This is a genomic window from Nitrospira sp. (assembly GCA_015709715.1).
Lineage (GTDB): Bacteria > Nitrospirota > Nitrospiria > Nitrospirales > Nitrospiraceae > Nitrospira_A.
In genome coordinates, this window is sequence record CP054184.1 from 2,516,283 (window position 1) to 2,572,149 (window position 55,867).

The window sequence follows — 55,867 nt, forward strand, 5'->3', positions numbered from 1 at the left end:
GGGTGTGGAGGATATCGACCTGGTGGCGCCCCAGGAGGGCCCAGAACCGGAGCATGGACGGCAGGTCGTAGGACTGCCGCATGGGTAGCGGGAGGGTGGGAATACCTTGTGCGGCCGCTCGTTGTGCAAGGGCGGCTCCCGGATTGCAGACGAAGGTGATCCGATATCCTCTGGCTCGAAACCGCGCAGCTTCTTCGAGCATACGAATCTCCAGGCCCCCGAATCCGGAGGAGGCGCTCGTATGCCAGACAGCCAGGGGACGATCTCTGTGAGGACTCTTCACAGGCTCGATACAGTGCAGGTCCGACTTGCGACTAGAACGATGATGGAGCAATCGGCAAAAGAGTACTGGGGCTGTACAGGAGAATCAAGATCGGCCCGTGGGCATTGTCGCTCATGGGGAGGGCGTGAAGCGCATTCGACACAGGTGAGTCAGTGGTGCGACAGGCGAGCGATGTCGACAGCGGAGTCGGATGTCCGCGAGGTCCTGAAAGTCCTGCTGGTTGAGCGGATCCAGCCGAGTGGGTCCACTTGTTGCTTACCTGTAGAATGGAGTAAGGTACAAAGAGAATCAGGCGGCAGCGGAGGTTATATTTCGTGATACGCACTACCACGATGAGCCTGTGTGGTGTGGGGGTTTTCCTTGTCACCCTGGGCGCTGGTATGGCCCAGGCTGAAGAGGGCTCGAGCAGCGCAGCCATGTGGAATGCCTTCCGCAGCCCGTCTGGCTCTCCCGCGTCGCAAGCACCTGCGGCCGATCGGGACCAGAATGTCTTTCGCCAGACACCCACGTTGAGTGGGCGGCTTCAGATCAGCGAACAAACGCTTCTTCCCTTTGTGGGAGCGGGGTTCGGCGGCGGGTATGTGACCGAGCGCGACCGGGCCATCGGGCCGGCCCCTTCCATTCTGCAGCAGAGCATTCTCGGCGATTCTCTCAGCAGGGGAATGATGCCGAACGAATTTCAGCTGGGCATCCGTATTCCCTTCTAGCGACTCGGCCTCTCCGATCCACCTCAGTCGTTCTCCTTCGTCTCCAGACCCGCGCGAGTCCTTGATCACCAAGAGTTCCCGCTTGTTCGGCTGAAGGCCCTACGGTATGCTGCGTGACGGCAGCGGCCCGCATCGACGTTCGTCTGACCGGTTTCCGACTCCATCGACCACATGAGCGACTACGGCGTCCTCGGCGACCTATTGGTGATCTATGCGGTGTCTACCGTCGTGGTCTTCATTTTTCACCAATTTCGCCTGCCGTCGATTGCCGGTTTTTTGGTGGCAGGCGCGCTGATCGGACCGCATGGACTGCACCTCATTTCCGATGTGTCGCAGGTGCACGTGCTGGCCGAAATCGGGATCGTGCTCCTGCTCTTCACGATCGGCATGGAGTTTTCGTCCGCTCACTTTGCCGCAGCTCGCCGCGTGCTGGCCGTCGCGGCTCCCGTTCAGACCGGCGGGGTGCTTCTGCTCGCCCTGCCCGTGGCCCTGCTCGCGGGGCTCTCCTATCAACAGGGGATTTTCTGGGGCTTCCTGCTGGCCTTGAGCAGCACGGCCATCGTACTCAAGGCCCTTGCGGAGCAGGGGGAGAGTGATTCGTTCCACGGCCGCGCCACGGTGTCGATCCTGATTTTCCAGGATCTGGCAGTGGTGCCGATGATGCTCGTGACCCCGATCCTGGCGACTCCGGCTGGAGGGGCGATGGGGACGGTGCTCCTCACCCTGGCCAAGGCGGCCCTGGTGGTGGGGCTGATCGTCTCGGCAGCCTGGTATCTCGCGCCACGGCTGTTGCGGCACATTGTACGGAGTCGGAGCCGTGAATTGTTTCTTCTGTCGATCATCGTGCTGTGTCTCGGCATTGCCTGGTTGACTTCCCTGGGAGGGTTGTCGCTGGCCTTGGGGGCGTTCATCGCCGGACTGGTCATCGCCGAATCCGAATACAGCCATCAGGCGCTCGCGGAGGTGCTCCCCTTTCGCGACAGTTTCAACAGCCTCTTCTTCGTGTCCATCGGAGTGTTGATGGATATGAGGGTCGTGCTGGACCATCCGTTCATCGTGCTCGGTCTGTTGCTGGCCGTGATCGTGGGCAAACTCGTGACTGGAGCGGGCGCCATGTTGGCGGCCGGGGCGCCGCCCCGTTCTTCGGTGCTGGTCGGCGTGGCGCTGGCGCAGGTGGGGGAGTTCAGTTTTATTCTGGCCGAGCAGGGGAAGGACGCAGGCCTGCTGACCGGCGATTACTACCAGCTGTTCTTGGCCACGTCTGTCCTCACGATGGTGGTCACACCCTTTCTCATGCAATGGTCGCCGAGCCTGGGGCGACGGGTCGAAGCCGCTCAGCGGCTCAGGCGCTGGCTGCCGAGCCGCACCGCCGCCCATGTGGCGCAGCTGGAACACCAACCGGTCCGGATCAAGGACCATGTCATCATCGTGGGGTATGGGCTGAACGGCCGCAACCTTGCCCGCGTGTTGGGCGAGACCGAGATCCCCCATGTGGCGCTCGACTTGGATGGAGACACCGTGCGCCGGGAGGCGCGCCACGGCGTCCCCATCTATTACGGCGACGGTTCGAACGCCAATGTGCTGCGGCATATGCGCATCGAGGATGCCAAGGTGCTGGTGGTGGCGTTATCCGATCCCTTCACGGCCCGGCGCACGGTGAAGGTCGCCAAGGGGCTCAACCCCAAACTCCATATCGTTGTGCGGACGCGCTACTTGCGTGAACTGGAAGAGTTGCATCAACTCGGCGCCGACGACGTGGTGCCGGAGGAGTTTGAAACGTCAATCGAGATCTTCGCCCTCGTACTCCGCACCTATAGCCTGCCCCAGGAATTCGTCGTGCGCAAAGCCGAGCAGATCCGTCGGGAGGGGTATGCGTTGCTGCGCCGCAGCGAGATGCCGGAATTGGCCCATCATCTTCGCGGCGGGACGCTCACCGATGTGGAGGTGGAAACCTGTCGGGTCGACGACGAGGCGCCCGCGGTCGGCAAGTCTCTCGCCGAACTCTCGATCAGGCCGAGGACCGGTGCATCGATCATTGCGTGGACCAGAAACCAGATCACGCAATCGAATCCGCCCGAAACGGTGCGCCTGCAGGCCGGCGACGTGGTGACGTTGCTTGGCTCACGAGACCAGATTCGTCGAGCCATGGCCCTGCTCAACGAGCTCAATAGCGGCCCGCATCACATGAGGACGTAATCTCAGGGGGGTCAGCTTCTCCAGCGGAGGGTCACAGGGCTTTTCAGCGGGTGGTCGAGGGGCTGGCCGGTCTGGATCGAAGCCAAGTGGGCGGCCTTTAACTTGTAATACCACTTGGCGGGCGTGTCCGCATCGTCGATCAGCATGAGGGCCGGTTTGTACTTCAATCCGACGGCCTGCCGTTCCATCGCCTGCTTGTCTTGTTTCATGAAAATGTTGGCGAAATAACGAAACAGCGGCTTGGCGAAAGGCAACCAGGGCAGAATGTTCCAGGCGGCGGCGAAATCGATCCGGCATTGCTGGTCGCCGATGGGCGTGACGGTGGCGCGAGAAGAGACGTACATGGAGCCGCATTGCACGAACTCGAACCGTTGATTGGGCAGCACGAAGTCGATGGTCGTGGTGAGCGGGCCGCCGTACAGTTTGTTGAGTAGTTTATAGGGGCCGCTGTTCTTGGACGGGGCATGGGGGACCATGCGGAACCCGTTGGGAATCGGCTCGAACGTCTTGGCCTTGTCATGCATGCTGGCCTTCGTTCGCCACCAGGAACTCTGGTGGACGAAGGGGCCGTGCGCGGGATCCATGAGCCCGACAATGCCGTCGTCGATGGTGCAATCGAGGATCGTCGAGATCTGGATCATCCGATAGGGTGCGGACGGCAACGGGAGGCGCGGCACTTCCGGAACGACCTGGTTCGGCTGTTGTGGGTCGGTGAGGAAGACCCAGACATACCCATCGTGATCTTCGCAGGGGTATGAGGTAACGCCGATCTTCTCAGCCTTGAGCGGAGAGCCTTCGACCAGGGCTGGGATATGGCGGCAACGGCCGCAGGTATCGAACTGCCAGCCGTGATAGGCGCACTCAACGCGTTCCCCGTCGAACTCGCCGAAGGAGAGGGGCATGCCTCGATGCGGGCAAATATCCCGCATCGCCGCCACCTGGCCTTGGCGATCTCGGCAGACGAGAATCGGTAGGCCCAGCAGGACCTGCGCTTGCATCCGCCCGGTGGCCAGTGAACTGCTGGTGGTGGCCGGATACCAGAAGCCGAGCAGAGGTGCGCTCTTGGACGGTTTGAATTCGGTGATCAGGTCGGTGCTCACGTCCGGACTATAACGATGGGCCTTCGTGAGGTCAAGCAATCGGAAGGCCTGTCCGTGCCGCGCATTTCTTGACAAGAAAAAGTAGCGGAGACTATAGTCTTTTCAACGAATTTTCCGCTCGGGATCGGCGTCCCGAGGTAGAGAGAGGTGCCCGATGACCACAGCACAAATCGAGCCGACCGCCGCCTTAGCGGAACTGCGTGAATCCAAGCCGGATCGGGTGACGATCGTTCTACTCAGCGGCGATCTGGATCGCGCCATGGCCGCGTTCATCATTGCCACCGGCGCTGCCGCCATGGGAATGCAGGTGACCGTGTTTTTCACCTTCTGGGGTCTCAATACAATCCGTAAGAAGGGGGCGACCAGTTCAGCAAGCGACTGGCTGCGCCGCATGTTCGGCTTCCTCAATAAGGGAGGGGCCGACACCCTGCCGCTCTCGCGGTTTCACTTCTGGGGGCTCGGGACGAAGATGATGCAGCTCGTGATGAAGCAGAATCGCATGCCCGGCGTGCCAGAACTCATGGAGACGGCACTGGATTTGGGGGTCCGCTTCATTGCCTGCACGACGACGATGGGTTTGATGGGCATCACCAAGGATACGCTGATCGATGGGATCGACCAGTTTGCCGGGGTCACGACCTACTTGGCGGAGGCCAAGCAGGGCAGCGTGAACCTGTTCATCTAAGCGAGGGCGGCATGATTCAGGCGGATGTGAAGCTGGATACGCTCGGGTACTTTTGCCCGATGCCGATTATCCTGACGTCGAAGAAAATCAAGGAGCTGACGACCGGCCAGGTGTTGGAAGTCGTCTCGGACGATGAAGGGATCAAGAAGGATATGCCGGCCTGGTGCCAGACCACCGGGCATGAAATGGTCGGGATGGAAGAGGAGCAGAGTTCCTCGAAGCGAATCTACAAAGCGTTCGTCAAAAAGACCAAGTAGGGAATCAGCGACAGGCGCGCAGATACGAGACTGTCTTGCGCGGCAAAGCCGGAGGGCCAGGTACAGAGCCTCCGGCTTTTTTCTTGTGCGCGCCGAACACGTCTTGGTTGTGAAGAGGGAACTGCGGTGAATCAGGTCGTCGAGTGCATCCCCAATTTCAGCGAAGGGCGAAATCCGGACGTCGTGCGAGCGTTGGTCGAGATTGTCCGTTCAGTGCCCGGCGTCGCCCTGCTCGATCATAGCTCGGATGCCGATCATCACCGTTCGGTCGTGACCTTTGCCGGCCGGCCCTACGCCGTTGCCGAGGTTGCCTTTCAAATGGCCAGGACGGCGGCCCAATTGATCGATCTGCGCCGCCATGAGGGCGAGCATCCGAGGGTCGGGGCCCTCGACGTCCTGCCTTTCGTGCCCATCAGCGGCGTGAGCATGCAGGATTGTGTGCAGTTGGCCCGTATGGTCGGGCAACGCATCGGGAACGAATTGAAGATTCCGGTTTTTTTGTACGAGCAGGCGGCTTCCAGACCGGAGCGGACCAACCTGGAATGGATTCGGAAGGGGGGGATCCCGGGGTTGGCAGCCCGGATGGCCGCCGATCCGGTTTGGTCTCCGGATTTCGGCCCGAAGCAATTGCATCCGACGGCCGGGGCGACTGTGGTAGGGGCGCGGGGTCCGCTGATTGCCGTGAACGTCAATCTGCAGAGTCGGGATCTCTCGGTCGCACAGGCCATCGCCAAGTCGGTGCGGCAGTCGAGCGGCGGCCTTCCCTTTGTGAAAGCGATCGGGGTGGAGTTGAAACGTCAGGGGTTGGTACAGGTCTCGATGAATCTGACCAACCATTTGCAGACGCCGTTGCACGTTGCCTTCGCCGCGGTGCAGCGGGAGGCGGCGGCTCGTGGAGTGGCGGTGGCCGGCACGGAAATCATCGGCCTGGTTCCGCAGCAAGCATTGATCGAGGCGGTTCAGCAGGCACTGCAGCTTGAACGGTTCGAGGGGAGCCAGATATTGGAGGCGCGGCTGAACAGCGGCGACTTGCGTGAAGCGGTGGGACGACTGGCGACCTCTCCACCGTCACAAGAAAAGGCGGCTCCTGTGAGCGGCGTGGCGGAACGGTCGAGCACGGATACGCAGGGACTGACCGGCGGTAGTGTCGGTGCGCGGGCCGCTGTGTTCGCGGCGACATTGGGCCTCATGGTGGCCCGGTTGAATCGGGTCCGCGCGATCGAAACCCGCCTGACAGAGATCAAGGCGCGGCTTGAGGAACTCGTCCAACTCGATCGGGACCGCTACGCGGAGGTGCTGCAGGCGAAGAAGTTGCCTCACGGCCATCCGGAGCGTGGATTGCGCCTTGCTTCAGCCCTGTTGGGGGCCACCGAGGTGCCGTTGGAAATCGTGAAGCTAGCATGCGAGATCATTTCGCTCCTCCGCGGGATGCTGGCACAGGCGAAGCCGGAGGTCGGTCCTGATCTGTTGATGGGCATCCGCCTGGCGGAGGCGGTCATCGACGGCTGTCTCGCCATGGTCGAAGAGAATATGAAATGTCAACCAAATCAGTTACTTGTAGAATCAATGCGGGGTGAATTCTCGGTGGCGGAACAAATGCTTGTGGAAGCACAATTGCTATGCTACACTCCGCCCTTCGATTCGTGGCCGCAGAAAATGTTGAATATTCTGAAACTTCGGTGAAGGAGAGTCGAAGGTAGCCGACGATGGAAATCAAGGTCTTCAATAACAACGTTGAGAAAGCCCTGAAGGTCGCCAAGAAGAAATTGGCGGGCGAAGGATTGTTCCGCGAACTGAAGCGCCGCCGTTACTACGAGAAGCCGAGCGTGCGGAAGAAGGCGAAGGAGCGCGAGGCTCAACGCCGTCGGCAAAAGTGGCTCGCCAAGCGACGGTCCGACTAGCCGTCGGGCCGCTGTTCCCTCCGCCGCTCATCTCAACCACCTCCGGTCGTTCCTCTTCTGTCCCGGCTGTCCTATGCAGGAGCGAGATATCCATGCCGTCATTCGGACGGTGAAGCGGGAGATTGCCCGCTGGCCGGATCCGGTTGTGGGGCTCGTCGCCAAGGAGTCGGGCCGCGATCCCTTTCTGGTGCTCATCTCCTGCCTTCTGAGTCTCCGTACCAAAGATAAGACGACCGCCGAGGCCAGTGCGCGGCTGTTCGCGTTGGCGACCACGCCTGCAGCCATGCAGCAGTTGGCACCGTCTGTCGTGGAGCAGGCCATCTACCCGGTCGGGTTCTACCGCACCAAGGCAAGACAGATCCGGCAGATTTGTGCCGAGCTTGTGGAGCGATATGGGGGAGTGGTGCCGGATACCATCGATGAACTCCTGACCTTGCCGGGCGTCGGGAGAAAAACCGCCAACCTGGTGGTCACGGTGGGGTATCGTAAATTGGGGATCTGTGTCGACATCCACGTGCACCGGATCAGCAACCGGTGGGGGTATGTGAAGACGAAGACTCCAGAGGACACCGAACGGGCCCTGCGCGAGAAACTTCCCCGCCGCTATTGGATCATCTTCAACGATCTACTCGTGCCCTACGGACAGCACCTGTGCCAGCCTGTTTCCCCCTTCTGCAGCCGCTGTCAGATCGCGACCTACTGTGACCGCGTCGGCGTGACTAAAAGTCGGTAAGCCTGAGGAAGGCAAGCCGCCTGTCTGTCGACAGGGGAGGACGGCGTCTGCTTACCGGTGTCAGATGAAGAGCTTGGTCTCGGCTTGCGCCGTGAGGGAGAGGATGGAAGGCAAGCCCATGACGTCGTCGACATTCCGCTCGACGGCTGCGGCCTCGACGCCCATATATTCCAGGCCCGCGCTGCAGGCAATGAGGCGGAAGTGCCCGACCAGGCGCGCTTCCTGAAACATTTCGGAGATCTTCGGCACCTTCTTTTCCTTCAGGAGTCGGGTCACTTGCTCCGCGGAGGCGGCATACTCGGGTGGAAAGTCGATCTCGTCGATATTCCCCTCGGCCAGTTTCTTGATTGTCCAAAACAACAGCACCACGATGACGTCCTTGCCCATCGCGGCGGCGGTCAGGCCGAGGGTGGCGACCTGATGGAGTTTGTCGTACGTGGCGTTGTGGGCGAAAATGACGAACTTCGGCTTCCCCGACATGGTGGTCACTTGCCCTTCTGTGTGGTCTTCACGCTGTTGATGAAATCGGTGATGGCCGCATCGACTTCCGCGGCGCTCATGGAGCGGTCATGCACTTCGCTGTCATCCAGCAGATACCGGTCGCCGTCTTTTTCCTGTCGAACGACGACGGAGTTTTCGGGGGTCACCTCGACGCGCATGAACCATTCCCGCCGCCCCTTGGTGATGACCACTTCCTTGCCGAGTCCGATCTTGGTGATCTCGATTTGCAGGTCCGGTTCGACGTCGGACTCTGTCTCGGCGGCATGGAGCCGATCGACGGCGGGTACGATCACCCAGCACGAAAGGAGCAGGCCCAGCATCGCCATATGGAAGGCGAGACGTGGGCGGGCAGACAGACGGCGTGAGGGCAGCGGAGACATCGCGCAAAATTATAATCTCTGCCGCGGACAAGGTAAACCCGCTTTGCCTCGGTGCTCTTTTCGCCGCGCAAAGCCCCATGCTAGGATGCGCCGGTGATGGGCGAGCTTCTGACGCAGATCGAATCCTTCGTGCCGGCCAAGCTTCTGATTTGGTTCGCCGTCTCGTCGGGCGTGATGTTCGTGGGGACGCTCATCGCGATTCCGATTATCCTCATGCGGCTGCCGGCCGACTACTTCGATATTCGCAAACCTCGTCCCTGGATGGAAAACCACCATCCGATCCTCCGCCTCGTCGGCCACATTGTGAAAAACGTCGTGGGGGCGATTTTTCTGTTCGCCGGGTTCTTGATGCTGTTTCTGCCGGGGCAGGGTGTGCTGACCATGCTGATCGGACTCTCGCTCATCGAGTTTCCCGGCAAGCGCCGCCTCGAAGCCAAGATCGTGGGACAATCGACGGTCCTCAGTACGATCAACGCCATGCGGGCGAAGTTCGACAAACCGCCGCTCATCATCGCACCCGAGTGAACCACCTGTCTGCGTGACTGATGCCGATGCTCTATCTCATCGACGGGAGTGCCTACATTTACCGGGCGTTCTTCGCCTTGCCCCCGCTGTCCAACTCCAAGGGGCTGCAGACCAACGCCGTGTACGGGTTCACGACCATGCTGTTGAAGGTGCTGCGGGAGCATCGGCCGGATTATGTCGCGGTGGTGTTCGATGAAAAGGGGCCGACGCATCGACATGCGGCGTTCCAGGAGTACAAGGCCCAGCGGCCGCCCATGCCGCAAGGGATGAGCGCGCAGGTTCCCTATATCCATCGCGTGGTGGAGGCCTTGGCCCTCCCGGTCATTCGCCAGGCCGGCTACGAGGCCGACGACTTGATCGGAACCTTGGCGCGCAAGGCAGAGCAGGAAGGCCTCGAAGTGGCGATCGTCACCAGCGACAAAGACATGTTTCAGCTCCTCACGCCCAAGACTAAGATTTACGATCCCGTGAAGGACAAGTGGTTCGGCGAGGCAGACTCGGTGGCGCGATTCGGCGTGGAGCCGGCGCGGGTCGTCGACATCATGGGGCTTATGGGCGACACCAGTGACAACATCCCCGGGGTCAAGGGAATCGGCGAGAAGACGGCGGTCAAGCTCCTCACGCAGTTCGGCACGATCGAAGACCTGTTGGCGCGAGTGGAAGAGGTCACGCCGCTGAAGACCAAGAACTTGCTGCTGGCGCAAGGGGAACAAGCCCGCCTGAGCAAGCAGCTGGCGACGATTCACCTCGATTGTCCGGTCGACTTCATTCCCGAGCAATTTCAAGCGAAGGCTCCGCATCGCGAGGCCTTGGTGGGACTGCTCCGCGAGCTGGAGTTCATGACCCTCGCAAAGGCCTTCCAAGGGGAAACTGCGGCGCAGGAGCAATTGGTCGCGGAGGTGCAGACGCTGCAGGACGAGGCCGCGGCGGTCGCTTTCCTCAAGGCGCGTAAATATGGCGAACCAATCGGGCTGGCCTATGTCTTGAGCGACACTGGAGGCGTACGGGCCGACATGCGGGGCTGTGCCCTGGGTATGGGAACGGGGCAAGCAGCCTTCGTGCAGGGCGAAGTCGCTTCCTGGCCGAAGGTGGTGGAGCAGCTCCTGGACCACCCCCAGAACCCGAAAGCCGTGCATGACCTCAAACCGCTGTTGTTGGTGCTCCATCGCCAGGGCGTGCATCTCCAGGGACCCTGCTTCGATACGATGGTGGCGGACTATCTGCTGAATCCCAATCGCCGCGCCCATACCTTGGACGCGGTGGCAATGGATCAACTGGGGTACCAGTTGGGAGCTGGAGCCAAGTACGACGCGACCACGCCGCCCTCGCTGTTCGAGGTCGACGAGCAACTGGTTCGTCGTACGGGCGAGGCTGCCGCCGTGACGGCCAAGGTCGCGCCCCTGTTGCGTGACCGTTTGAAAGAACAGGGCAGTCTGATGCTGTTCGAAGAGGTCGAAATGCCGCTGGTGCCGGTCCTGGCGGACATCGAGCGCAATGGATTCCTGTTGGACGTGGCGGGCCTGCACACGCTGAGTCAGGAGCTGGATCGGGAGTTGGAGCGGATGGTCGCCGACATTTACCGGCTGGCCGACGGAGAGTTCAACGTCGGGTCCCCCAAGCAACTGGCCGCCGTGCTCTTCGAGAAGCTGGGGCTGAAGCCGCTGCGCAAGACCAAGACAGGTTACTCTACGGACGAGGACACGTTGACCCAGCTGGCCTTGCAGCATGAGTTGCCCGCCCAGATTCTGAACTACCGCACTCTGACCAAGCTCAAGTCAACATATGTGGACGCCCTGCCGCAGCTGGTGAATCCCGAGACCAACCGCCTGCACACCTCGCTCAACCAGACGGTCGCCGCCACAGGCCGGCTCTCGTCCACCGACCCCAATCTGCAGAACATTCCCGTGAAGGGCGACTACGGCCTTCGCATCCGCGAAGCCTTCATCGCGCCGCCGGGCCATCAGCTCCTCTGCGCCGATTACAGCCAGGTAGAGCCGAGGATCTTGGCGCACCTCTCGCAGGATCCTCGCCTCCTGCAGGTGTTCGAGCGTGGGGAGGACATTCATATGGCCACGGCCATGGAAATTTTTAATCGCCCTGCCGATCAAGTCACCAGGGAGATGCGTCGGGCCGCAAAGAGCGTGGTGTTCGGCATTGTGTATGGGATCAGTCCCTTCGGGCTGGCCTCGAATATCGGGGTCTCGCAAGCCGACGCCAAGACCTACATCGACACCTTCTTTGAGAAATTCGCGGCCGTCCGAGCCCTGATGGATCGCAACATCGAGGACGGCAAGACCAAGGGCTACACGACCACGATTCTCGGACGGCGACGTCCGATTCCGGAACTGCAGAGCGGCGACCAGACGCAGCGTGCGATGGGGGAGCGCATGGCCGTCAACAGCCCGATCCAAGGCTCGGCCGCCGACCTCATCAAGGTGGCGATGATCCGGGTCCACAAACGGCTTCGTGAAACCTTGCCGACCACTAAGATGATTCTGCAGGTCCACGACGAACTGATCTTCGAAACGCCCGAATCCGACCTTGAACGGGCCAAACAGCTTGTGAAGCAGGAAATGGAGGCGACGGGCGAAGCCCTCGGCCTCTCGGTTCCGCTCAAGGTGGATGTGGGTGTGGGAAAGAACTGGCGGGTGGCGCATCCGTAACGAGAACGGGGTAGTGCTCTATCGGTGATGGAGATGGCGCGGAAGCGGGCGAAACTCTCGGTCACGGAATCGGAATTTCAGACATTGGTGCAGCAGGCGCTGGACGGCCTGCCGGATGAATACGCCAAACTCCTGACCAACGTCGCGGTGGTGGTGGAGGAAGAGCCCTCACCCGACGTGCGCGAAGACCTGGAGATGGACGAAGACGAGGATCTTCTCGGTCTCTATCGAGGGCTCTCCATCGACAAGGATTCCTTCTTCGAACCCGGTGGGCAACTACCGGCCAAGATTTCCATCTATCGCGGACCGATCCTTCGACTCTGCCGCACCAAGGAGGACGTGGTGCAGGAAGTGCGCGACACGGTCGTGCACGAGATCGGGCATCATTTTGGCCTGGACGACGACGAAATGCCGTACTGAGGCTGGGAAGAGGCTATGAGGGTACAGAGTTTTCTTCGGACTCGGTATCTTATCATCGTGGCTATCTTCTTCTCGGTCGTAATGCCGGGATGTGCTATTCATGCCTGGCGGGTTGCGCCGACCGACGTTTTGGACGAATCAATCTCTTCGTATGCTCAACAACCAGGCGCAGTTATTTACTACAACGTGCCGGCAGTGTTTGAGAAACCGCCTGCTAGAGAAACGGTCGATTCATTTGAAAGCGCCAGGTCGACCCAACAGTTTGCGGAATTGTTGGGGAAGGCGCTCACCAAGAATCCTACTTTCGAAAAAGCGATTCTCACGTCTGAGGCGCCGGAGCGTGGCTATTATGTTTCTGTGGATGTCACTCACACGCCTCGCATGAATCTTCAAGCTGCTTGGAAGTTGCTCTGGTGTTCTCTGACCATTCTGGTGATCCCCTGTTATGTTGAAGACGCTGCCGAGTATAGGATCGGTTATCAATTAGTTAGCGACAGGAAAGAGCTGGGCACCTATCGTGGGCTGGTCCAACAAAAGACGCTTATCTGGGGACTTCTCTTGCTGGGGCTCCCATTTATCGGAGACTCCTGGACGGAATCACCGTGGACGTTTTCGAAGGAAGAGGCGTTTGCAGAAACATCAGTGAAATTCTGGCGAGATGCGCGAGCAGATGGGCATTTTTAGGTGTGCCACATGGCGAGCGTCCCTTCGAACCCTTCCCGGTGCCCTCCTTGCTGTGGGCCTGGCGATCATACTCTCGTCTTGTTCGTGGATGGGGGCCGGATCGGTGAGTCCTTTGTGGAGAGAGGCCGATGCTCCAGCCGTCGCACCCTCGACCAAGCGGGTGTATTACAACATCGACTTGCGTGTCGAGTATCGAGCCATTGCCGACGCCATTCGACAAGGGCTCGGAAAGGAGGCAGGTCAATCCGAAGCAGTCTACATGTGGGAACCACCAGACCATGGGTTGTTCTACAAGGTCACATTGGATCACCAGCCTCATACGGCGTTGTCGAATTTCTGGATGTTCGTGTCCGTGCTCAGTCTTGGAATTCTTCCCTTCTATGACTATGAAGGTGAGCGGGTGAGCGTTCGATACGATCTGTATACGGACCGGCAGCTCAAACGGTCCTATACCTATCTGATCAGTCGAAGAGGGCTCTTTTGGTTGGGTACTCCGCTGATCAAATCGCTTCTCCCCTCGGATTGGTCGGAGAGCATAATTGACGAGCAGGTATGGCACGGTGCTTTTCGGACTACGGCGCGGCAGTTTGTGAGAGACATTACCAAAGATGGTAGTCAGGTCTTTCAATGAGAACGCTGGGGACGGAAAGGTGGTCTTGCCTCGCTCGTATAGGACGGGTCTTCGGCCAACGTGTGATAGAGGGGGGCCGGTGTAAGGATGACGGGGAAGTGACGCACCGTTTCCTGCCCCTCATTGTCCGGGAACTCACGGAGGGCCAGGCGTCCGCCTGAGAGGAGCCGGATTTGGTTGGCTACCGAGTACCGCGCCGACTCCCGTAGCCGCTCTGAAGACCCATTGGAGGATGTGCTGGATCACCCTCGCAGGTCGGCCTTGCATCGTCTGTTGCAGCCGGTTGAAGAGCAGTTCCGTCGCCCCCCACAGGCTGAGTGTGATGAACAGACATTGCAAAATATCCGGGGTCGCCTTGGTGGCGGACTCCATGAATAGAATGTTGGAACCAAGGAGGGCCGCTGCCAACAGGCCGATCCGTGGATCCTGCGTCACGGAGCGCGCCAGGCGATAGGTCACCCACAGCGTGGCGCAGGCAGCCAGCAGGAAGGGAAGTCGCGAGGAGACTAGGCCAATGCCCAGGGTTGCATAACTCGTGGCGAGCACCCAGTAGGTCAGGATCGGTTTCCGAAAACGAAGGGAGCCATCGGCATATCGTGGCGTGACATAGTCGCCGCTCTGCACCATCTGGATGGCAGCGTGGCCGTAGTAGTGGTCGTGGACGTTGGTTGAGCCGCGCAGTCTTTGTCATCCACCAGCAGGAACTGGCCTTCGCTTGGGAAGCGGCCGGGATGGAGTAATTCCGCCATACTTCTTAAAATCCTCCCCCACCTAACGGTCAGCAAGTCCGAGCATCGTTTTCCAGCGGTCAACGTACGTCCAGTCGACGTGTAAGTCTGCCTGGCGCGCGCGGATTTTCTCCAAATCGGCATGATCCTGGAGTCGTCCTGCCACCATCTTTAGGATGACGAGATCCTCGATCGACAGCATAGGGACTTGGAGTGTGCCAAATGGGACCGTCTGTCTCCTCTCCAATGCGGTTCGAAGATAGGCCGTGTTTGCCACAAGAAAATCGATCACGACTTCCTGTCCGGATCGGATTCCCACAATTCGCCAAATTGAGATCCCCTGAAAGACCATAGGGCTCGGATGGATGATGGTGGAGTCGAAGAGGGATGAGACGAGCGTCTGTATCTGTTCGCGTGAAGGCGGGTCTAGCAATATGAGGAGGTCGATGTCCGTGGTGGCTCGAGGCTCCACCAAGGCGCTGTAGGCCCAGCCCCCGGCCAGCGCATAAATCACGCCGCGTCGGTTGAAGTCGGTGATGAGGTCGGAGAACGCCCGGACTAGGATTGGCTCTGCTGCCATGCCTGCTCTTTGGCCAGTCGGATTTCGTGCATGACCTGCGCGATTCCCCCACCCTCGCTAGGCCCATTCCGCTGTTCAATCACGGCTCGACGCAAGGCCAGTCCCAACTCCGTCAGTTCGATTGTGCGGCGCAAATTGTTGGCAATACGGACGTCGTCTGGAGATGGGGACGATGGTGACATGACCGGGGCTCCGAGCAAGCGCGTACGCTGAAGCAGAGTCTACGCGACGATCCTGTCTGGAGCAAGCAGGAGGGCGCGCTCTGCCGGCGTTTTCTCTCACAGAAAGGCTGGCGCCCTTCCTGGTGTGCGGGGCATTGATCTTCGTCACGACGGTCGTTCACTTGTCCCGTTCCCTGCCTGCTTCCTGATCAAATAGTACCGTTTCTGATCCTTTTCATGCTTGGGTGCTCGCTCCCCCGTCTTCAGCGCCGACCAGAGCTCCTCCGCGCTGAGCGGCTGGTACTCGAGTACGCAGGCCTTGCTCGTATAGGACGGGTCTTCGGCCAACGTGTGATAGAGGGGGGGCGGCGCGAGGATGACGGGGAAGTGACGCACCGTTTCCTGCCCCTCATTGTCCGGGAACTCACGGAGGGCCAGGCGTCCGCCTGAGAGAAGCCGGATTTGGTTGGCCACCGAGTGGCGCAGGCCGACGGTAGCGATGCGCTCAGGAGGCGGATTGAGCGCGAGTAGTCGTTGGGTGAGTTCGGCGGCAGGCGAAGTAATGACGACCGGTTTGAGAAATTGCTCCAAGGTGCCGAACGCCACCATGATGGCCAGCCCGAGGGCGATCAGCTGCGGCAAGGCTGAGCGGCGGAACGCCGCCCAGTCAAGCAACAGCAGCACCCCGCTCAGGCAGAATCCGCCGATCGCAAAGCGTTGGTCGATGCGCCAGCCCACGAGCGCGAGTACCACGCCGACTCCCGTGGCCGCCCTGAAGACCCATTGGAGGATGTGCTGGATCACCCTCGCAGGTCGGCCTTGCATCGTCTGTTGCAGCAGGCCCGCAAGCAGAACGGCTAGGAGAGGAAAGGTGGGCAACAGATATCGAGGACGCATGAGATTCCCGAAGGAAAAGACGGCCACGTTCACGAGCAGCCAGCCGAGCACGAACCAGAACCAGCGGCCTTGCTGGCGCACAGAGGCCCGCAGCAGGTCCCGCTGCACCACCGCGAGAATACCCAGCATCACGAACCAGGGCGCGAAGAAGCGGAAGGGCGTCAGCAGGTACAAGGCGATATTGCTGAGGAAGAGCCGATGGGCCCCCTCCAAGCGCTGGCCGACTTGATCCTCGAACAGGGTCGTGGCGACCTCGGGGCCGCGTAGCAGCAGGCTGCCGGCCAGCCAGGAGAGTCCCACGACCAGTCCCGCCATCAACCAGCCAACGTGAAACAGTCGCGGCGGCCGATCCGTCTCTGAAGGAAGGAGCCGAGTGAAGAGCAGCGGCCAGGCAATCACGGCGAACGGCAGCAGGCCTTTCGTCGCGATGCCGAGTCCGGCTCCGACATAGAACAGGGCGTACCAGCGGGGATCGTCCCGCCGGTTGAAGAGCAGTTCCGTCGCCCCCCACAGGCTGAGTGTGATGAACAGACATTGCAAAATATCCGGGGTCGCCTTGGTGGCGGACTCCATGAATAGAATGTTGGAACCAAGGAGGGCCGCTGCCAACAGGCCGATCCGTGGATCCTGCGTCACGGAGCGCGCCAGGCGATAGGTCACCCACAGCGTGGCGCAGGCAGCCAGCAGGAAGGGAAGTCGCGAGGAGACTAGGCCAATGCCCAGGGTTGCATAACTCGTGGCGAGCACCCAGTAGGTCAGGATCGGTTTCCGAAAACGAAGGGAGCCATCGGCATATCGTGGCGTGACATAGTCGCCGCTCTGCACCATCTGGATGGCAGCGTTGGTATACCACCCTTCATCGAGGTGATAGCGAGAGACGAGGGGCAAGGAGCCTAGCAGCGAGAGCAGGAAGACCAGGATGATGACGGCAACGGAGGGGGGAGGCCCTCCGCGCGCGGCGGCCGCCATGGATGAACTCGCGGGCGCGTCGGGTGGTAAGGAGGGCACGACAGCAACAGGCGTTATGTGTAGCAGCGGGTGACGATCTCGCCGAAGTTGAAGAGAAGTGCGTTCGCCCGGGTGTAGGCCGCATGACCGTAGTAGTGGTCGCGAACGTTTGCGGAGCCCGTGCAGTCCTTGTAATCCACGAGCAGGCACCGGCCTTCGCTGGGGAAGCGCACGGCGCGCCTGGCGCATTCCACCCAGCGCTCGAAGCCGTCGTAGGGCTCCATCAATTCCCACACGGCCTTGTTCGCCGCCTTTGCGCTGTCAGGTGGGAGCGCGTCGCTGCCGGCCACGGCCAGTTCCTGCACGTAATCGCCGCCCCAGGCGATCGGCATCTCGACGGTAATCTGAGGGAGATCCATTTTGGAGAGCCAGGTCTTGCCGTCGGTGCGGAGATTGCGATGGTTCACGATGTGGAGCAAGGTGCCGATGCCGGAGGGATCCCACCCGTACCGGACCGGCGTGCCGAGGGTCACGATATCAAGGGCGACGCCGTTGAGCAGCGTCCCCTGCGCGAGCGGTTGGTCGATGCGCCGGATCGCCTGGGCGTCAGAGCCCTCACCCGCATAAGCCAAGAGCACCTCGAATAGGGTCTTTCGGCCAGTGATTGGAGAAGGGCACAGCAGGTTAGAGGCCAGCGCGAGGACCAGCCCGGCTTGGCCGTGCGCCTGCACCAGGACGCGGTCGCCCGGTCCCAATTGCTGCTCGGCCACCACGGCATGGAGACGATCCAGCAGGCGGCAGGCAGCCAGCGCGCGTCCAAGATGGTGGTGTTCGCAGGACCAGAGACTCCGCAGGCAGGTGATCGGCTTTGCCGGCTCCTGGTTCAGGGCTTTGCGGCACAGCTCGATGGTGGCGGCGGTGAAATTGCCGGCATCGCCGATCTGGGTATCGAGGATTTTTCGGGTGGCTTCGTCGTCAGGGAGCGGCGGTATGAGCCCGCCGGGTAACGGCGTGATGCCATTGGATCCTTCGCGCATGAAGGAGAGCAAGGAATCCAATCCGGAGATTCCACGGGAATACCCTCGCTTGAGACCACCCGCTTCGTCGAGGCGTCCGAGGCCGAACACATCGGTGCCTGAAATCGAACCGTGCAGAAACAGCACTGCTCGTACCCCGGCTCGCGAGAGCGCGCGGCCGATCTGTGCCATGCCTTCCTGCCATGCCGGGGACCCGGGCTCGGGGGGCGGGGTCCAGTCCGTATAGGCCAGCCGGTCGCCGGGGTTCTTGCGAGACAGTTCGTCGTGCTGAAAATTGTTCTCGATGGGCATCGTTGCTTCTCTTACCTGAAACGGCGCGCGAAGTTCAATGGAGCGTTCGTGCGCCGGGGGGAGGCTCTCGCTCAGCGACGGGGAGGAGAATCGGGTGCGGCGGCGTCCAGAGGCGAGGGCAAGACGAGGCGGTTCTTCGGCATGATGGCCACGGCAGAACAGGTTTTCTGAGCTTCGTCGGTTCGGCGCTCGACGAGCGTGACGCCCTGCAGATATTCCTGCACCACCTCTTCCCGCAGGATCTCGATGTCTTGCTCCGCGTCATGGCCGGTTCGCTCGCGGACACGGTCGATTGCGCGTTCCTTGACCAGCACCCGGATCTGTTTGGCGATGTCGGCCCTGGCTGCCAGCTCTGCGACACGGCGGCAGACTAGGAGGCCTTTCCCAAGATCACCCTGGCCTTCACCGATTAAATAGTGCTCTCGATCGTGGGCAGGGTCGGTCGCGTCCGCCGCCATGGCCGGTGTGGTCAGGAGGAGGGTGCAGAAGAGCCAGAGCGGTCGGCGTCTCGGTCGAAGCGTCCTCGGCATGGTTACGGCTCTTTCGTCTCCGGCTCTCGACTGCCTGCTTGATAGGTGTGAAGCGTCGGCAGGGTTGAGCGTCCGTCGGGCAGCGGGACCAGTTGATACATCGATGTGAGGCGGTCTTGGTTGGGCGAGGAGGGGACCTCCTTGCCGGGTTCTTGCGGTACCCGATTGTAACCGGGCAGGAACGGCACTGTATGGGGCACCGGCGGTTTGGGCGGCTGCGGCGGAGTCTTTGCTCCCACAGCCTGTCGGGCGCTGCCGAGATGGGGATTGTCCGGATGCAGTTGCGCGGCCAGCAGGAGCAGCGCGTGAACCTGCGCAAGACCGCCTGCGGGGAAGGACTGACTAGTGGGCGCGGCGAGCACCCAATCGTTCCAGGCCTGGGCGACCAGAGCGTTCGACTGGACCTGATCCAGGAGGTCGTGCCGCCGTTGGGTGAGCTGTCGGTTCTGTTCCGGCGTGGCAGCGGTGGCGAGTGCCCGATTGGCCGCCTGCAGGTCCTGTCGGAGGCGATCGACATCCTTTTTCAACGCGAGCAGTTCCTGCCGGGCGTCCTGATTTTCTCGGAGCGCGGTGATCGCCCGCGCCACGTCGTCGGTATCGACTTGGGCCGTCAAGGTGACGCGAATCACGGTTGCGCCGCTGTCCACGTCCGTGGTGACACGCTGGTCGAGAACCAGCACCGTCCCGGCCGTGTAGCTCCGTAGTTCGTCCCTTGTGACGTCCAGGTTCCTGACGACCGTGACACTTTCTAAGTAAGTTGCGACCTGCTCCAGCGCTGCGCTCTTGGCCTGCTCGGTGGCGAGCCGGACGGCTTCTGCCCTGGTTTCGCCGGCGGCCAGGCGATGTTCGCCTTCCGCCGACACGATGCGAATGTCCGCTCGAGCCGGACTGCCCGTCAGCAATAGGAGGCCGATCAGGAATGGGAGGTGCAGACGTAAGGAAGGCGGCGTCGATTGCCGGTGAGACGGTCGTGGCCCTTGCGAATGATGCGGTTGACGCCCCATGCTCCTCACCGACGAGCTGCTCATGTGTCCCTGCCCGGTGGAAGATCACCGCTGCCCGTCAGGATAACATCGATCCCGCAGAATGCACCATGACGCGCGGTTTCGCGCCTTGTTTTCCCGGAAAACAGCATGCTAAGGTACCTTCTCTTCGCACTCTAACGCGATCCCGTCGTGAGGCAGGTAATGAAATCTATCAGTCCTGTACGTTGCGCCCTGATGAGCCTGTCGATGGCCCTCGTGGGCACATTCGTCCTTTCCATATCCCATTCGTCCGCTTTGGCAGCTCGGGGGACCGCAGGGGCTCCGGCCGCGCCGTCCACGGAACAGCGAGCCGAACATGTCATCTTGTTCGTGCTCGAAGGGCTTGGCCAGGATTCCTTGAAGGCCGGCGCCATGCCCGTGTTGTCGTCGTTGGTGAAGGGTGGGGCCGTGACGTGGTCCGCCACCACCGTCGCACCCGCGCGGCGGTTGCCGACGATGGCCTCGCTGGTGACGGGCATGCCGGTCGCCAAACATGGCATCAATTGGAATGTCTTTGAGTTCAGTCGTGGGTATCCCCGTGCCCCGACTGTCTTCGATTATCTGGATTTGAGCGGCGGCCGCGACAGCACCATTTTCTATATGGATGAGTCGTTGTACCAGCTCGCGAAACCGGAACCCTACACCGATTATCAACTCTGCGGCGCGCTCCGGTCGGAATGTAATCCGGATCGGCTGGTCAGTTATGTGCGGGACTATTTCAAGAAGGCGACGAGCGGTTCCGGTTATGGTCATGCCATTCCGGCCCTGCCGCATTTTCTCGTCGTGCATTTGCCGACACCCGGCCGAGTCGGCGAGGCGCAGGGGTGGAAGTCTCAGGAATACACCACCGCGTTAAAAATGGTGGATAAGGCCATGGGCGCGGTACTTGATCTGTACCGCGAGTTCGGCCTGCTCAAACGGACCACGGTCTTTGCCACTTCGCTCAGCGCCGTCGGCGAGACCCAGTTCTCCTCGGGCGAGGTGCCGGGGGATCCAGCCAAGAATCTCCCGATGGTTCCCTGGATCGCGTCAGGAGTCGGGATCAAGGCTGGTTATGCGATCCGCCAGCCGGTGTCGATTCTGGATACGGGGGCCACGGTCATGCGGGCGCTAGGACTGCAGACCCATACGGAGTGGGAAAGTCATCCGGTGGAGGAGATCTTCACCGCGACCTTCTCCCCGGCTCCGAAGACTCCATTGTTGCAATAGAGGTGCTATGGCATCGTCATCATCTATAGGTTTCTCTCGGCGACCGATTGCCTTGTTCGTCTTGGGTTTGACGGCGGCCTCTCTGGTGAGCGGGCCGGCGGCTGCCGGGCCTCCACCGGCCTATACCAAAGAGCACGCGATTACGATCGACCCGACTCCGTTGGTGCCGCAATCCTGGTGGCAAGTGCCAGGGGTGACACCGCAGTTGTGGACCTTGGACCCGGAGACATCCGATGCGTATCGGACTACCGAGGTGCGGGAGTTGAAGCTCAAGCCAGGGCAATATAAATTCGTCAGTTTCACGTTCGATTTTCCCTTCAGCGTCAATTTGGATGGGAGATTGGAGTACTCCAAGTCACTCGATCAATGTGTGGACGGTCGCGGCACCCAGACATTGGTGGTGCGATGCAAACGTACCTATCCGCACGGTGGGCAGCGGGATCCCTATTACGGCAACAGCGAGGTTGGTGATGGCACAGGCACTCGATGACCTTCTCGATGCGCTTGAGGACGCAGACGATGCCACTCGTGAAGAGGCGGCAAAGGCGCTGGCGGAGCTAGGCGACCCCTCAACCTTGGATGCGCTGGTTGGCGCCTGCGGGGATGAGTACTGGTCCGTGCGAGCTCGGGCGGGATGGGGGGTGGCCAAGATCGGCGGACCGAAAGCCGTCGACGCCCTCATGGGCCTGTTCAACGACCCGATCATGGAAGTCCGCAATGAAGCCGTGGCCGCGGTCGTGTCCTTGGGGACGGGGCTCATAGACCGGCTCCTGGCGGCCTTGAAGGACGAACGGTGGCGTGTGCGGGAACATGCGGCGAAGGCCTGCGGCGACCTGCGCGATCGGCGGTCCGTCGACGGACTGGTCTTCGCGTGTCGTGATCGGGACGGTGCGGTGAAAAGCGCGGCGGCAGAGGCACTCGGAAAAATCGGCGACCCCAAGGCGGTTCCGGCCTTGCTGAAGCTGTTCCGCGACTCCTCGAAAATCGTCCGCGAAACCGCAGGTATTGCCTTGGTGGCCATCGGGCAGCCTTCCGTAGATTTGCTGATAGAGACCTTGAGCGATAAGGACTACGTTGTCCGTTGTCATGCAGCCCGTGCTCTGGGTGGCATGACCACCGACTATCAAATCGGACGGAGTTGGGTGCGCGAGCCGCGAGTGGTCGATGCCCTGATCGGCGCCTTGAAGGATCCGGACCGTGCCGTCCGGGAAGATGCCACGATTGCCTTGGGCATGATCGGCGATCCGCGCGCGATCGATGCGTTACTCGAAGCCATGAAGGACGGGGCGGTCAAGCGCCATGCCATCGCGTCGTTGGGCATGATCGGCGACCCCCGTGCCCTGCCGGCCGTGCTGGCCGCCCTCAAGGGGAAGGGAATTCGGCAGGAGGGTACTCCGACGCCCGGCTGCATCGTCAGCGAAGATGCCTTCATCAAGGAGGCGGCGGCCACCGCCCTTGGGCACTTCCGGGACCCGCGTGTGATCCCCGACCTCATCATGCTGCTCAAAGACGGCGTGTTGCGGGAGAAGGCGGCGGCGGCGCTGGTGTTGATCGGCGATTCGGCCATCGAACCCCTGGTGTCGTTCCTCTATGATCCCAAGGCCTCCGAGGTCGAATCCGAGGGCGAGCGCGTCTTGTCCTATGCCTCTGTTCGGTTGACCGCCAAGGACTCGCTCCGTCTCCTGGTCATCGAGACGTTGGAAAAGCTGGGATGGACGCCATCCGACGACGACACCGTGGACTCCAGTCAAGCGGACAACCTCCGTGTCGATCGGCCCCTGGGTGATACGGGCCGGTTTGGTCCCAGCGGGGACTTTGCCAAGGGGTCCGTCCGGTAGCGTGGTCGGTCCATCGTGCTCTCCGTTCCCTTCCTTATCGACCGGCGGCGTCGCGTGCTGTCGAGGCCGGTCCGCACGAGTCAGCGCGCGTTGACCCTTCAAAAAAACCTGTGTTAAGGTCGATGGCTTCTGGAGTCCGAGGGACCATGGCCGACACCATCAGCGAACAGATCGCCGCCCTCTCGGATGAGGATTGGGCTATCCGAGAAGAGGCCGCGGCCCTGTTGGGATCGCTCAAGGATCCACGGGCGGTCTTGCCCCTGACGAGAGCCCTCCATGATACCGACCGCGCCGTGCGCGACGCCGCGATCGGAGCCTTGGCTTCCATCGGAGAACCCTCGATGATGGCCTTGGCGACCTGTCTCACCGATCCCGCGCTGCATGTGCAGGAGGCGGCATCGGCGGTGCTGGCGACCCTGGCTGACTCCCGGGTGTTTGTGCCGTTGGTTGAGGCTTTAGGGAGTCGGGACTGGATCGTCCGTATGCATGCCGCCAAGGGCTTGGGACGAATCGGGGATCCGTCTGCCGTGTCGGCCTTGATGCCTCTGTTGCAGGACAAGGTCAAGGCCGTTCGCGAGGAAGCGGCCGCCGCCCTCGCCGCGCTCGGAACAGCGGCCGTGGCTGCGTTGATCGACGCGCTGCAGCATGAAGAATGGCTGGTGCGGCTGCATGCGATCGAGGCGTTGGGGAAACTGAAGTCTCCGGAGGCAGTGGAGCCGCTGCTGCGGACCTTGTTCAATGATCGGGATTCGGCCGTCCGCGAAGATGTGGTCCGTGCGCTGGGTGCGATCGGCGACGCCAGGGCGGTGGACTATTTGGTGTTGATTATGAAAGAGCCGAGCCTGCGGCTTTATGCTGTTGAAGCACTCGGCCACATCGGGGATCCCCGAGCCGTTCCTATCCTGCGCCTCATCGTGGAGGGGGCTCCGCAGGGCGAACCGAGCCGTCCGACCGCCGCTTGCGCCGACGGTTGGACCGATGAGATGGCCACGATGGGGATGGCGGCTCGCGCATTGGGTATGATTGCCGACGCGGATGCCATTCCATCGTTGTTGGTGGCCTTGCGCAACACGGTGACTCGCGCGGAAGCGGCAGCCTCATTGGCCAAGTTCGGGCCGTCGGTCATTCCATCGTTGCTGTCGATGCTGTCCGCCGAGCGTGATGAGAACATCCGATACCACGTCCGGGAAACCCTGACGGCCGTGGGATGGCGCCCGGGACGGATGTGAGCCGGCCGGTGAGCTATGGTGTGAAGGTCGGCGGGTGATGGGAGATGCCTAAAGAGACGATCGAGACACTGGTCTCCGAGCTGACCCACGAGGAGGAGTGGCGGCGCATGCGGGCGACAGCCGCCTGCTTGGCCGGCGGGCCTCGTGCAGTGCGGGCTCTGACGGGCGTATTGCGAGCCGGGGACGGCCCGTTGCGCGTCGAAGCGGCTGCGATGTTATCCCGCATCAAGGACCCGGCGGCGGGGCCGGCCTTGGTCGGCCTACTGGGCGATACCGACGATGCGGTGCGTCGAGCCGGGTTTGCCGCGCTGGAGCAGATGGCCGGTGTGCTCAACGACGAAACGGCGGCGGGTTTGGTCCGCCATCTGCATGAATCGTCCGGCGACGACGTGCGGATGCGCGTGCGCCACTTGTTGGGGTTGATCCCCAATGCCATTGCGCCGCTGTGCGAGATGCTCCGCCATCCGGAGAGCGAAGCCCAGGTGACGGCTGCGACGATTCTCGAGCACTTGCTCGATCCTCGTTCCGCGGACGGATTGATCGATGCCATGGCATCCCCGACCGTCCGCGACATCGCCGTGCGGACGCTGAAGAAACTGGGTGCCATTCGTGAGCGGATCGACGACGCGTTCAATGCCTTACGGGATATCGAGGGCGCGAGCGAACGGGAAGAGGCCAGGATGGCGACGGTCATGGACCTGCTCGGAATCGGGCGGCCCAGCGTCGAGATCCTGATCGAGTATTTGGAAGACGACGACTGGGTGGTGCGCGAGGCCGCTGCGGACTTGCTCGGCAAGATCGGTGACGTGCGCGCCGTGGAACCGCTCATGAAACGGCTGCAGGTGGATAAGGATACCGGCGTCAAAGAATATGCGCTCAAATCGCTGGGCCTCATCGGCGATCCGCGTCCGGCGCAGCTCTACATCGAAGCGATTCCGATTCGACCCTTGCGTGTGATCGCGATCGAATCGTTGGCCAAGATCAAAGACGTGGAGGTTCTGCGCCCGCATAGCGAGTTGTTCAACCGGTTGCGGACTGACCGGGATGGTATCGTCTCATACAGTGCCGGGCTCATTGCAGACAAACTTGCCGCGCTGGAAGGCGCGCAACCGGTCGGACAGGAGGATGCGGAGGATCATGAATGAGGCCGAAAGAATCCAACAGTTGATCGCGGCTCTTCGGGACGAGAACGAAGCGTTGCGGGACCATGCGATGGCGAGCTTGGGCCAGATGGGGAGTGAAGCGGTGCCGCAATTGATCGGCCTGATGGCGGACGAGGATGTCGTGATTCGTGAAGCGGCCACGACCGCCGTCGTCCGCATCGGGCCCGTGGCGTTCGATCAGTTGCTGGAGGCGTTACAGGACGACGAATGGGCCATTCGCGAGCAGGCGGCGAACGCACTCGGGCGTCTGCGTGATCCGCGGGCGGTCGATCCGTTGATGCGGGCGCTCAAGGATAAAGACGGCGCCGTTCGAACCGCCGCGGTGTGGGCGTTGGAGCGCATCGGCGATTCGAGGGCGACGCCGGGTCTGATCGAGGCCTTGGGGGATGGCACGCTCCGCGAAGATGTCGCGCGAGTGTTGAAGAAGATCGGAGACAGCCGGGCGGTCGATGCCTTGATCGACGGTCTGCTGGGTCCCAACTGGATGGTGCGCCGTCATGCTGCCGAGGCCTTGGGCAAAATCGGCGACCCTCGGAGCACCCAGGCGTTGATCCAATCATTGCAGGATGAAGACTGGCTCGTGCGCCGGAATGCTGCGGAATCACTCGCGCGGCTGGGGGCGAAACAGGCCATCGAACCCTTGTTGCCCCTGTTGGAAGACGAAAATACCATGGTCCAGGAAACGGTCGAAGGTGTGCTTGCGAGTTTAGGATGGAAAGAGGCGACCTCGTCATAACCGCATAAAAGGAACTCAATTATGGCAGATGAAGCACCGGTAAAACTGATTCAAATCGGACCGAAGGGCGGACCCAAGAAAGACGGGTTCAATTTGGTGACAGAACGGGTGGTCGCCGTCAATCCGGAGGCCCGACAATTGGAGGTGGAACTTCTGGCCTACGACGGCAAGACCGTCGTGCTCGACGTCGGCGAAGAGGCGCTGGAAGACTTCCTCAAGATCAAGCCCGGTGATGGGGCGACGATTCGGGTGGTCGAAGAAGGCGGCAAGCGCGTCGCCAAGAGCTTTCGGGTTCGTGCGAAGGACCCCAACGCCGCCAAGGCCGATGCCATGTTGGTGGACCTGAAGGACTCGCATTGGCTCAACCGCAAATATGCGGCGGAGGTGCTCGGGGAGCTGAAGGATCCGCGGGCGGTCGAGCCGTTGGTCGGCGCCCTCACGGATGAGGTGGGCGATGTGCGGCAACGGGCTTATGATTCGTTGATCAAGATCGGCGGGGTGGCCGTGCCGTCACTGGTGCCGTTGTTGGTGTCGGAAGAGGACGAGGTCCGTCAGTCCGCGACGGAAATCATCCGCAAAATCGGCAAGCCGGCCGTCGAACCCCTGGCTACCGCATTGGCGGAAGCCGATGATCGGTTGCGGACGAGAATTATGAAGGTCCTCGACCGGATGGGCTATAAACCGAAGCCCAAAGAGAGTGTGGGGGCTGAAGCCACGAAATTGATTGGATAAATGGTGTGAGGAGCCGGCCGATTAGACGGCCGGCTCCTTGGTCGTGCGACCGACCGACACGTGACGGAATCCGAATCCCACCACGCGGTCCGAATCGTAGACGTTCCGCAAGTCCAGTAAGAGTGCCTGTTTCATCGACTTTTTCAATCGTTCGAAATCCAGGTTTCTGAACTGGTTCCACTCGGTCATGATGATCAGTGCATCCGCCCCTTCCGCCACAGCATACGTGTCGGCGCAGGGGATGAGGCCGGGCAAGAGCTTGACGGATTCTTCCAGCGACGCCGGGTCATATGCTCGGATCGTCGCTCCTTCCTTCATCAATTCGCTGAGGATCGTCAGAGACGGCGCCTCACGCATGTCGTTGGTGTTGGGCTTGAACGATAAACCCAGCACCCCTAGGATTTTGCCCTTCACGTCTCCGCAGGCTTCGCGGATTTTCGTCACCATCCGCAAGTGTTGTTCACAATTCACCTTGGCGGCGGCACCGGCGATCTGAAACGGATACCCCACTCGTTCTCCGGTCTGGACCAGGGCGGCCAGATCCTTCGGAAAACAGGACCCACCGAACCCCGGACCGGCATGGAGAAACTTGTTGCCGATGCGGTTGTCGAGGCCCATGCCCTTCGAGACCATCTGGACGTCGGCTCCAACTTTCTCGCACACGGTGGCGATTTCGTTGATGAAGGAAATCTTCACGGCGAGGAAGGCGTTAGACGCGTACTTGATCATTTCTGCCGTCGGGATGTCGGTCACGATGATCGGCGTTTCCAACAGATAGAGGGGGCGATAGAGATCTTTCATGATCGCGACGGCTTGTTCGCTATCCGCACCGATGACGACGCGGTTCGGGCGCATGAAATCTTCAATGGCCGAGCCTTCGCGCAGAAACTCCGGATTCGAAACGATGTCGAATCGGAATCGGCCCGTTTGGCTGGCTTTGATCACCTCGCGCAGTTTTTCTCCGGTTCCGACCGGGACGGTGGATTTGGTCACGATGACCTTATAACCGGTCATGTTCTTGGCGATGCCGCGGCCTACCTCTTCGACATAGGACAGGTCAGCCGACCCGTCCGACTTGGGAGGGGTTCCGACGGCGATGAAGATGACCAACGCCTTGTCCACGGCCTTGGCCACGTCGGTCGTGAAGTGGAGCCGGCCTTCTTTGATCCCCTTCCCCACCAGTTCCGTGATGCCGGGTTCGAAGAAGGGAACCTCGCCCTTTTCCAGTTTGGCGATACGGCGCGCGTCGGTGTCCATGCAGGTGACGTTCACGCCGAATTCTGCAAAACAAGCCCCGGTCACCAGCCCGACATAACCCGTACCAATCACGCTGATATGCATGGACGTCTCTCCTTATGAAGAAAAAACTGCGGGAGGTCTTGTGCGTGCCTTCGTGCAGTGCGGTCAGTATAACAATGCGTAGGGAGGCGAGCAAATGAAACGAACCTTTCGCGTCCTAATTCGAGGAGAATTGCAGATTGCGACGCACTCCAGTAGAATTTCGCCTTCTTTCGCAGGGAGAGGGCTGGCGAATGGCGGTGGCAGGTGGACCGATCCAACGACCCTTGGCCATGATGATGCGGCCTATCACACGGACCGTGCGGCCCGATGATACGTTGTTGACCGTCGCGCGGCAGCTGCGGGATGCCAGAGTGGGTGCGCTGCTCGTCGAGGACCACGGGGACTACGTGGGTATTGTAAGCGAGGCCGATCTGGTGCGGAAAGCGATGGCGAGCGGCGCAGCGGCGGAGCAGGTGCAGGTGCGGGCCGTCATGAGCGCGCCGGTCATGAGCATCGATATCGCACAGTCCGCCCATGAGGCCAGCGACGTCATGGCGGAACGCGGGATCCGACACCTTGTCATCACCGATGGAGGCCGCGTGGTCGGTTTAATCTCCGTACGCGACCTTCTACGCTATTTCAAGAATTGGGGCACGTTGTAGAGGTGCCACCCCTCGCGCTCTTGCCTCACCGATTTGCAGGCCTCTTGGACGCGGTCCCTCCGCAATGCTAACCTCGCCGCCTTCCTCCCATCATAAGATTTCTCGGCTGTTCCTGCTCCTGACGGCACTGGTGACCGGCGCCATCGTCATGGCCCTGGAAATTTTGGGCAGTCGTTTGCTCGCCCCGGTTTTCGGTAATTCCTTGTTTGTCTGGGGGGCCTTGATCGGCATCATCTTGGCCGCCATGAGTTCAGGGTACGCATTCGGCGGATGGGCCTCGGATCGCTATCGGGTGGCGTCGGTCTTGGCGTGGCTGCTGCTCGGTTCGGGCGCCTGGACCCTGTTGATGGCATGGATGGGACAGACGACGATCCTCAAGGTGGCCAATGCCATTGAAGATCCTCGGTGGGGCCCCAGTCTGGCCGCTTGCGTGCTGCTTGCTCCGCCGGCGTTTGGGTTGAGCGGGGTGATGCCGGCGCTTTTGCGGTTGGCCGTGGTGGATATGGGCTACGTCGGCCGGCACACCGGCAGCATGATTGCGTTATCGACGGTCGGAAGCTTAGCCGGAACCTGGGGCACAGCGTTTTTTCTCCTGTCGTGGTTGGGGACCCATACGTTGGTGGCGTCACTCGGGGTTGCGCAGTTGCTGCTGGGGTTGTTGTGGCTGCAGCAGGGAAGTGCCAAGGGCTTGAAACTGGCGGGCTTGGCCCTGACTGGCCTGCTGATCGGCGGGTGGCAATTGTTCGGCCAGGCTCCCCCCGTCTCGGGCTTGGTCCATCAGGAGGACAGCCCTTACCAGCAGGTTCGGGTCCGTGACGATGATTTGTTTCGCTATTTGGTGCTCGACAGGACCTGGCATGCGGTGATGTGGCGGTCGGATCCCACGACGCTGTTCCTCCCCTATAGCCAATTGATGGTTGCGGCAGTGGCCCTGGCGCCAGAGCCGAAGCGGGGGCTGATTTTGGGGCACGGAGGCGGTTCGCTGGCGAAGTGGCTTGCGGTCGTCTGGCCGGAGTTGGAGTTGGATGTGGTGGAGTTCGACCCAGTGGTCGTGCGGATGGCGGAACAGTATTTTGACTATCGGCCCCCTGCCAACCACCATGTGCACGTGAAGGATGCACGGGTGTTTTTGCGAAATGCCCCGGCCACCTACGATGTCATCTGGGTGGATGCCTTCGCCCGGCATCTGATCCCGTTTCATCTGACCACAGTGGAGTTCTTTTCGGAACTCCGCGGCCGGTTGAATCCGAATGGAGTGCTGGCCCTGAATTTGGCTTCTTCCGGAGAGGGTGGAGATCTCCAGCGGGCGGGGGCGGTCGTGCAGACATTGAAGACGGCCTTTCCGACGATCGAGAGCTTTGGCGTCAAAGGCCCGTGGCGGGCGCATCTCACCACCGCCGAAAATCTGATCTTCTTCGGCGGGGCGCCCATCGACCGTTTGCCCTATGAGGAGATCGTGTCGCGCATCCAGGCCGGCGTCGAGGCGCGTCGATTGCCCCCGGAGGCTATGGCCCTCTTGGCCTCGCGGCGGACCAGCATATGGCCACCGGGTCTGACCTTGACGGATGATTACACCCCCTATGACCTCCTGGTCGGCTCGCAAGTTCGTGAGTTTGCCCCTGAGGGAAAGTCCACGCAATAGCGCATTGAAAAAGTAGGAGAATTGGTGCGTCGGGTCGCTGAAGGCTTCGGGAGGTGTCCGGCGGGCGCCGCTGCCGTGATCCCTTAAGAACTTTCTTGCTTCCTTTTTCACCCCTGTGCTATAAGGGGTCCCTCGTTAGCCTTTATTTAGGACATCTTCGATTCGTAGCAACTGTGCTCCGGTGCAGGGCAGGGCGTCCCACAGAGGTTACTGAGCGCGGTGGTCATTATTCACCAACCTAATCACATCTCTTCTTAATCTCTTTAAGGAGGTAGGTCATGGGTAAGACGATGGTGGCAGTGTTTTTTGGCCTGGTCATGCTGGTGGCTGGGGCATCAGGCGCGTATGCGCTGCAGGCTGGCGGTGTCGAGGTCGGCGACTTGGAGACCGGCTCCGTCGTCGGTCAGCCGTTTAAGGAATTAGTGGTCGATGGCGAGCTGTTTGCCGTAGAAATCGGGAACATGAAGGCCTGGTATCCGCCGGTCACGGTCATCGATTTCAAGGTGCGTCCGGGCCGTCCGGTGGTGCTCAAAGTCACCAACAGCTCGTCCGCTGAGCATGGTTTCCAGATGACCGATGCGGTCAATGCCGGATCACCTTTCGTGATGAAGGCGGAAGTCGTCCTGAAGCCGGGCGAGACGAAGTACATCGGTGTGCCCACCAGCGACATGTTCTATGCCACGCAGGGGAACACGCTGACCTATCGTTGCCATCTGCACCCGGCTCACGTCGGTGGCAAGATCTTGATGATCAAGTAATTCGCCGTCACAGCGTGTGAATGACAACGCCCCGGTTGCGGTGACGCGGCCGGGGCGTTGTGCTATCCGGTGAAACGGCTGCGCATGGGGCCGTATCGCTTACACTTCCTCCTCTCTCTGGCATTCTGCAACCGCATCCAAGGGAATGCTCTGGGCCGCCTCCAACTTACCTGCCACAATCAACAACAGAAACCGGTTGGCCACCGGCTCCGGCTGTTGAGGCGGGACGACGATCGCATTCACGTCCACGATCATTTCATCACCATCCCATTGGGTCTCATTGACCACCCAAAAATGACTGGCAGCGTCAGGGAACTGTTTGGTGACGAAGTTTTCGATGATGGTGCCGATATCGCCGGTGCTAGCTCCGGCTGGAGCCGATAATAGAGGGAAAATGGTCAGAGAACTGAGTAGGGCCAAGCGGATGAAGCATGTCATAGGTGCCTCCTCGGTGAGAGGATGATGGGTAGGCGGGTTGGAGCGGCCCAAGAGGAAGGCGCGACCACTCGGCATCCGCGAGTCCGTCTTCTCTAGAGTCTACTGCCATTGACTGTGGAAAGCTAGGAAGGCGTGCGTCTGGACGCAATAGGACTTGCGCCTAAAATAGCGAAGGCTCCCGGAGGAGCCTTCGCGTGGCACGATGGAAATGTGCAAACGGTGGTCAGTTGCGGACGCCGCTCCAGACCTTGGCAGGATCGATCTGCTTGTCGGGATTCAGCGTCTTGGCCTTTTCCAGTAGCACATCGGTCGTCTCCGGATAGGCGGGGTCTGAAATGCAGCAATTGTCGACCGGGCAGACAGCCGCGCACTGTGGTTCGTCAAAATGGCCGACGCACTCCGTGCAGCGATCATGGGTGATGACATAGATGTTGTCGCCGACGCCCTGCCCATCACCCACATGGTGGCCTTTGCCCTCGGCATCGCTGCGCGTTTCAAAAATCGCTTCGTTCGGACATTCTGGCAGGCATGCCCCGCAGGAAATGCATTCGTCGGTGATCAGAAGCGCCATGGCCTATGCCTCCTTCTCCAGTGCTTGATAACGGATAAGATATGTTGACAATTTCGCGTCGCCGCGACCATAGTTCGCGACAAAACAGGAGCGCATTCTATGCCGCGATTCTTTGGCAAGTCAACAGAGTGACCGTTGGGAAGAAGGCCTAGGGTGCTGAAAGTCATGGGGCTTTGGGCCCAATGTACATGCGGCTTCGCGCGTGTCCGAATGCATGGAGCTTGTTCGATGGGTGGCAATCGTTCGTCATGGTGAAGAAAACAGGCGGGTCTGAGTCCGACCCGCGTCGCAAGAAAATCGTGACGCTGGTTTTGTTGGTGATCCTGTTGTTCAGCGTGGCGGTGTTTCTCGGGGGGCCTAAGGAATCCGAGATCATCATTGTAGAATTTCCGAACGGCAAGACGATTGAGACTGAAGTGGCGAGTACGCCCGAGAAGCTGCTCTTCGGCTTGGCGTTCCGCGAAGGATTGCCAGCCGACACAGGGATGCTTTATATCTTCGAATCGACGGGGCTGCACCGGGTTCGAACCAGGCAGTTCCGCTTTGCCGTCGATATGCTGTGGGTGGATGAAAGCCATCACATTGTCCAGATTCTGGAAGGGGTGCCGCCTTGTGCCCAGGACCCTTGCCCGCTCTATGGACCGCCGCCTGAGCCGGTGCGCTACCTGATCGAAGCGAATGCGGGCTACGTCAAGCAGGCAGGCATCACGACCGGGATGGAACTCAAATTTACGCTCCGCATGTGAGGGGAGTTGACTCGCTGTATGGAAGGGTTTCTGTGCGTGGCTAAAGTGGAGGAGATTCCGCCGGGCCAGGTCAAACTGGTGCAGGTGAACGAGCGTGCGATCGCCGTCTTCAATGTCGACGGACGGTTTCATGCGATTTACAATGAATGCCCGCACGAAGGCGGTCCCTTGCACAAGGGGCGACTCAAAGGGCATGTGGTCTCCTGTCCATGGCACGACTTGGCCTTTGACGTGCGAAATGGGCAAGGCACGGACGGAGGAGGCTACTGTGTCGGGAGCTACGATGTGCGGGTGGAGGATGGGCAGATTTTTGTCGGCGGGCGTCGTAGGGTGTGACGGGTTCGACCGACCGAGAGGGGCGCATGAGTCCGACCAGTAAACCATTTCCCACCGGCACGGAGCCGGAAGCCGGGGCGAAAGCCCTTACGGTTCGCGTGGGCGCACCGGTCCGCATTCATCTGTGGGAGGATCGCACTCGGGGCGAACTGTGGGTGCCGAATTACGATCCTGCCGTGATGGCTCTCGTGGAGGATGACTACCTGCGCGTCGCGGGCAACAACGCCGTGGACAACGGTAGGCGCACGTTTGAATTCATCGCCGCCGCAGTCGGTACCCATCAGCTCGTGTTCGAAAAGCGGATGGGATGGAAATTTACAGCGGAAGACCGGCAAATTTTTTATGTGACCGCCGCCTAACCACCTGACGCCGAGACTCTGCCTCATGCCCGATATCGCCTATGTGAACGGTCGTTTTGTCCCCCTTGAGGCTGCGGTGGTCAGCATTGAGGACCGCGGATTTCAATTCGGCGACGGCGTCTACGAGGTCATTCGTACCTACCATGGCCGGCCGTTTGCTTTGGACGCGCATCTGGCTCGACTGGAACGAAGCGCACAAGCCTTACGGCTTTCCCTCGGCCACAGCATCGCGGAGTGGGTGTCCCTCATTCATGAAGGCCTTGAGCGGAGCCGTTTCCCTGAAACGAAGATCTATCTGCAAGTCACGCGAGGGCAAGCCCCTCGGGACCATCCCTTCCCCGGCAATGCGCCGCCTACGACGGTCCTGACCTTCCGCGCGTTTCATCCGCTTTCATCGGCGGTCCGGATGGCCGGCGTCGATGCCATTACGCATGATGACATTCGATGGGGGCGGTGCGACATCAAGAGCGTCAATTTGCTGGCGAATGTGTTGGCACGTCAGCGCGCCAAAGAGGCCGGGGTCTTCGAAGCCATTCTCGTTCGGGACGGGCGCGTGACCGAAGGCTCCGTCAGCAACGTCATGGTCATGCGGGATCGGGTCCTGCAGACGGCGCCAGAAGGCCCCAGCATTTTGTCCGGGGTAACGCGGGCGCTGGTGCTGGAATTGGCGCGCAAGGAAGGGATGGCGGTGGTGGAACAGTTCGTGACCGCCGCCGACCTTCTGACAGCTTCCGAGGTCTTTCTTACGGGAACCACCGTGGAGATCCTCCCGGTCGTGCGGGTCGACGGGCGGGTGATCGGGACCGGTTCGCCGGGCCCTGTGGCCACTCGGTTATCGAAGTGCTGGGAGACGCTCTGCGGGTAGCGGGCCTTGCTTTCACTGCCATGGCGTGGTAAGGTGCCTCCGCTTTAAGTGGGCCCAGGCCCACTTTTTTGTTTGAGCTTCTTTTTGGTCATGAGTGAGGGGGGAACAACGTCGGCCGACAAGTCCACGGCGAAACGTGCCGAGGCACTGAATGCGCGCATCCAGGAGCTCGCGGCGCCGATTCTCCAGACGCACGGTTTGGAACTGGTCGAAGTAGCCTGCGTCGGTCAGGGCTCTCGCACAGTGGTGCGTGTCTTCATCGATAAACCGGGTGGAATTACCCTGACAGATTGTGAGCAGGCCCACCGCTCCCTGAGCCCGGCGCTGGATGTGATCGATCCCTTCCCCCATGCGTACACGTTGGAGATTTCATCGCCCGGGTTGGATCGCCCCTTGCGGAAAATTCAGGACTACCGTCGTGTGGTCGGTCACCCGGTGAATATCAAGTTGCGGGAGCCTCTGAACGGACAATGGAGGCTGGAGGGGACATTGGCAGCCGTGGAGGACGACGCCGTGACGCTGACCATCCAGCAGAAAAAAACAACGGAAACCGTTCGGGTTGCCTTTGATCACATTGCCCTGGCGCGCCGGAGTGTGGAGTTTTGAGAGGGCATTGGGGCAGCGGGGACATCATGAGGTGTGAGCTATGAACCGAGAGTTGATCGCGGTCATCGATGAAATCGGGCGTCAAAAGGGGATCGATAAGGCCAGGGTGATAGGAGCCATCGAATCCGCCTTGCAGACCGCTGCGAAGAAACGATTCGGTCAGGCTGAGAACATCCAGGTCGAAATCGATCCCAAGACCGGTGAGATCTCCGTGGTGTCGAAGAAGGTCATCGTCGAGACGGTGTCGAATCCGAAGGCCGAAATTTCGCTGAAGGAAGCGCGCGAATACGACGAGGGGGCGGAGATCGGCGACGAAATCGGATCGCTAATCGAGATGGATGAGCTGGGCCGTATTGCCGCGCAAACGGCGAAGCAGGTGATTTTCCAGAAGGTGCGCGAAGCGGAGTGGGAAGCGGTTCAGAAAGAGTACTCGACGCGCCAAGGTGATTTGGTCAACGGCATCATTTTGGGGATGGAGCGGCGAAACTTTTTGGTCGATCTTGGAAAAACCGAAGCGATCCTGCCGATTCAGGAGCAAATCCCCCGCGAGACCTATCGGCGCGGAGATCGGGTAAAGGCGTTGCTGCTGGAAGTGCGCCGGACCCCGAAGGATGTCCAAGTTATTCTCTCCCGCAGTCATCCCCAATTCGTCGCGAAGCTGTTCGAATTGGAGGTGCCGGAGGTCGGGGAGAAGATCGTCGAAATCAAGTCGATCGTGCGCGAACCGGGCGATCGGACGAAGATTGCCGTCTCGTCGCGGGACAAGGCGGTCGATCCGGTGGGAGCCTGTGTCGGCATCAAAGGCTCGCGGGTGCAGGCCGTGGTGCGGGAGTTGCGCGGCGAAAAGATCGACATCATCACGTGGACGCAGGATCCGCGCGTGTTCATCGCGGAGGCCTTGAATCCCGCCACGATCGAAAAGGTGGGCATCGACGAAGAGAAGAAGTCGGCTCTGGTGGTGGTGGCGGATTCTCAGTTGTCGCTGGCGATCGGAAAGAACGGGCAAAACGTGCGGTTGGCCGCCAGGTTGACTGGATGGAAGATCGACATCATCAGCGCGACGGAATACGAGAAGGAAAAGGCCGAGCGGGATCGGGAAATCAAGGCGGCGCTGGCGGAAGAGACCGAAGCGCAGCGGCAGCAGGAAGAGGCGCGGGCGGCGGCCCAACAGGCGGAGTGAAGCGGCCTGCGCTGTGTGGGTCGATGGCAATTTCTTAAGCGGGTGGAGCTGAGCGGGAGCGTATGCGGGTTTACGAATTGGCAAAGCAGCTGGGGGTGGAAAATCGGGAGCTGATTCCTGAGCTGAAACGGCTCGGAATTCCGGTGGCGTCCCACAGTAGTGCCTTGGATGAGGATGCCGTCCGTCTTGCGCTGGAGAAGTTGGGGGCAAAGGCGCGGACCGGAGAGGCGGGCTCTGGCGGGCACGAGGGGCGAAAGGGCTCACGCTCGACCAAGGAGGTTGCCGCGCCGCATGAGGAGCCTCCCAAGCCCGATAAGAAGCGCATCCTCATCAAGAAGAAGAAAGAGGAGATTATTGAGGAGTCGCCTGCTCCTCTTGCCGCGGCAGAGGCTGTGTTTGCGGCGACTCCGTCCGCGCCCCCTGCAACAGAGGCGGCGGTCCCAGCACCGGGTGTCGGTCCTGTCGCGGAAGAGCCGGTTGTCACACCGTCCGAACCGGTTTCAGCCGAAGCGGGTGTCGCACCCCCGGTTAGCCAGCCGCCTTCCCTCGAAGCGCCGGTCAAGCCGGCGCCGCTCGGCCAGCCCCCCTCGACGACCGCCCCAGCCGCGGATGCGTTGGCGAGCCTCAAGAAGAAGAGTCTGGCTGCCGAGGCGTTGGAAAGTGAGGCGGCGGCTCGCGAGAAGTTGAAGAAAGCGAAGAAGGGCCCGCGTACCCGTGAGGAAGACGAAGTTAAGTTTAAAGACGATGCCACCCGGTGGGGTGACCTGCGGGCCATTCCCGTACAGCGGCGTGAGGACCGATCCAAGCACATTCACCATGCCTCGCCGACGGAAGTCACGAAGCCGAGAAAGAAAAGCGTGAAACTAAGCGCAGGAGTGAGTGTCAAAGAGTTTGCGGAATTGATCGGCCAACGCCCGGCCGAAATTGTGAAGAAGCTGATGGATATGGGACAGATGGTCACCTTCAATCAGCCGATTAATCATGAGGCCGCAGCCCTGATTGCCGAAGAATATGGGGCCCGGGTGGAGGTCGCCACAGAGAAGGTGGGCGAGGCCTTGCTTGAAGAGGCCGCACAGTCGGAGGGGGAGGAGCATGCCATCCCCAGGCCGCCTGTCGTCACGATTATGGGGCACGTCGACCACGGCAAAACGTCGTTGCTCGATGCGATCCGTCAGACCAAGGTTGCGGAGGGTGAGGCCGGTGGAATCACCCAACATATCGGAGCCTATACGGTCGGGGTGCGCGACAAGCAGGTCACGTTCCTCGATACGCCGGGTCACGAGGCTTTCACAGCCATGCGGGCGCGAGGGGCAAAAGCCACGGACATCGTCATTTTGGTGGTGGCGGCCGACGATGGCGTCATGCCTCAGACGGTGGAGGCTATTCATCATGCCAAGGCCGCTGGGGTGCCGTTAATTGTCGCCATCAACAAGATCGATAAACCAGGAGCCAATCCGGATCGTGTGAAAAACGCCCTGACCGAGCATGGGCTGATTCCGGAAGCCTGGGGTGGCGATACGATCATGGTCGAGGTGTCCGCGAAACAGCGGACCGGCTTGGATCAGTTGTTGGAAATGATTCTGTTGCAGGCGGAAGTATTGGAGCTGAAGGCGGATCCTGCGCGGATGGCGAAGGGGTTGGTGATCGAGGCGAAGTTGGACCGCGGGCGCGGTCCGGTGGCGACGGTCCTCGTTCAGAGCGGAACGCTCCGGGTCGGAGACGCATTCGTCGTCGGCAACTTCAGCGGGCGTGTCCGGGCGCTTGTCACGGATACGGGCCGCAAGACACAGGATGCCGGGCCGTCCGTTCCGGTCGAAGTGATCGGGTTGCCCGGCGTGCCCTCTGCCGGGGATCAGTTCACGATTGTGAAGGATGAGCGGGTAGCCCGTGAGATTGCCGAAGAGCGTGCCCGTAAGCAGCGGGCGGCGGAGTTGGCCGGTCCCGCCAAGGTGAGTCTGGATGACTTATTCGCTAAGATTCAGGAAGGGCAAGTCAAGGAGTTGCCCATCGTGATCAAGGCCGACGTGCAGGGATCGGCCGAAGCCTTGGCTGCGGCGGTGGAAAAGATGCCGGTCGGGGCGGTCAAGCTGCGGGTCATGCATAGCGGCGTCGGAGGGATTACGGAAACGGACGTGCTCCTGGCTGCCGCGTCCAAGGCCATCGTCATCGGCTTCAACATCCGTCCCGAACCCAAGGCAGCTGCCTTGGCTGAGCGCGAAGGCGTCGATGTGCGTCTCTACAGCATCATCTATGATGCGCTCAATGATATTCGTGCCGCTATGGAGGGGCTCTTGGAGCCCCTGTTGAAAGAGCGAGTCATGGGACGGGCGGAAGTGCGACAGGTGTTCACGATTCCGAAAGCCGGTCTTGTCGCTGGCTGTTATGTTCTCGACGGACTCATTTCCCGTGCCAGTGCCGGTGCGCGTGTGATTCGCGATCACGTGGTTGTCTACGAAGGCAAGCTCGGCTCGCTCCGGCGCTTCAAAGACGATGTGCGCGAAGTGCAGCAGGGATATGAGTGCGGCATCACGATTGAAAATTTCAACGACCTCAAGGCCGGCGATATCATCGAAACTTATGTCGTTGAAAAGGTGGCCGCGAAGCTCGAATCAACGAACCGAGGTGCGTCTCCGCAACAAAGTCAACGAACATGATCGTCGGTGTCTGTACGGTTGAATTGTTCATCCCCGACGGCCATTCACTGAAAGACAAGCGGCAGGTCCTTCAGAGCGTCAAGACCCGGTTGCGGGCGAAGTTCAATATCTCGGTTGCGGAGGTGGGCGACCACGACCTGTGGCAGAAAGCGGTGCTCGGGATGGCCTGTGTGGCCAATGAGTCTGTCCATGTCAATCAGGTGCTGGATCAGGCCATGAACCTGATTTACGGGGTTCCCACTGTTCAGGTGGTGCGTTCGCAAATCGAGTTGCTGTAGTGTCGTCTGTCCTGCGACGTTCGCTCTGCGAACGGACTGGGGCGGCGGATTCTACCACGACAGGGCGGCGACATGGCGAAATCGACATACAGTCGGGCTGAGCGCGTAGCGGATCAGATTCGGATGGAAGTAGCGGATATCCTGATGCGCAAGATCAAGGACCCGCGCGTGCGTTCTGTGACGGTGACCGATGTGGAGTTGACCAAAGATCTGCGCATCGCCAGGGTCTTTGTCACCACTATGGAGCGCGATGAGGCCGAGCGGGAAGTCTTCGACGGATTGGCCAAGGCGAGCGGGTTCGTGCGGGTTGAATTGGGGCGGCGGCTGACGCTCCGGTATTTGCCCGAGCTCATTTTCATGAAGGATATCAGCGGCCCGAGAGGCGATCGAGTGTTGCAGTTGCTTGAAGACCTCCATCGCGACGAGACGCCGGAGCAGGCGGCCGATACGCCGGCTCGCCCCACGGTCTAGCCTATGGCCGCTGCCTCGCTGACAGATGCTTATGTGACCGCCACGTTCCGGGACGGCGTGTTGAATGTCCGCAAAGAAGCGGACTGGACCTCGCATGACGTCGTCGCGCGCCTGCGCGGCAGACTGCGGGGCCTGAAAGTCGGTCATGCCGGTACCTTGGATCCGGCGGCTACCGGGGTGTTGCCCGTGCTGGTGGGGCGTGGAACTCGTATCGCGGAGTATCTGGTCGAGTGGGACAAGACTTATCTGGCCGAACTGCGATTAGGCGAAACGACCGATACGCAGGACGCGACCGGGACCTTGCTGAGCCGGTCGCCTATCGATGGGGTGACGGAAGCGCAGGTTCGTGCGATTGCGTCGGGGTTCATCGGGCGTATTCAGCAGATTCCCCCGATGTACTCGGCAGTCAAGGTTGGCGGGGTGCCCTTGTATAAGGCGGCCAGAGCCGGCCGCGATGTGGCGCGCGAGGCACGCGAAGTCACCGTGTTTCGCCTCGATCTTGTTCGAATCTACCTGCCGGATGTGACGCTGCGGGTCGTCTGTTCAAAGGGGACCTACATTCGGACGCTCTGTGCGGACATCGGGCAGAGGCTAGGGGTCGGGGGGCACATGCGTTCGTTGGTTCGTGAGCGGGTCGGCCCGTTGGCTCTTGAGCAGGCCCTCACAGTAGGGGAGTTGGAATCGCGTCTTGCGCAAGGGGCATTCATTACCGCGATGCTCACGTTAGACGAGGCGCTGGCAGGACTCCCTGTCTGCCGTGTGGGCGAGGTCATGGCCCGGCGCGTGATGCACGGGATGCCTGTGCCTCCCGCCGAAGTGCGTCACTGGGCGGGGCTGCAGGCCATTCGAACTGCATCGGAAAATCAGGCTGTCCGGATTCAGGACGAGGCGGGCCGGTTGCTGGCGATCGGGATCCTTCCACCGGATGTGGAGGCTGCGCGACCGGGGAGCAGTCGTCAACCGATTGCAGTGGCCAAGGTATTGGTCACGGAGGACTCTCACGTATAGAGGATTGTATTCACTGGAGGAGTAGAGACGTATGGCACTCGTGAAAGAAGTCAAAACGGAGTTGGTGAAAGGTTTTCAGCAACATGAGAAAGATACCGGCTCACCGGAGGTGCAAATCGCCATCCTGACGAACCGGATCACCTACCTGACGGAACATTTCAAATTGCACAAGAAGGACCACCATTCCCGCCGCGGCCTGTTGACGTTGGTCGGTCGTCGTCGGCGTTTGCTGGACTATCTGCGCCACATCGACGAGGCGCGGTACCGTGCGATTCTGGAGCGCCTGGGGATTCGGAAGTAATCAAGTTGACCGAAGGCCGCCACGTGGGTACGTGGCGGCCAAACCATCGTCCCTGCAGGTGAACACTGACATAGGCTCGGCGTCATGCTCTGAGCTTATCTCTGTGGGCATCTGTGGGACTTAACGGAAGGAAACCATAGATGAAACAAGTCGTCGAGTTGGAGTTGGCGGGGCGCCGCTTAACCTTGGAAACGGGGCGTATTGCAAAACAGGCGGACGGTGCCATTTGGGCTACGTATGGGGATACGGTCGTGTTGGCCACGGCGGTGGCTTCGCAGACCGTCAAGCCGGGTGTCGATTTTCTGCCGTTGACGGTTGATTACCAGGAAAAGACCTATGCGGCGGGGAAGATTCCTGGCGGATATTTCAAGCGGGAGGGGCGCCCGTCGGAACGGGAGGTGCTCACCAGTCGATTGATCGATCGGCCGCTTCGACCACTTTTTCCGGAAGGATATTATTTTGACACGCAAGTGATTGCCTCAGTGCTGTCGGCGGACAGGAGCGGGGTGTCGGACGTCATCGGCATCATCGCGGCTTCCGCGGCCTTGGCGGTCTCTACGATTCCTTTCAACGGTCCGATCGCCGGCGTCAAGATCGGCCGTGTCAACGGACAATTCGTCGTGAATCCGGATTTGGAGGTCTTGGAAACCAGCGAACTCAATCTGGTGGTGGCCGGCACGGCCGACGCGGTGATGATGGTCGAGGCAGGGGCCAGTGAATTGCCGGAAGCGACTATGTTGGACGCCATCGAGTTGGCGCATCGCGAGATTAAGAAGATCGTGGCGAAGATCGAGGAACTGCGCGCCTTGGCCGGAAAGCCCAAGCGGGTGGTGACGCAGGAGCCCATCGATGCCGGGTTGAGCGAGCAGGTGCGGGCGTTGGTCGCCGGCCCCATCCGTGAAGCCATTCTCATTCCCAACAAGAGCGCCCGCCAAGAGCGGCTCGATCAAGTCCTGGCGGAGACGATCGAGAAATTGAAGAGCGACGACCCCAATCGGGCGCGTCATGTAAAAATCATTTTCCACGGCCTGGAATACACGGAAGTGCGGAACATGATTCTGGAGCGGCGGGTGCGTGCCGACGGGCGTGGTCCGGCGGATATCCGTCCGATCACCTGCGAAGTAGGCGTGTTGCCGCGCGCGCACGGGTCGGCGGTCTTCACCCGTGGAGAGACACAGAGCTTGGCCGTCGTGACCCTCGGGACTACGGACGACGAGCAGCGGATCGATGCCTTGGAGGGCGAGTACATGCGCACCTTCATGCTGCATTACAACTTTCCACCGTTCAGTGTCGGCGAGGCTCGGCCGCTCCGCTCTCCGGGCCGACGCGAAGTGGGCCATGGCGCCCTCGCCGAGCGGGCGCTGAAATCCGTGATTCCCGGAAAGGACAAATTCCCCTATACGGTGCGGATCGTGTCCGAAATTCTAGAGTCGAATGGGTCGTCCTCCATGGCGACGGTCTGCGGCGGAACGCTGGCGCTGCTGGACGCCGGGGTGCCGATCAAGGAGCCGGTGGCCGGCATCGCGATGGGTTTGATCAAGGAAGGGGACCAGGTCCTTGTCCTCTCCGATATTCTGGGGTTGGAAGACCACTTGGGCGATATGGACTTTAAAGTCACCGGCACCAAAAACGGCGTGACAGCGCTGCAGATGGATATCAAGATCGGCGGCATCACCTCGGAGCTTATGCGCGAGGCGCTGGCTCAGGCCAAGACGGGTCGGCTGCATATCTTGGAGCGCATGGCGGGGGCGCTGAACGAACCGCGTACGAAGTTGTCCGCCTTTGCCCCGCGTATTTATCCGATGAAGATCAAGCAGGACAAGATCCGCGACGTGATCGGGCCGGGCGGGAAGATGATCCGGAGCATCATTGCGGAGACCGGCGTCAAGATCAACGTCGAGGACACCGGTGACGTCACGATTGCCTCATCCGACGAAGCATCGGCTCAAAAGGCCATCGAGATGATCAAGCGGCTGACCGAGGAGGTGGAGGTCGGAAAGATTTATCTCGGGACGGTCCGCAAAATCATGGATTTCGGCGCCTTCGTCGAAGTGTTGCCCGGCACCGATGGTCTGGTGCATATCTCACAGTTGGCTCATCACCGTGTCAAAGCAGTGGCGGACGAAGTGTCCGAGGGCGACCAGATCATGGTGAAAGTACTGGAAATCGATAAGCAAGGGAAAATTCGGCTGAGTCGGAAGGAAGCGATGCCGGCACCGACGGGATCGCCGACGAACGAGCCGACGCCGGCGGGATAACCGACTGTGTATCGAAAAATCGTGCTCGACAATCGGCTGCGCATCGTGGCCGAACATATTCCGACGTTGAAGTCGGTCACCATCGGGATTTGGGTCAACGTCGGTTCCCGCGACGAGCAGCCCGGTGAGGAAGGGCTCTCCCACTTCCTCGAGCATATGTTCTTCAAGGGAACACGAAGCCGGTCGGCGACGCAGATCTCCCGGGAAATCGATGCCCTAGGGGGCGAGATGAACGCCTTTACGACCAGGGAGACCACCACGTTCTATGTGAAGGTGCTTGACCAGCAGTTGGATACCGCGTTGGAACTGCTGGCGGATCTGTTTTATCGTTCTCGCTTCGAGTCGAAGGAGGTGGAGAAGGAAAAGCAGGTGGTGCTGGAGGAAATCCGGATGGTGCAGGATGATCCGGAGGACCTGGTTCAGGAACTTCACATGAAACATATTCTCGGCAACCACCCACTAGGCCGGCCGATTCTTGGGCAGGCTCCACGGATCAAGGCGCTCAACCGTAGTGATTTGTTGGCCTATGTCCGTTCTCACTATGACCCGCAACGCACAGTGGTGGCCGTGGCAGGAAATTTTTCCTGGAAGCGGCTCGAACAGCTGATGGCGCGCTACTTTTCCGGTTCGCATAAAGGATCGGCGCTCAAGCCCGATCGCCGCCCTCCCGTGGTGAAGGGAGGAGTCTTTGTGCAGCGCAAACCATTGGAACAGGTTCATCTCTGCCTTGGCCTACAAGGCCTCGGTGCCGGCCACAAGGATCGGTACGCTGCGCATGCACTTAACGGCGTGCTGGGAGGCAGTGTGAGTTCGCGGTTGTTTCAGGAGGTGCGTGAAAAGCGGGGGTTGGTGTATTCGATCTACTCGTTCCTCTCGACCTACTCCGACGGTGGCATGCTCACGGTGTATGCCGGGACCAGGCCGAAAGAGGTCCAGCGCGTCGTGGAGGTCGTCTGTCGAGAACTCAAAAAGCTCCGAACGCGTGGCATCGATGGGAAAGATTTAGCCCGGGTCAAAAACCAAATGAAGGGCAGCCTGATGCTCAGCCTTGAAAGCTCCCATAGCCGCATGAGTAAGCTGGCGAAGGATGAACTGGCGCAGGGGGGGCACGCGTCACTTGAGCAGATCACGGCCGATATCGATCGTGTCACCATAGGACAAGTTCACGAAGTGGCGCAAAGCCTGCTGGATCAACGGTGCCTGTCGGTGACGGCGCTGGGACCGATCGCCACGAATAGTCTGCAAGCCATCGCCTTGTAACGAGGATCGAAGTGAAAAGCGATGGAGTGACGGTTTCAAGGTTGGACGAGCAGTTGAAGAAGGAATGCGCGAAGTCGTGGCGATAAACTATTGATAACGTAATGACTTATTGCGCGAGACCATGAGGCATGTTCGGCAAAACATTTTCTTGACAGGGTTATTGGATTTCAGTACGATGGCCGCGTTTTTCACTACCCGAGTCAGAATTTTTTCGACTGTATCACAGGGGAAGGTAAGCAGAGAGAAAGGGGGTGTGGAGCGCACTTCCTCCTGCTAGCGCGTTCTCTGAATTTTGTTTTTTTCGAACTCTTTTTTTGCATACTGGGATTCACAGTTCTCTGGTCATCATTTTTCCAAGGAGGGTAGGGTTATGAATAGGGTCGGAATTCTAGCCGCACTTGCAGTGTCCTCCGTTGTCGGCTTGTTGACCGCCGAAATCTCGGTGGCGGCCGATGATGCTGGGGGAGGGGTTAGCGAGGTCATCACTGGTAGCGGAAAGCTTTTTAAGGGTGAGCCTACCAACACCCTAAAAGGCCGAGTATGGTCGCAGTGGGCCGACAATCCTGATGGAGAGATTTTGTTCGGTATTCAGTATTGGAATACCGGCGAGCCCGCCTCTGGTGAGGGCGGTGGCCGATCTTCAACCTCCATGGATGTGAAGCCGCCGGATCCTTTGTTCGTTTGCTGTGCGTGGGGGTACACTGGCGGTACTGAAAAAAACAACCCATACGCTGGGTGGCATCAGGCGGCAACCACCGTCCGGTTGGCTGTCAAGGACAAGAACCTGATGGACCAGATCATCAAGGCTTCGCAGGAGCTTGTGGCGATGGAAGTGACCCTTGATGGTCGTACCATCACCGGCTTCAAGGTCTTGAAGTAAGATTTATATCCACGTCGATATTATGCAGGATCTTTTGTCTTCTTTAAGGAGGATGTGATTATGAAGCTTCAAAAGCAAGGGTGGTCATTCATGGCCGCCGTGGCTCTTGTGGTGGCGTTTGCCTCCAATGCGATGGCCATTGAGGCATTCCAAGAGCGGTTCGAGTGGGGTGACCTGAGCAAGCCCACCACACTGCAGGGGCGTGTGATTATCTTGGATCCCTATGATGAAGCCGTATGGATTAACATTGCCGTATTCGGCGGAAATGCCGAGAGCAATCTATTTTGGCAGAGAATTCATCCGGGAAAGAATCTCAAATTCTATCCTGGGGATAAGAATGTGTGGGAGCAGCTCAAGTCTATGGCGCGTCCTCATGCAGGACCGGCTGCGGCAAAGGAAGTTCCTCCAGGATCCCCCACCACGCTCGTCGAGTTCGTGGCTCAGGAGACCGAGCAGAACCATCGTGTGATCTCGTCCGTCAAGAAGTTGCAAGACAATGCCGGTGAAATGGGCAAACCGAAGAGCATCTCGTCTCTCCGCTTGAAGGAATGCGAAGGCAAGACCGAAGTGGACGCCGCCTGCGCCGCCGCTAAGCAGGGATTGAACACCTCTCCGAAGGGTGGCGACAAGGTGTTGATGCAGTACGACGTGTTGTTGCCGAACGGCAAGCCGCTGGCCAACCTGATTCCCTGGACCGCTCAATACAATCGGGGTGGCGGCGCGCACTGAGCCTTTTCAAGATTTCATCTTGAGGGACAAGGCGGTACTCCTCACGGGGTGCCGCCTTTTTCTTTGCGGTCCTTCCGTATAGTCCCTATGGGGAAAAACGTGCTTATTCGTCTCGGAGCCGCTGCTGAAGGGAAGCCAGGCGGTTGAGGGCATCCAGAGGAGTCATGGAAAACAGGTCTATCTGACGGACTTCATCCAGAATGGGATGCGGTGTTGGGAGGGTGGCGTCGAAAGCCAACGACTGCTGAGAATCTGTGATCGGAGCAGAGGAAGTGTTGGACGATTCCAACTGAATAAGGACTGCTTTGGCTCGCTGGATGACCGTCTCAGGAAGCCCGGCTAGTTGCGCCACATGAATGCCGTAACTCCGGTCGGCTCCTCCTGGGATGATCCGTCGCAGAAAGATGACTTCACCGTCCCGTTCCTGTACGGCCACGCAATAATTGGCGATTCCCTCTCGGAGACTCTCCAGTTGTGTCATCTCGTGGTAATGGGTGGCGAAGAGGGTGCGAGCCCCGAGACGCCGGGGGTCCTGAATAAATTCCGCGATGGCCCAGGCAATGCTCAATCCGTCATAGGTGCTCGTCCCGCGGCCGATCTCGTCCAACAAAATCAGGCTACGAGCCGTCGCGCAATTGAGAATGTGTGCGGTCTCTGTCATTTCCACCATGAACGTGCTTTGCCCTCCGGCCAGATTGTCGGAGGCACCGACACGGGTAAAGATGCGGTCAACCAATCCGATATGCGCTTCCTTCGCGGGCACGAAACTCCCCATTTGGGCCAGCAGGGTGATCAAGGCCGTTTGCCGAAGGTAGGTGCTTTTCCCGGCCATGTTCGGTCCGGTCAGAATGTGCAGTCGACTTGTGGTGAGGTCGAGATGCGTGTCGTTGGGGATGAATCCGCCGTTTAGGTTGAGTCGCTCCACGACGGGATGCCGGCCTTGCACAATGTCGATCCGGCTGCCTTCATCGATGGTGGGCCGGATGTAGCGGTTGAGCGCTGCTGTTTCGGCTAAGGCGGCGAACACGTCGATGGAGGCGAGCCTCTGACTGATGTCCTGTAGGCGCCCGGTTTCCCCGGCCAATCGCGCTCGCAATGCTTCAAAGAGTTCTTGTTCGAGGGCGGTGAGCTTGGTCTCGGCCCCGGTGACGCGCTCCTCCAGCTCCTTCAGTTCCGCCGTCATGAAGCGCTCGGCGTTGGCCAACGTCTGCTTCCGAATATAGTCGGCGGGGACTTTGCCGAGATTGGCCTTGGTCAGCTCGATGTAATATCCGAACACCTGGTTGTAACGGATCTTTAGGGATTCCACGCCGGTTCGGGCGCGTTCTCGCGCCTCCAGCTCTGCGATCCATTGTTTCCCTTCGCGGCTGGCCTTGCGGAGCTCATCGATGCCGGGGTCATACCCCGTTCTGAAAATGTTCCCGTCGCGAATGGAGACGGGAGGATCTGGGGCCAGGGCCTGCTCGATCAGTTCGTAGAGGTCCTGGGCATTGTCCCATGCCGCTGAGAGCGCGGCCAGGAGTGGCGCGCGCAAGGCCGCCAGGAGTGCGTGGATGGCCGGGAGCGAGGCCAGCGACAGCTTGAGCGCTAAGAGGTCCCGTGGATTGGCTGCTCCAAGCGAAATGCGGCTGCAGAGACGCGAAATATCCTGCACGCTCCTTAATGCTGTCCGTAGGGCGACACGACTGTCGAGGTTGATTTTTAGTTCATCGACTGCGGTCAGACGGGCCTCGATGCCGGCGCAGTCGAGCAGCGGACGAAGCACCCACTCGCGTAACAGGCGCCCTCCCATGGCGGTGACGGTTCGGTCGATTACCTCCAACAGTGTGCGAGGTTGGTGCGAGGAGTGATCTTCCACGGAGCCTATCGGTCTGACCAATTCCAGATTCCGGACGGTCGCGCTATCCAAGTGCATGGCCGCATGGTGGTGCCGTACGCGTATGTGTCGGATATGGTCGAGGGGCGCGGTCGGCTGGGTTTCCCGTACGTACCGTAGAATGGCTGCGCCAGCCTGGATGGCCAGCGGGAGTGCGTGGCATCCGAACGCCTCCAGGGAATGTACGCGAAAGTGTTGTTGCAGCCGGGTCCGGCCGTCTTCCAAGTCGAACCAGGCGGTGGGTCGCATGCAACACCGTGGTCCGGACAACTCCTCCACCCATCGCCGCTCATCCGGTGAGAGGGTTTCCGGGAGTAGAAGTTCTTTCGGTTCAAGGCGGATGAGTTCGTCGACCAGAGCCGTGGTTGCTTGTGGCCCATGAAACTCACTCACCCAGTATTCGCCGGTCGACAGCTCCAGGGTCGCCAATCCGAACGACCATGCTCGTTGTCCGCCGCCGGCTGACTGGGAGCGAGAGACCACGGCTGTCAGGAGATTGGATTCGGCGGAAGAGAGGAACTCGCTGTCGATCAGTGTGCCGGGCGTATACAGCCGGACCACTTCTCGGCGGACCAGTCCCTTGGTGAGTTTGGGATCCTCGACTTGCTCGCAGAGCGCTACCGTTCTGCCCGCGCTCAGCAATTTGGCGATATAGTTTGTCGCGGCGTGATAGGGAACTCCGCAGAGAGGGATCGGTGTTTCGCTCGACTTGTCCCGAGAGGTCAGTGCGATCGAGAGCAGTTTGGAGGCTTCGACGGCGTCCTCCTGAAACATTTCGTAGAAGTCGCCGACGCGAAAAAACAGGATGGCATCTCGGTAGGCCTGCTTGATCTCGCGGTACTGCCGCATCAAGGGCGTGCCGTCGCTGTCACCCATCGGTCGCGTCTCCTTCGGCTTCCGAGAGGGTCGGCATGTCGGCCCGGCGCGTGGCTCGGTCGAGCGCCTGTCGGAGGCGCTCCAAGTCTACTTCCGCCTCTTGCAGCGCTTTCGTCTTCCGGCGTAACTCGATGCGGCCTCGCACCCATGCGGGAAACAGCAGGATGCCCGTGACGAGCAGGCCGACCCCGAACGCGGCCAGAATGGGCTTGTAGATCAATGTGGAGGCGGATCGAAGGCCGAAGAAGTAACGCAGCGTAACTTCCTGCTCCTGGTTCTGCAGAAAAAACGACAGCGAGAGCAGCAGCAGCAGCCCGACCAATATCAACCGAATCACCGTTCAGTCCTCCTCTGGCGCCGCAATTGTACACGGGTTTGCCCGGCCCCTCTAGGGGGCGTGGCGGCGGTCCAGCGAGCATGCAGGGCTGCCAGCAGCTCTTGCGCAGAAGGGCCGATGGCGATCAGGCTGGCGCGTCGTCCTGCCGCGCCCTGATGAGCCAGGTGAATTTCCAACCGGTCCGTCGGAAGGCTCCAGCCCCACCGATCGGCCCATTCGACGGCTGTCACGGTCTGTTCATCCAAATAATCGTCGAGGCCGGTATCTTCGAGCTGCTCGGCCGCCAGGCGATAGAGGTCGGCATGAACCAGGCGAAGGCGTCCGCGGTATTCGTGGATCAAGGTGAAAGTGGGACTGCTCACGGCCGTCGGTTCGGCCCGTAGTCCGGCCGCGATGCCCTTCACGAGCGTCGTTTTACCCGCTCCTAGCTCACCGAAGAGGGCTAAGATTTCGCCCCCTGTGGCCAGTTTGCCGATCCAGGTTCCCAAACGACGGGTCTGTTGCGGGGATGGGAGCCGCAGTTGCCACGGCTTTTCAGCAGGGCCGCGGACCGGTTTTGGTTGACCGGTCGATGAGACCCGCGTCGCTCTACGATTGCGTGAGGGATGTGAGGGCATGGGGTAGGTGGTGGATTACGTCTCCCGCGATCATGCCGGGTTGTCCCAGGTCGGCGGCGGCGCGATCTCCCGCGAGGCCGTGGAGATAGGTCGCGGCGCAGGCGGCCTCCCACGGGCCGACCCCTTGGGCCAACAGCCCGCCCACCATGCCGGTCAAGACATCGCCGGTACCGGCCGTGGCCATCCCTGGATTCCCGGTTGGACAGATCGCTGCCATACCATCCGGGCGTGCGATGACCGTCCGTGCGCCCTTGAGCACCACGAAGACGCCACGCTCGTGCGCGAAGCGAACGGCCGTTCCCAAGCGGTCCTGATTGACGGATTGCGTCGTCGCTTCCGCTTCCAACCGAGCCATTTCTCCGGGGTGAGGGGTGATTATGGGGGGATGCTTACACTCGGTCAGCAGCGAGGCCTTCCCGGCCAGGGCATTAAGCGCATCCGCGTCCAACACGCAGGGCTGATCGACACGTTTAATGAACTCCTGCACCAGATCGACGGTTTCCGGGTGGGTCGTGAGACCAGGACCAAGAGCGATCGCATCCCGGGTACCTGCAAAGGTCAGCAGCCGGTCCAAGCCGGACCGCGCGAAGGTGCGAGCCTTGGTTTCCGGCATCGGCCATGTCATAGCTTCCAGGAGTTTTGCTTCGAGTATATCGTTGACGCTCGAAGGGACTGCAACGGTGACCAATCCCGTACCTACACGCAGGGCGGCGGTGGCTGCCATGGCCGCGGCACCGGTCTTCCCGACCGAGCCGGCCACGAGCCCGAGGTGGCCGTAGGTTCCCTTATGGGCCGTCAGATGCCTGGCGGGGAGCGCGGCGCGCGCGAAGGTGCCACTGATGAGCATGACACGGGAGCCGACAGCGTCGACGAAGGAGGAAGGAATGCCGATATTAACGAGCCGGACTGCTCCCGCGTGCTCAATGCCGGCCCCGCAGTATAGGCCCAGCTTGGGCAGTCCGAGTGTGACCGTGAGGTTTGCGCGGACAGCAGTTCCCATGACGGCTCCCGTATCAGCCTGTAAGCCGGATGGAAGATCGACTGCGATGGTGGGACGGCCGGCTGTATTGATGGCTTCGATCACATCGAAATAGAGGCCCGTGACGGGCGTCGACAGTCCGGTGCCTAGAATGGCATCCACTATGAGCTCACTGCTTTCCAAGCGGCGCCGCATCGTATCGGAACCGGTCGGGCGTGTCACGGCTGAAGGTCCGGCACTCCTGAGAAATCGCTGATACATAGTTTTCGCGTCCCTCGCCAGATCCTGAGGGGAGACGAGCAGTAGTACATGGACCTTGGCTTTCTTTCGTTTCAGGAGGCGGCCGATTACGAATCCGTCGCCGCCGTTATTGCCTTTCCCACAGACAATGGTCACCACTTTTCCGGCCGGGGACCCATACCGTTGCTCAAGGTGCGCCACCACACCGGTGCCGGCTCGCTCCATCAGCGTGAGCCCGGGCACCTGGGCTTCGGTGATCGTCCGGCGGTCCAAGGTGCGCATCTGCTCTGCGGTGACAATGGGAATCATGTCGGTGCCGCTCACGTGTCAGGCGACCAATTCTTTCATTTCGCGGACCGCCTGGACTATTCCGACCAGTACAGCACGGGAGATGATGCTGTGGCCGATGTTGAACTCGACGATTTCCGGCAATCGAGCCAGGCGTTTAACATTGCGATAGGTGAGACCGTGGCCGGCATTGACGCCGAGGCCGAGCTTGTAGGCCAATTTGGCGGCCTGGGTGATCGCTTCGAATTCCTCGTCTTCTTCTTTTGAGCGCTTGGCGTTGGCGTAACGACCGGTGTGGAGTTCGACATAGGCCGCGCCGATCTTGTGGGCCGCCTTGATTTGCTCGAGGCTGGGTTCAACGAATAGGCTGGTGGGAATGCCTCCGTCACGCAGCAAGTCCACGATTTTTTGCACGCGCTCACGATGGGTGACGATGTCCAGCCCGCCTTCTGTCGTCAATTCCTGGCGTCGTTCGGGCACCAGCGTCACCAGGTCCGGTTTGACGTTCAAGGCGATCTTGGCCATGGCCTCGTCGGCGGCCATTTCGAGGTCAAGCTTGGTGCGCACGATTTCCCGCAGCATGGTCAGGTCGCGATCTTGGATATGCCGCCGGTCTTCGCGCAGGTGCACCACCAATCCGTCCGCGCCGGCCAATTCGACCAACAGGGCCGCACTCAACGGATCGGGATCATTGCCGCCTCGCGCTTGGCGGAGGGTTGCCACGTGATCGATATTCACTCCCAGTCGAGCCATCACACCTCCGAGTCGTCCCGCAGTTTCATTGGGAAAAGTTTCAGAACCATTGGAAATTCATAGACAATTTGCCCGTCGCTGAGGCATTATTAACAGAATCGGGCGGGCGCGAGCAAGCGGGCTGATCGCAGGCCCATTTCAACTCTTCATGATCGTGGCGAAATTGACTCGTTCTGAGGGCTCCATTACAATACGGCCCTTCCAGAACGATGACGACGTAACCTGTTGCAATTAGACCCCGCCCTTAGGAGTCAGACGCATCCATGGCAATCGGAGACGGTTTTTACCGAATCAAGAGACTCCCTCCGTACGTCTTCGCGCAAGTACAAACCCTGAAGCTCGAGGCGCGGCAGCGAGGTGAAGACATCATCGACTTCGGAATGGGTAACCCGGACCAGCCTACTCCTGGTCATATCGTCGATAAACTCATTGAGGCGTCGAAGAAGGCGAAGAACCATCGCTATTCGGCCTCGCGCGGAATCACGAAACTTCGTCATGCCATCACGGGCTGGTACAAGCGCAACTACGATGTCGACCTGGACCCTGAGACTGAGGCGATCGTCACCATCGGTTCCAAAGAAGGGATCGCGCACCTGGCCTTGGCGACCATCGGTCCCGGTGACGTGGTCCTGACACCGACGCCGACCTATCCCATCCATATGTACAGCTTCATCATCGCCGGTGGGGAGGTGCGAGGGATCGAACTGCGTCAGGACAGCGACTTTTTCGACGATCTTTTGAGGGTCTACCGCCAAACCCTCCCCCGGCCGCGCATCTTAGTGATCAACTTCCCGCACAATCCGACGACCGCGGTGGTCGATCTGGAGTTCTTCAAAAAGATCGTCGCATTTGCGAAAGAACATGACGTGATCGTGATCCACGATTTGGCCTATGCGGACATCGCCTTCGACGGATATAAGGCGCCGAGTTTTCTGCAAGTACCCGAGGCGAAAGATGTCGGCGTGGAATTTTACACCCTGTCCAAGGCGTACAACATGCCGGGGTGGCGGGTGGGCTTCTGCGTCGGTAATCGCGAGGTGGTTGGGGCGTTGGCCAAGATCAAGAGTTATCTCGATTACGGGATTTTCCAGCCGATTCAAATCGCCAGCACTGTCGCACTGAACGGCCCTCAAGATTGCGTGAAGGAAGTGGTGCAGCGTTATCAAAGTCGCCGCAATGTGCTGGTGAACGGGCTCAATCGCATCGGCTGGTCGGTGCCCTTGCCGCGTGCGACCATGTTTGTGTGGGCGCGTATTCCGGATCCCTATCGACACATGGGGTCTCTGGAGTTCTCCAAGTTGTTGCTGAAAGAGGCCAAGGTGGCCGTGTCTCCCGGGATCGGTTTCGGAGAAGGCGGAGATGAGTTCGTGCGGTTCGCGCTGGTGGAGAATGAGCATCGGACGCGGCAGGCCCTGCGCGGGATTCGCAAGGCGTTGAAGTTGGACGAGCAGGACGTATGACACGCGAAATCGGAGTGGGGATGATCGGCTTCGGGACGGTCGGTACGGGTGTCGCCCGTATCTTGATCGAGAATGCCGAGTTGATCCGTCGGCGCGTGGGAGTGCCGATCAAACTGGTGCGCATTGCGGATCTGGATATCACGCGGGACCGCGGGGTGCCGTTGTCCCCCGGGGTTTTGACCACTGACCTCCAACAGATTCTGAGCGATCCTCAGGTCGACATCGTCATCGAGTTGATGGGCGGCTATGACGCAGCCAAGCGCGTCATTCTGGACGCGGTGCAGCGGGGCAAACACGTCGTCACTGCGAACAAGGCCTTGTTGGCGGTGCATGGGGAAGACATTTTTGCGGTGGCTTCTCGGCAGGGTGTCGATCTTGGGTTTGAAGCCAGCGTCGGCGGCGGGATTCCCGTGATTCGGGCCTTGATGGAGGGATTGGCGGCAAACAACATTCAATCCATCTACGGCATCATCAACGGCACGTCCAACTATATCCTCAGCCGGATGACCAGCGAGGGTCAGCGGTTCGATGTGGTATTGGAAGAAGCGAAACGAGCCGGGTACGCGGAGGCTGATCCGACGTTCGACGTCGCCGGCATCGATTCCGCACACAAGCTGACCATTATGGTGAGCCTGGCCTATGGGACACCCGTGAATTTCAAGGAAGTGTACACGGAGGGCATTACCGGACTGACCCCGCTCGATATTGCCTATGCTAAGGAGTTCGGTTTTACGATCAAGTTGTTGGCGATCGCAAAGTATTCCGACGGTGAGATCGAAGCGCGCGTGCATCCCACGATGGTGCCGTCTGCCTCTCAGATTGCCAAGGTCGACGGGGTCTACAATGCCATCCAATTGGTCGGGGATGCCGTCGAAGACGTCGTGTTATATGGGCGCGGGGCCGGGTCCATGCCGACAGGCAGTGCCGTCGTCAGCGATGTCATGTCCATTGCGCGTAACATGCTGAAGAACGCCAGCGGCCGTGTTCCTCCCGCCTCGTTTCAGCCGGATCAACGGCGGCCCTTGCGGATGCGTCCGATGGAAGAGATCACCTCGCTCTACTACATTCGCTTCATGGTCTTGGATCGACCGGGTGTGTTGTCGCAGATTGCCGGGGTGTTGGGGCGCTGCGGTATCAGCATCTCTTCCGTGCTGCAGCAAGGTCGGAAGGAGGGACAAACGGTGCCAGTCGTCATCATGACGCACATGGCGAAAGAACGGGATATTCAACGGGCCTTGAAAGAGATCAACACCATGCCCTACATTTCGGAACCCACGACGCTCATCAGGGTGGAGGGGCGTGACGAATGATGCGGAGCATCGGTCCTCTGAAGACCGCAGATTGGTGACGAGGTCATGATTCGCTGGCGCGGCATCATCGAAGAGTACCGGAAGTTCCTTCCGGTCACCGTTCACACTCCCGTCGTGACCTTGGGCGAGGGCAATACGCCGTTGATCCGGGCCGCACGACTGGCGAAGAAAATCGCCCCCGGTATCGATCTCTATCTCAAGTACGAGGGGATGAACCCCACCGGGTCTTTCAAGGATCGCGGCATGACCCTGGCGATCTCGAAGGCCTTGGAGGGCGGTGCTCGAGCGGTGATTTGTGCCTCGACGGGGAACACGTCGGCCTCGGCGGCGGCCTATGGGGCGCGCGCCGGACTCGCAGTGTACGTCTTGATTCCTGCCGGGAAGATCGCCTTGGGTAAATTGTCGCAGGCGATGATGCACCAGGCGACGGTCATCCAGGTGGAAGGGAATTTCGATCAAGCGTTGACCATCGTCAAGGAGTTGTCGGCCACCTATCCGGTGGAACTGGTCAATTCGTTGAACCCGTTCCGCATCGAAGGGCAAAAAACGGCGGCCATGGAGATCTGTGACGATCTGGGCGATGCGCCGACCCTGCATGTACTTCCTGTGGGCAATGCGGGTAATATTACCGCCTACTGGAGCGGTTATAAGGAATATCGCGCTGCGAATCAGACGACGCGTGTCCCGCAGATGATGGGGTTCCAGGCTGCGGGAGCGGCCCCGATCGTGTTGGGGCACGTGGTGGAGGCTCCGCAGACTGTCGCCACCGCCATCCGTATCGGCAATCCGGCCAGCTGGCAATCGGCGTTGACAGCCGTGCGGGAGTCCTCGGGGGCCATCGATATGGTGACCGACGAAGAGATTCTCCACGCCTATGCGCTGGTGGCAAGCGAAGAAGGAGTGTTTTGCGAGCCGGCGTCCGCAACGTCGGTGGCCGGTGTCATCAAGATGAGCCAGGCCGGCTTGTTGAAAGAAGGTGTCACAGTCGTCTGCACGTTGACAGGCCATGGTCTAAAAGATGCCGATACGGCGATCAGCATTTCGCGTCAGCCTAAAACGGTAAAAGCCACCCGCGATG

59 protein-coding genes (2 of these 59 only partly in view) are annotated in these 55,867 nt (G+C 60.4%); 40 read left to right on the top strand and 19 right to left on the bottom strand.

All coding sequences use genetic code 11. The annotated features are described in order from the left end of the window. Positions 1-202, bottom strand: partial view of a glycosyltransferase family 4 protein gene (locus HRU82_12110; GenBank protein QOJ35638.1) — the 5' end (the start) only. The gene continues 839 nt to the left of window position 1, outside the view; 202 of the gene's 1,041 nt are visible here — the first part of the coding sequence; it begins with the start codon at positions 200-202; its stop codon lies off the left edge, out of view. Between the two features lie 428 nt (positions 203-630). Between HRU82_12110 and HRU82_12115 the strand changes: the two genes are divergently transcribed. Both HRU82_12115 and HRU82_12120 read left to right on the top strand, forming a co-directional pair. Further along, positions 631-990 (top strand): hypothetical protein, encoded by a 360-nt coding sequence (locus HRU82_12115; protein ID QOJ35639.1) that lies wholly within the window; start codon positions 631-633, stop codon positions 988-990. A gap of 171 nt (positions 991-1,161) precedes the next feature. Next, complete coding sequence (locus HRU82_12120) at positions 1,162-3,186, top strand: cation:proton antiporter (GenBank protein QOJ35640.1); 2,025 nt, start codon at positions 1,162-1,164, stop codon at positions 3,184-3,186. Positions 3,187-3,197: 11 nt separating this feature from the next. Here HRU82_12120 and HRU82_12125 read toward each other — a convergent pair whose 3' ends face one another. Further along, positions 3,198-4,286, bottom strand: a complete 1,089-nt coding sequence (locus HRU82_12125) for an aromatic ring-hydroxylating dioxygenase subunit alpha (GenBank protein ID QOJ35641.1) — start codon at positions 4,284-4,286, stop codon at positions 3,198-3,200. Between the two features lie 154 nt (positions 4,287-4,440). Here HRU82_12125 and HRU82_12130 point away from each other — a divergent pair, with 154 nt between their 5' ends. From HRU82_12130 to HRU82_12150, 5 genes are all read left to right on the top strand, one after another. Then, complete coding sequence (locus HRU82_12130; GenBank protein QOJ35642.1) at positions 4,441-4,971, top strand: DsrE/DsrF/DrsH-like family protein; 531 nt, start codon at positions 4,441-4,443, stop codon at positions 4,969-4,971. Between the two features lie 11 nt (positions 4,972-4,982). Further along, positions 4,983-5,228, top strand: coding sequence for a sulfurtransferase TusA family protein (locus HRU82_12135; GenBank protein ID QOJ35643.1), 246 nt, complete (start codon positions 4,983-4,985; stop codon positions 5,226-5,228). A gap of 126 nt (positions 5,229-5,354) precedes the next feature. After that, a complete protein-coding gene (gene ftcD / locus HRU82_12140; GenBank protein QOJ35644.1) occupies positions 5,355-6,911 on the top strand; it encodes a glutamate formimidoyltransferase in 1,557 nt (518 codons plus the stop codon). Positions 6,912-6,934: 23 nt separating this feature from the next. Continuing rightward, a complete protein-coding gene (locus HRU82_12145) occupies positions 6,935-7,129 on the top strand; it encodes a 30S ribosomal protein S21 (protein QOJ35645.1) in 195 nt (64 codons plus the stop codon). A 73-nt stretch (positions 7,130-7,202) separates the two neighbouring features. Next, a complete protein-coding gene (locus HRU82_12150) occupies positions 7,203-7,862 on the top strand; it encodes an endonuclease III (GenBank protein ID QOJ35646.1) in 660 nt (219 codons plus the stop codon). Positions 7,863-7,922: 60 nt separating this feature from the next. Here HRU82_12150 and HRU82_12155 read toward each other — a convergent pair whose 3' ends face one another. Beyond that, the gene (locus HRU82_12155) at positions 7,923-8,351 is read right to left on the bottom strand and encodes a hypothetical protein (protein ID QOJ35647.1); all 429 of its coding nucleotides are present in this window, start codon (positions 8,349-8,351) and stop codon (positions 7,923-7,925) included. Continuing rightward, positions 8,348-8,743, bottom strand: a complete 396-nt coding sequence (locus HRU82_12160) for a hypothetical protein (protein ID QOJ35648.1) — start codon at positions 8,741-8,743, stop codon at positions 8,348-8,350. The genes HRU82_12155 and HRU82_12160 overlap by 4 nt, the downstream gene beginning before the upstream one ends. A gap of 93 nt (positions 8,744-8,836) precedes the next feature. Between HRU82_12160 and HRU82_12165 the strand changes: the two genes are divergently transcribed. The 5 genes from HRU82_12165 to HRU82_12185 all read left to right on the top strand — a co-directional run bounded on the left by HRU82_12165 (position 8,837) and on the right by HRU82_12185 (position 13,666). Beyond that, positions 8,837-9,268, top strand: a complete 432-nt coding sequence (locus tag HRU82_12165; GenBank protein ID QOJ35649.1) for a hypothetical protein — start codon at positions 8,837-8,839, stop codon at positions 9,266-9,268. A gap of 20 nt (positions 9,269-9,288) precedes the next feature. Next, a complete protein-coding gene (gene polA / locus HRU82_12170) occupies positions 9,289-11,931 on the top strand; it encodes a DNA polymerase I (GenBank protein QOJ35650.1) in 2,643 nt (880 codons plus the stop codon). 33 nt (positions 11,932-11,964) lie between these two features. Continuing rightward, positions 11,965-12,351: a metallopeptidase family protein gene (locus tag HRU82_12175; protein ID QOJ35651.1), complete on the top strand. Its 387-nt coding sequence runs from the start codon at positions 11,965-11,967 to the stop codon at positions 12,349-12,351. 57 nt (positions 12,352-12,408) lie between these two features. Continuing rightward, the gene (locus HRU82_12180; GenBank protein QOJ35652.1) at positions 12,409-13,035 is read left to right on the top strand and encodes a hypothetical protein; all 627 of its coding nucleotides are present in this window, start codon (positions 12,409-12,411) and stop codon (positions 13,033-13,035) included. Between the two features lie 103 nt (positions 13,036-13,138). Continuing rightward, positions 13,139-13,666, top strand: a complete 528-nt coding sequence (locus tag HRU82_12185; protein QOJ35653.1) for a hypothetical protein — start codon at positions 13,139-13,141, stop codon at positions 13,664-13,666. A gap of 135 nt (positions 13,667-13,801) precedes the next feature. Here the strand turns inward: HRU82_12185 and HRU82_12190 are convergent, their stop codons facing one another. The 7 genes from HRU82_12190 to HRU82_12220 form a co-directional block, all read right to left on the bottom strand. Continuing rightward, positions 13,802-14,293 (bottom strand): glycosyltransferase family 39 protein, encoded by a 492-nt coding sequence (locus HRU82_12190; GenBank protein ID QOJ35654.1) that lies wholly within the window; start codon positions 14,291-14,293, stop codon positions 13,802-13,804. A gap of 144 nt (positions 14,294-14,437) precedes the next feature. Continuing rightward, positions 14,438-14,974 carry a nucleotidyltransferase gene (locus HRU82_12195; protein QOJ35655.1) on the bottom strand — a complete coding sequence of 179 codons (537 nt, stop codon included), beginning with the start codon at positions 14,972-14,974 and terminating at the stop codon, positions 14,438-14,440. After that, the gene (locus HRU82_12200; GenBank protein ID QOJ35656.1) at positions 14,953-15,156 is read right to left on the bottom strand and encodes a hypothetical protein; all 204 of its coding nucleotides are present in this window, start codon (positions 15,154-15,156) and stop codon (positions 14,953-14,955) included. Before HRU82_12200 ends, HRU82_12195 begins: the two co-directional genes overlap by 22 nt. A gap of 144 nt (positions 15,157-15,300) precedes the next feature. Beyond that, positions 15,301-17,001 (bottom strand): glycosyltransferase family 39 protein, encoded by a 1,701-nt coding sequence (locus HRU82_12205; GenBank protein ID QOJ35657.1) that lies wholly within the window; start codon positions 16,999-17,001, stop codon positions 15,301-15,303. 53 nt (positions 17,002-17,054) lie between these two features. Continuing rightward, the gene (locus HRU82_12210) at positions 17,055-18,308 is read right to left on the bottom strand and encodes a hypothetical protein (GenBank protein QOJ35658.1); all 1,254 of its coding nucleotides are present in this window, start codon (positions 18,306-18,308) and stop codon (positions 17,055-17,057) included. 71 nt (positions 18,309-18,379) lie between these two features. Continuing rightward, positions 18,380-18,838, bottom strand: coding sequence for an LPP20 family lipoprotein (locus tag HRU82_12215; GenBank protein ID QOJ35659.1), 459 nt, complete (start codon positions 18,836-18,838; stop codon positions 18,380-18,382). A gap of 2 nt (positions 18,839-18,840) precedes the next feature. Continuing rightward, entirely contained in the window at positions 18,841-19,842 is a 1,002-nt protein-coding gene (locus HRU82_12220) for a hypothetical protein (GenBank protein ID QOJ35660.1), read from the bottom strand. Positions 19,843-20,058: 216 nt separating this feature from the next. On the opposite strand from HRU82_12220, the gene HRU82_12225 reads away from it, so the two are divergent. The 7 genes from HRU82_12225 to HRU82_12255 all read left to right on the top strand — a co-directional run bounded on the left by HRU82_12225 (position 20,059) and on the right by HRU82_12255 (position 26,770). Beyond that, positions 20,059-21,072: an alkaline phosphatase family protein gene (locus HRU82_12225; GenBank protein ID QOJ35661.1), complete on the top strand. Its 1,014-nt coding sequence runs from the start codon at positions 20,059-20,061 to the stop codon at positions 21,070-21,072. Between the two features lie 7 nt (positions 21,073-21,079). Further along, complete coding sequence (locus HRU82_12230; protein QOJ35662.1) at positions 21,080-21,562, top strand: hypothetical protein; 483 nt, start codon at positions 21,080-21,082, stop codon at positions 21,560-21,562. Then, complete coding sequence (locus HRU82_12235; GenBank protein QOJ35663.1) at positions 21,543-22,910, top strand: HEAT repeat domain-containing protein; 1,368 nt, start codon at positions 21,543-21,545, stop codon at positions 22,908-22,910. The genes HRU82_12230 and HRU82_12235 overlap by 20 nt, the downstream gene beginning before the upstream one ends. Positions 22,911-23,056: 146 nt before the next feature. Continuing rightward, positions 23,057-24,139: a HEAT repeat domain-containing protein gene (locus HRU82_12240; GenBank protein ID QOJ35664.1), complete on the top strand. Its 1,083-nt coding sequence runs from the start codon at positions 23,057-23,059 to the stop codon at positions 24,137-24,139. A 44-nt stretch (positions 24,140-24,183) separates the two neighbouring features. After that, on the top strand, positions 24,184-25,284 hold the full coding sequence (locus HRU82_12245) for a HEAT repeat domain-containing protein (protein QOJ35665.1): 1,101 nt from the start codon (positions 24,184-24,186) through the stop codon (positions 25,282-25,284). Beyond that, positions 25,277-26,038, top strand: a complete 762-nt coding sequence (locus HRU82_12250; GenBank protein QOJ35666.1) for a HEAT repeat domain-containing protein — start codon at positions 25,277-25,279, stop codon at positions 26,036-26,038. The genes HRU82_12245 and HRU82_12250 overlap by 8 nt, the downstream gene beginning before the upstream one ends. A 21-nt stretch (positions 26,039-26,059) precedes the next feature. Then, positions 26,060-26,770: a HEAT repeat domain-containing protein gene (locus HRU82_12255; GenBank protein QOJ35667.1), complete on the top strand. Its 711-nt coding sequence runs from the start codon at positions 26,060-26,062 to the stop codon at positions 26,768-26,770. 21 nt (positions 26,771-26,791) lie between these two features. Here HRU82_12255 and HRU82_12260 read toward each other — a convergent pair whose 3' ends face one another. Next, positions 26,792-28,111 carry a UDP-glucose/GDP-mannose dehydrogenase family protein gene (locus HRU82_12260; protein QOJ35668.1) on the bottom strand — a complete coding sequence of 440 codons (1,320 nt, stop codon included), beginning with the start codon at positions 28,109-28,111 and terminating at the stop codon, positions 26,792-26,794. Positions 28,112-28,302: 191 nt separating this feature from the next. On the opposite strand from HRU82_12260, the gene HRU82_12265 reads away from it, so the two are divergent. The 3 genes from HRU82_12265 (at position 28,303) to HRU82_12275 (ending at position 31,113) form a co-directional block, all read left to right on the top strand. Further along, positions 28,303-28,713 carry a CBS domain-containing protein gene (locus HRU82_12265; GenBank protein ID QOJ35669.1) on the top strand — a complete coding sequence of 137 codons (411 nt, stop codon included), beginning with the start codon at positions 28,303-28,305 and terminating at the stop codon, positions 28,711-28,713. A 64-nt stretch (positions 28,714-28,777) separates the two neighbouring features. Beyond that, positions 28,778-30,355: a fused MFS/spermidine synthase gene (locus HRU82_12270; GenBank protein QOJ35670.1), complete on the top strand. Its 1,578-nt coding sequence runs from the start codon at positions 28,778-28,780 to the stop codon at positions 30,353-30,355. 278 nt (positions 30,356-30,633) lie between these two features. Continuing rightward, the gene (locus HRU82_12275; protein QOJ35671.1) at positions 30,634-31,113 is read left to right on the top strand and encodes a hypothetical protein; all 480 of its coding nucleotides are present in this window, start codon (positions 30,634-30,636) and stop codon (positions 31,111-31,113) included. A gap of 99 nt (positions 31,114-31,212) precedes the next feature. On the opposite strand, the gene HRU82_12280 is transcribed toward HRU82_12275, so the two are convergent. Both HRU82_12280 and HRU82_12285 read right to left on the bottom strand, forming a co-directional pair. Next, positions 31,213-31,551, bottom strand: coding sequence for a hypothetical protein (locus tag HRU82_12280; GenBank protein QOJ35672.1), 339 nt, complete (start codon positions 31,549-31,551; stop codon positions 31,213-31,215). A 223-nt stretch (positions 31,552-31,774) separates the two neighbouring features. Beyond that, entirely contained in the window at positions 31,775-32,122 is a 348-nt protein-coding gene (locus HRU82_12285; protein QOJ35673.1) for a 4Fe-4S dicluster domain-containing protein, read from the bottom strand. Positions 32,123-32,370: 248 nt separating this feature from the next. Here HRU82_12285 and HRU82_12290 point away from each other — a divergent pair, with 248 nt between their 5' ends. From HRU82_12290 to HRU82_12360, 15 genes are all read left to right on the top strand, one after another. Further along, entirely contained in the window at positions 32,371-32,868 is a 498-nt protein-coding gene (locus HRU82_12290; protein QOJ35674.1) for a DUF192 domain-containing protein, read from the top strand. Positions 32,869-32,886: 18 nt separating this feature from the next. Then, positions 32,887-33,204 (top strand): Rieske 2Fe-2S domain-containing protein, encoded by a 318-nt coding sequence (locus HRU82_12295; protein ID QOJ35675.1) that lies wholly within the window; start codon positions 32,887-32,889, stop codon positions 33,202-33,204. A gap of 26 nt (positions 33,205-33,230) precedes the next feature. Continuing rightward, positions 33,231-33,563: a protease inhibitor I42 family protein gene (locus tag HRU82_12300; GenBank protein QOJ35676.1), complete on the top strand. Its 333-nt coding sequence runs from the start codon at positions 33,231-33,233 to the stop codon at positions 33,561-33,563. Positions 33,564-33,588: 25 nt separating this feature from the next. Beyond that, a complete protein-coding gene (gene dat / locus HRU82_12305; GenBank protein QOJ35677.1) occupies positions 33,589-34,428 on the top strand; it encodes a D-amino-acid transaminase in 840 nt (279 codons plus the stop codon). A gap of 90 nt (positions 34,429-34,518) precedes the next feature. Next, positions 34,519-35,034 (top strand): ribosome maturation factor RimP, encoded by a 516-nt coding sequence (locus HRU82_12310; protein QOJ35678.1) that lies wholly within the window; start codon positions 34,519-34,521, stop codon positions 35,032-35,034. A gap of 40 nt (positions 35,035-35,074) precedes the next feature. Continuing rightward, the gene (gene nusA, locus HRU82_12315) at positions 35,075-36,214 is read left to right on the top strand and encodes a transcription termination/antitermination protein NusA (protein ID QOJ35679.1); all 1,140 of its coding nucleotides are present in this window, start codon (positions 35,075-35,077) and stop codon (positions 36,212-36,214) included. A 62-nt stretch (positions 36,215-36,276) separates the two neighbouring features. Further along, positions 36,277-38,868: a translation initiation factor IF-2 gene (gene infB, locus HRU82_12320; GenBank protein ID QOJ35680.1), complete on the top strand. Its 2,592-nt coding sequence runs from the start codon at positions 36,277-36,279 to the stop codon at positions 38,866-38,868. Continuing rightward, positions 38,865-39,146 (top strand): DUF503 domain-containing protein, encoded by a 282-nt coding sequence (locus tag HRU82_12325; GenBank protein ID QOJ35681.1) that lies wholly within the window; start codon positions 38,865-38,867, stop codon positions 39,144-39,146. Before infB ends, HRU82_12325 begins: the two co-directional genes overlap by 4 nt. 72 nt (positions 39,147-39,218) lie before the next feature. Beyond that, positions 39,219-39,617, top strand: a complete 399-nt coding sequence (gene rbfA, locus HRU82_12330) for a 30S ribosome-binding factor RbfA (protein QOJ35682.1) — start codon at positions 39,219-39,221, stop codon at positions 39,615-39,617. A 3-nt stretch (positions 39,618-39,620) separates the two neighbouring features. Next, complete coding sequence (gene truB, locus HRU82_12335; GenBank protein ID QOJ35683.1) at positions 39,621-40,625, top strand: tRNA pseudouridine(55) synthase TruB; 1,005 nt, start codon at positions 39,621-39,623, stop codon at positions 40,623-40,625. Positions 40,626-40,656: 31 nt separating this feature from the next. Continuing rightward, positions 40,657-40,926, top strand: coding sequence for a 30S ribosomal protein S15 (gene rpsO, locus HRU82_12340; GenBank protein ID QOJ35684.1), 270 nt, complete (start codon positions 40,657-40,659; stop codon positions 40,924-40,926). Between the two features lie 140 nt (positions 40,927-41,066). Continuing rightward, the gene (gene pnp / locus HRU82_12345; protein QOJ35685.1) at positions 41,067-43,184 is read left to right on the top strand and encodes a polyribonucleotide nucleotidyltransferase; all 2,118 of its coding nucleotides are present in this window, start codon (positions 41,067-41,069) and stop codon (positions 43,182-43,184) included. Positions 43,185-43,190: 6 nt separating this feature from the next. Further along, on the top strand, positions 43,191-44,444 hold the full coding sequence (locus HRU82_12350) for an insulinase family protein (GenBank protein ID QOJ35686.1): 1,254 nt from the start codon (positions 43,191-43,193) through the stop codon (positions 44,442-44,444). A gap of 370 nt (positions 44,445-44,814) precedes the next feature. Beyond that, positions 44,815-45,324 carry a hypothetical protein gene (locus HRU82_12355; GenBank protein QOJ35687.1) on the top strand — a complete coding sequence of 170 codons (510 nt, stop codon included), beginning with the start codon at positions 44,815-44,817 and terminating at the stop codon, positions 45,322-45,324. 60 nt (positions 45,325-45,384) lie between these two features. Continuing rightward, positions 45,385-46,053, top strand: coding sequence for a hypothetical protein (locus tag HRU82_12360; protein ID QOJ35688.1), 669 nt, complete (start codon positions 45,385-45,387; stop codon positions 46,051-46,053). A 103-nt stretch (positions 46,054-46,156) separates the two neighbouring features. On the opposite strand, the gene mutS is transcribed toward HRU82_12360, so the two are convergent. The 5 genes from mutS to HRU82_12385 all read right to left on the bottom strand — a co-directional run bounded on the left by mutS (position 46,157) and on the right by HRU82_12385 (position 52,019). Continuing rightward, entirely contained in the window at positions 46,157-48,805 is a 2,649-nt protein-coding gene (gene mutS / locus HRU82_12365) for a DNA mismatch repair protein MutS (protein ID QOJ35689.1), read from the bottom strand. Next, positions 48,798-49,142 carry a LapA family protein gene (locus tag HRU82_12370; GenBank protein ID QOJ35690.1) on the bottom strand — a complete coding sequence of 115 codons (345 nt, stop codon included), beginning with the start codon at positions 49,140-49,142 and terminating at the stop codon, positions 48,798-48,800. Before HRU82_12370 ends, mutS begins: the two co-directional genes overlap by 8 nt. Beyond that, the gene (gene tsaE, locus HRU82_12375; GenBank protein ID QOJ35691.1) at positions 49,139-49,630 is read right to left on the bottom strand and encodes a tRNA (adenosine(37)-N6)-threonylcarbamoyltransferase complex ATPase subunit type 1 TsaE; all 492 of its coding nucleotides are present in this window, start codon (positions 49,628-49,630) and stop codon (positions 49,139-49,141) included. The genes HRU82_12370 and tsaE overlap by 4 nt, the downstream gene beginning before the upstream one ends. Before the next feature lie 100 nt (positions 49,631-49,730). Further along, positions 49,731-51,287, bottom strand: a complete 1,557-nt coding sequence (locus HRU82_12380) for an NAD(P)H-hydrate dehydratase (protein QOJ37196.1) — start codon at positions 51,285-51,287, stop codon at positions 49,731-49,733. Positions 51,288-51,305: 18 nt separating this feature from the next. Continuing rightward, positions 51,306-52,019, bottom strand: a complete 714-nt coding sequence (locus HRU82_12385; protein ID QOJ35692.1) for a pyridoxine 5'-phosphate synthase — start codon at positions 52,017-52,019, stop codon at positions 51,306-51,308. Positions 52,020-52,282: 263 nt separating this feature from the next. Here HRU82_12385 and alaC point away from each other — a divergent pair, with 263 nt between their 5' ends. The 3 genes in view from alaC to HRU82_12400 are tightly spaced (at most 45 nt apart) and all read left to right on the top strand, a layout consistent with a single transcriptional unit that may run on beyond the window. Then, positions 52,283-53,479 (top strand): alanine transaminase, encoded by a 1,197-nt coding sequence (gene alaC / locus HRU82_12390; GenBank protein ID QOJ35693.1) that lies wholly within the window; start codon positions 52,283-52,285, stop codon positions 53,477-53,479. After that, entirely contained in the window at positions 53,476-54,789 is a 1,314-nt protein-coding gene (locus tag HRU82_12395) for a homoserine dehydrogenase (GenBank protein QOJ35694.1), read from the top strand. Before alaC ends, HRU82_12395 begins: the two co-directional genes overlap by 4 nt. A 45-nt stretch (positions 54,790-54,834) precedes the next feature. Then, positions 54,835-55,867 carry the 5' portion of a threonine synthase gene (locus tag HRU82_12400; protein QOJ35695.1) on the top strand. Its footprint extends 26 nt past the window's final position, so only the first 1,033 of its 1,059 coding nucleotides appear in the window; the start codon lies at positions 54,835-54,837; its stop codon lies off the right edge, out of view.

Coding starts and splice junctions, on each gene's coding strand:
- HRU82_12190 (QOJ35654.1), bottom strand. CDS start 14,293: ATGGTGCAGAGCGGCGACTATGTCACGCCACGATATGCCGATGGCTCC.
- HRU82_12250 (QOJ35666.1), top strand. CDS start 25,277: ATGAATGAGGCCGAAAGAATCCAACAGTTGATCGCGGCTCTTCGGGAC.
- HRU82_12215 (QOJ35659.1), bottom strand. CDS start 18,838: ATGCCGAGGACGCTTCGACCGAGACGCCGACCGCTCTGGCTCTTCTGC.
- HRU82_12235 (QOJ35663.1), top strand. CDS start 21,543: ATGGCACAGGCACTCGATGACCTTCTCGATGCGCTTGAGGACGCAGAC.
- HRU82_12135 (QOJ35643.1), top strand. CDS start 4,983: ATGATTCAGGCGGATGTGAAGCTGGATACGCTCGGGTACTTTTGCCCG.
- nusA (QOJ35679.1), top strand. CDS start 35,075: ATGAACCGAGAGTTGATCGCGGTCATCGATGAAATCGGGCGTCAAAAG.
- HRU82_12270 (QOJ35670.1), top strand. CDS start 28,778: ATGCTAACCTCGCCGCCTTCCTCCCATCATAAGATTTCTCGGCTGTTC.
- HRU82_12150 (QOJ35646.1), top strand. CDS start 7,203: ATGCAGGAGCGAGATATCCATGCCGTCATTCGGACGGTGAAGCGGGAG.
- HRU82_12220 (QOJ35660.1), bottom strand. CDS start 19,842: ATGGGGCGTCAACCGCATCATTCGCAAGGGCCACGACCGTCTCACCGG.
- HRU82_12160 (QOJ35648.1), bottom strand. CDS start 8,743: ATGTCTCCGCTGCCCTCACGCCGTCTGTCTGCCCGCCCACGTCTCGCC.
- HRU82_12285 (QOJ35673.1), bottom strand. CDS start 32,122: ATGGCGCTTCTGATCACCGACGAATGCATTTCCTGCGGGGCATGCCTG.
- HRU82_12130 (QOJ35642.1), top strand. CDS start 4,441: ATGACCACAGCACAAATCGAGCCGACCGCCGCCTTAGCGGAACTGCGT.
- HRU82_12230 (QOJ35662.1), top strand. CDS start 21,080: ATGGCATCGTCATCATCTATAGGTTTCTCTCGGCGACCGATTGCCTTG.
- pnp (QOJ35685.1), top strand. CDS start 41,067: ATGAAACAAGTCGTCGAGTTGGAGTTGGCGGGGCGCCGCTTAACCTTG.
- HRU82_12295 (QOJ35675.1), top strand. CDS start 32,887: ATGGAAGGGTTTCTGTGCGTGGCTAAAGTGGAGGAGATTCCGCCGGGC.
- HRU82_12205 (QOJ35657.1), bottom strand. CDS start 17,001: ATGGCGGCCGCCGCGCGCGGAGGGCCTCCCCCCTCCGTTGCCGTCATC.
- HRU82_12355 (QOJ35687.1), top strand. CDS start 44,815: ATGAATAGGGTCGGAATTCTAGCCGCACTTGCAGTGTCCTCCGTTGTC.
- HRU82_12240 (QOJ35664.1), top strand. CDS start 23,057: ATGGCCGACACCATCAGCGAACAGATCGCCGCCCTCTCGGATGAGGAT.
- polA (QOJ35650.1), top strand. CDS start 9,289: ATGCCGATGCTCTATCTCATCGACGGGAGTGCCTACATTTACCGGGCG.
- HRU82_12175 (QOJ35651.1), top strand. CDS start 11,965: ATGGCGCGGAAGCGGGCGAAACTCTCGGTCACGGAATCGGAATTTCAG.
- HRU82_12265 (QOJ35669.1), top strand. CDS start 28,303: ATGGCGGTGGCAGGTGGACCGATCCAACGACCCTTGGCCATGATGATG.
- HRU82_12395 (QOJ35694.1), top strand. CDS start 53,476: ATGACACGCGAAATCGGAGTGGGGATGATCGGCTTCGGGACGGTCGGT.
- HRU82_12260 (QOJ35668.1), bottom strand. CDS start 28,111: ATGCATATCAGCGTGATTGGTACGGGTTATGTCGGGCTGGTGACCGGG.
- HRU82_12225 (QOJ35661.1), top strand. CDS start 20,059: ATGAGCCTGTCGATGGCCCTCGTGGGCACATTCGTCCTTTCCATATCC.
- HRU82_12300 (QOJ35676.1), top strand. CDS start 33,231: ATGAGTCCGACCAGTAAACCATTTCCCACCGGCACGGAGCCGGAAGCC.
- mutS (QOJ35689.1), bottom strand. CDS start 48,805: ATGGGTGACAGCGACGGCACGCCCTTGATGCGGCAGTACCGCGAGATC.
- rpsO (QOJ35684.1), top strand. CDS start 40,657: ATGGCACTCGTGAAAGAAGTCAAAACGGAGTTGGTGAAAGGTTTTCAG.
- HRU82_12380 (QOJ37196.1), bottom strand. CDS start 51,287: ATGATTCCCATTGTCACCGCAGAGCAGATGCGCACCTTGGACCGCCGG.
- HRU82_12255 (QOJ35667.1), top strand. CDS start 26,060: ATGGCAGATGAAGCACCGGTAAAACTGATTCAAATCGGACCGAAGGGC.
- HRU82_12120 (QOJ35640.1), top strand. CDS start 1,162: ATGAGCGACTACGGCGTCCTCGGCGACCTATTGGTGATCTATGCGGTG.
- dat (QOJ35677.1), top strand. CDS start 33,589: ATGCCCGATATCGCCTATGTGAACGGTCGTTTTGTCCCCCTTGAGGCT.
- HRU82_12195 (QOJ35655.1), bottom strand. CDS start 14,974: ATGGCAGCAGAGCCAATCCTAGTCCGGGCGTTCTCCGACCTCATCACC.
- HRU82_12325 (QOJ35681.1), top strand. CDS start 38,865: ATGATCGTCGGTGTCTGTACGGTTGAATTGTTCATCCCCGACGGCCAT.
- HRU82_12385 (QOJ35692.1), bottom strand. CDS start 52,019: ATGGCTCGACTGGGAGTGAATATCGATCACGTGGCAACCCTCCGCCAA.
- rbfA (QOJ35682.1), top strand. CDS start 39,219: ATGGCGAAATCGACATACAGTCGGGCTGAGCGCGTAGCGGATCAGATT.
- truB (QOJ35683.1), top strand. CDS start 39,621: ATGGCCGCTGCCTCGCTGACAGATGCTTATGTGACCGCCACGTTCCGG.
- HRU82_12290 (QOJ35674.1), top strand. CDS start 32,371: ATGGTGAAGAAAACAGGCGGGTCTGAGTCCGACCCGCGTCGCAAGAAA.
- HRU82_12210 (QOJ35658.1), bottom strand. CDS start 18,308: ATGCCCATCGAGAACAATTTTCAGCACGACGAACTGTCTCGCAAGAAC.
- HRU82_12200 (QOJ35656.1), bottom strand. CDS start 15,156: ATGTCACCATCGTCCCCATCTCCAGACGACGTCCGTATTGCCAACAAT.
- infB (QOJ35680.1), top strand. CDS start 36,277: ATGCGGGTTTACGAATTGGCAAAGCAGCTGGGGGTGGAAAATCGGGAG.
- HRU82_12310 (QOJ35678.1), top strand. CDS start 34,519: ATGAGTGAGGGGGGAACAACGTCGGCCGACAAGTCCACGGCGAAACGT.
- HRU82_12145 (QOJ35645.1), top strand. CDS start 6,935: ATGGAAATCAAGGTCTTCAATAACAACGTTGAGAAAGCCCTGAAGGTC.
- HRU82_12360 (QOJ35688.1), top strand. CDS start 45,385: ATGAAGCTTCAAAAGCAAGGGTGGTCATTCATGGCCGCCGTGGCTCTT.
- HRU82_12280 (QOJ35672.1), bottom strand. CDS start 31,551: ATGACATGCTTCATCCGCTTGGCCCTACTCAGTTCTCTGACCATTTTC.
- alaC (QOJ35693.1), top strand. CDS start 52,283: ATGGCAATCGGAGACGGTTTTTACCGAATCAAGAGACTCCCTCCGTAC.
- HRU82_12275 (QOJ35671.1), top strand. CDS start 30,634: ATGGGTAAGACGATGGTGGCAGTGTTTTTTGGCCTGGTCATGCTGGTG.
- HRU82_12245 (QOJ35665.1), top strand. CDS start 24,184: ATGCCTAAAGAGACGATCGAGACACTGGTCTCCGAGCTGACCCACGAG.